The sequence below is a fragment of the Bradyrhizobium sp. WBOS08 genome (assembly GCF_024585125.1).
Taxonomy (GTDB): domain Bacteria; phylum Pseudomonadota; class Alphaproteobacteria; order Rhizobiales; family Xanthobacteraceae; genus Bradyrhizobium; species Bradyrhizobium japonicum_B.
The window spans coordinates 2378452-2433237 of sequence record NZ_CP028988.1; the positions used below are offsets into that span (position 1 = coordinate 2378452).

55 protein-coding genes and 1 pseudogene (3 of these 56 running past the window's edge) are annotated in these 54786 nt (G+C 65.4%); 36 read left to right on the top strand and 20 right to left on the bottom strand.

Features of this window, described 5'->3' with window-relative positions:
• The 5 genes from sucC to DCM80_RS11410 all read right to left on the bottom strand — a co-directional run.
• A protein-coding gene (gene sucC, locus DCM80_RS11390) for an ADP-forming succinate--CoA ligase subunit beta (RefSeq protein ID WP_257197042.1) crosses the window boundary here: on the bottom strand, positions 1 to 381 show its start. Its footprint begins 819 nt before the window's first position; only the first 381 of its 1200 coding nucleotides appear in the window; its start codon is at positions 379 to 381; its stop codon lies off the left edge, out of view.
• Between the two features lie 204 nt (positions 382 to 585).
• Positions 586 to 1554, bottom strand: a complete 969-nt coding sequence (gene mdh / locus DCM80_RS11395; RefSeq protein WP_028133274.1) for a malate dehydrogenase — start codon at positions 1552 to 1554, stop codon at positions 586 to 588.
• 235 nt (positions 1555 to 1789) lie between these two features.
• Positions 1790 to 2977 carry a cell division protein ZapE gene (zapE, locus tag DCM80_RS11400; protein WP_257197043.1) on the bottom strand — a complete coding sequence of 396 codons (1188 nt, stop codon included), beginning with the start codon at positions 2975 to 2977 and terminating at the stop codon, positions 1790 to 1792.
• Between the two features lie 233 nt (positions 2978 to 3210).
• Entirely contained in the window at positions 3211 to 3747 is a 537-nt protein-coding gene (gene thpR / locus DCM80_RS11405) for an RNA 2',3'-cyclic phosphodiesterase (RefSeq protein WP_028133278.1), read from the bottom strand.
• A 171-nt stretch (positions 3748 to 3918) separates the two neighbouring features.
• A complete protein-coding gene (locus DCM80_RS11410) occupies positions 3919 to 4554 on the bottom strand; it encodes an arylesterase (protein ID WP_257197044.1) in 636 nt (211 codons plus the stop codon).
• A 55-nt stretch (positions 4555 to 4609) separates the two neighbouring features.
• Here DCM80_RS11410 and DCM80_RS11415 point away from each other — a divergent pair, with 55 nt between their 5' ends.
• From DCM80_RS11415 to DCM80_RS11430, 4 genes are all read left to right on the top strand, one after another.
• Positions 4610 to 5332, top strand: a complete 723-nt coding sequence (locus tag DCM80_RS11415; RefSeq protein WP_257178877.1) for an ABC transporter ATP-binding protein — start codon at positions 4610 to 4612, stop codon at positions 5330 to 5332.
• Entirely contained in the window at positions 5329 to 7899 is a 2571-nt protein-coding gene (locus DCM80_RS11420; RefSeq protein WP_257197045.1) for an ABC transporter permease, read from the top strand. The genes DCM80_RS11415 and DCM80_RS11420 overlap by 4 nt, the downstream gene beginning before the upstream one ends.
• 281 nt (positions 7900 to 8180) lie before the next feature.
• On the top strand, positions 8181 to 8972 hold the full coding sequence (locus DCM80_RS11425; protein ID WP_257178879.1) for a Bax inhibitor-1/YccA family protein: 792 nt from the start codon (positions 8181 to 8183) through the stop codon (positions 8970 to 8972).
• Positions 8973 to 9243: 271 nt separating this feature from the next.
• Positions 9244 to 9774 carry a GNAT family N-acetyltransferase gene (locus tag DCM80_RS11430; protein WP_257197046.1) on the top strand — a complete coding sequence of 177 codons (531 nt, stop codon included), beginning with the start codon at positions 9244 to 9246 and terminating at the stop codon, positions 9772 to 9774.
• A 103-nt stretch (positions 9775 to 9877) separates the two neighbouring features.
• Here DCM80_RS11430 and DCM80_RS11435 read toward each other — a convergent pair whose 3' ends face one another.
• The 3 genes from DCM80_RS11435 to acnA all read right to left on the bottom strand — a co-directional run bounded on the left by DCM80_RS11435 (position 9878) and on the right by acnA (position 14517).
• The gene (locus DCM80_RS11435) at positions 9878 to 10249 is read right to left on the bottom strand and encodes a DUF2794 domain-containing protein (RefSeq protein ID WP_257197047.1); all 372 of its coding nucleotides are present in this window, start codon (positions 10247 to 10249) and stop codon (positions 9878 to 9880) included.
• A 554-nt stretch (positions 10250 to 10803) separates the two neighbouring features.
• Positions 10804 to 11577 (bottom strand): thioredoxin family protein, encoded by a 774-nt coding sequence (locus DCM80_RS11440; protein ID WP_257178882.1) that lies wholly within the window; start codon positions 11575 to 11577, stop codon positions 10804 to 10806.
• Between the two features lie 219 nt (positions 11578 to 11796).
• On the bottom strand, positions 11797 to 14517 hold the full coding sequence (gene acnA, locus DCM80_RS11445) for an aconitate hydratase AcnA (protein WP_257197049.1): 2721 nt from the start codon (positions 14515 to 14517) through the stop codon (positions 11797 to 11799).
• A 239-nt stretch (positions 14518 to 14756) separates the two neighbouring features.
• Between acnA and ccmA the strand changes: the two genes are divergently transcribed.
• From ccmA to DCM80_RS11470, 5 genes are all read left to right on the top strand, one after another.
• The gene (gene ccmA / locus DCM80_RS11450; RefSeq protein WP_257197051.1) at positions 14757 to 15359 is read left to right on the top strand and encodes a heme ABC exporter ATP-binding protein CcmA; all 603 of its coding nucleotides are present in this window, start codon (positions 14757 to 14759) and stop codon (positions 15357 to 15359) included.
• A gap of 163 nt (positions 15360 to 15522) precedes the next feature.
• Entirely contained in the window at positions 15523 to 16191 is a 669-nt protein-coding gene (gene ccmB, locus DCM80_RS11455; RefSeq protein ID WP_028150494.1) for a heme exporter protein CcmB, read from the top strand.
• 91 nt (positions 16192 to 16282) lie between these two features.
• Entirely contained in the window at positions 16283 to 17071 is a 789-nt protein-coding gene (locus tag DCM80_RS11460) for a heme ABC transporter permease (protein ID WP_257178884.1), read from the top strand.
• On the top strand, positions 17068 to 17253 hold the full coding sequence (ccmD, locus tag DCM80_RS11465; RefSeq protein WP_257197054.1) for a heme exporter protein CcmD: 186 nt from the start codon (positions 17068 to 17070) through the stop codon (positions 17251 to 17253). The genes DCM80_RS11460 and ccmD overlap by 4 nt, the downstream gene beginning before the upstream one ends.
• Positions 17250 to 17843: a DsbE family thiol:disulfide interchange protein gene (locus DCM80_RS11470; protein ID WP_257197056.1), complete on the top strand. Its 594-nt coding sequence runs from the start codon at positions 17250 to 17252 to the stop codon at positions 17841 to 17843. Before ccmD ends, DCM80_RS11470 begins: the two co-directional genes overlap by 4 nt.
• Before the next feature lie 132 nt (positions 17844 to 17975).
• Here the strand turns inward: DCM80_RS11470 and DCM80_RS11475 are convergent, their stop codons facing one another.
• Complete coding sequence (locus DCM80_RS11475) at positions 17976 to 18578, bottom strand: septation protein A (RefSeq protein WP_257197057.1); 603 nt, start codon at positions 18576 to 18578, stop codon at positions 17976 to 17978.
• Positions 18579 to 18705: 127 nt separating this feature from the next.
• Positions 18706 to 19653 (bottom strand): signal recognition particle-docking protein FtsY, encoded by a 948-nt coding sequence (ftsY, locus tag DCM80_RS11480; RefSeq protein ID WP_257197058.1) that lies wholly within the window; start codon positions 19651 to 19653, stop codon positions 18706 to 18708.
• A gap of 44 nt (positions 19654 to 19697) precedes the next feature.
• On the opposite strand from ftsY, the gene DCM80_RS11485 reads away from it, so the two are divergent.
• Both DCM80_RS11485 and DCM80_RS11490 read left to right on the top strand, forming a co-directional pair.
• Entirely contained in the window at positions 19698 to 20399 is a 702-nt protein-coding gene (locus tag DCM80_RS11485; protein WP_257197059.1) for an RluA family pseudouridine synthase, read from the top strand.
• A gap of 275 nt (positions 20400 to 20674) precedes the next feature.
• Positions 20675 to 21784 carry a DUF2336 domain-containing protein gene (locus DCM80_RS11490; protein WP_257197060.1) on the top strand — a complete coding sequence of 370 codons (1110 nt, stop codon included), beginning with the start codon at positions 20675 to 20677 and terminating at the stop codon, positions 21782 to 21784.
• Positions 21785 to 21981: 197 nt separating this feature from the next.
• On the opposite strand, the gene mtaB is transcribed toward DCM80_RS11490, so the two are convergent.
• Together mtaB and dapF are read right to left on the bottom strand one after the other, a co-directional pair.
• Positions 21982 to 23235: a tRNA (N(6)-L-threonylcarbamoyladenosine(37)-C(2))-methylthiotransferase MtaB gene (gene mtaB / locus DCM80_RS11495; RefSeq protein WP_257197061.1), complete on the bottom strand. Its 1254-nt coding sequence runs from the start codon at positions 23233 to 23235 to the stop codon at positions 21982 to 21984.
• Complete coding sequence (gene dapF, locus DCM80_RS11500) at positions 23235 to 24110, bottom strand: diaminopimelate epimerase (protein ID WP_257197062.1); 876 nt, start codon at positions 24108 to 24110, stop codon at positions 23235 to 23237. The genes mtaB and dapF overlap by 1 nt, the downstream gene beginning before the upstream one ends.
• 191 nt (positions 24111 to 24301) lie before the next feature.
• On the opposite strand from dapF, the pseudogene DCM80_RS31245 reads away from it, so the two are divergent.
• Together DCM80_RS31245 and DCM80_RS11510 are read left to right on the top strand one after the other, a co-directional pair.
• Positions 24302 to 25065, top strand: a pseudogene (locus DCM80_RS31245) (GyrI-like domain-containing protein).
• 5 nt (positions 25066 to 25070) lie between these two features.
• On the top strand, positions 25071 to 25787 hold the full coding sequence (locus tag DCM80_RS11510) for an SIMPL domain-containing protein (protein WP_373569400.1): 717 nt from the start codon (positions 25071 to 25073) through the stop codon (positions 25785 to 25787).
• A 150-nt stretch (positions 25788 to 25937) separates the two neighbouring features.
• Here the strand turns inward: DCM80_RS11510 and DCM80_RS11515 are convergent, their stop codons facing one another.
• Entirely contained in the window at positions 25938 to 27002 is a 1065-nt protein-coding gene (locus tag DCM80_RS11515) for an MBL fold metallo-hydrolase (protein ID WP_257197066.1), read from the bottom strand.
• Between the two features lie 448 nt (positions 27003 to 27450).
• Between DCM80_RS11515 and ffh the strand changes: the two genes are divergently transcribed.
• The 8 genes from ffh (at position 27451) to DCM80_RS11555 (ending at position 33871) form a co-directional block, all read left to right on the top strand.
• On the top strand, positions 27451 to 28998 hold the full coding sequence (ffh, locus tag DCM80_RS11520; protein WP_257197067.1) for a signal recognition particle protein: 1548 nt from the start codon (positions 27451 to 27453) through the stop codon (positions 28996 to 28998).
• Between the two features lie 86 nt (positions 28999 to 29084).
• Positions 29085 to 29417, top strand: coding sequence for a 30S ribosomal protein S16 (gene rpsP, locus DCM80_RS11525; RefSeq protein WP_008133080.1), 333 nt, complete (start codon positions 29085 to 29087; stop codon positions 29415 to 29417).
• 9 nt (positions 29418 to 29426) lie between these two features.
• Positions 29427 to 29987, top strand: a complete 561-nt coding sequence (rimM, locus tag DCM80_RS11530) for a ribosome maturation factor RimM (RefSeq protein ID WP_257197068.1) — start codon at positions 29427 to 29429, stop codon at positions 29985 to 29987.
• Between the two features lie 118 nt (positions 29988 to 30105).
• Complete coding sequence (trmD, locus tag DCM80_RS11535; protein WP_257197069.1) at positions 30106 to 30861, top strand: tRNA (guanosine(37)-N1)-methyltransferase TrmD; 756 nt, start codon at positions 30106 to 30108, stop codon at positions 30859 to 30861.
• A gap of 110 nt (positions 30862 to 30971) precedes the next feature.
• Complete coding sequence (gene rplS, locus DCM80_RS11540; RefSeq protein WP_028133304.1) at positions 30972 to 31355, top strand: 50S ribosomal protein L19; 384 nt, start codon at positions 30972 to 30974, stop codon at positions 31353 to 31355.
• A gap of 425 nt (positions 31356 to 31780) precedes the next feature.
• Positions 31781 to 33187, top strand: a complete 1407-nt coding sequence (leuC, locus tag DCM80_RS11545; protein WP_257178901.1) for a 3-isopropylmalate dehydratase large subunit — start codon at positions 31781 to 31783, stop codon at positions 33185 to 33187.
• A gap of 95 nt (positions 33188 to 33282) precedes the next feature.
• Complete coding sequence (locus DCM80_RS11550) at positions 33283 to 33492, top strand: hypothetical protein (protein ID WP_257197070.1); 210 nt, start codon at positions 33283 to 33285, stop codon at positions 33490 to 33492.
• An 85-nt stretch (positions 33493 to 33577) separates the two neighbouring features.
• On the top strand, positions 33578 to 33871 hold the full coding sequence (locus DCM80_RS11555) for a DUF1330 domain-containing protein (protein WP_028133307.1): 294 nt from the start codon (positions 33578 to 33580) through the stop codon (positions 33869 to 33871).
• Positions 33872 to 33875: 4 nt separating this feature from the next.
• Here the strand turns inward: DCM80_RS11555 and DCM80_RS11560 are convergent, their stop codons facing one another.
• The gene (locus tag DCM80_RS11560; RefSeq protein ID WP_257197071.1) at positions 33876 to 34133 is read right to left on the bottom strand and encodes a hypothetical protein; all 258 of its coding nucleotides are present in this window, start codon (positions 34131 to 34133) and stop codon (positions 33876 to 33878) included.
• A gap of 35 nt (positions 34134 to 34168) precedes the next feature.
• Complete coding sequence (locus DCM80_RS11565) at positions 34169 to 34450, bottom strand: hypothetical protein (protein ID WP_257197930.1); 282 nt, start codon at positions 34448 to 34450, stop codon at positions 34169 to 34171.
• Between the two features lie 154 nt (positions 34451 to 34604).
• On the opposite strand from DCM80_RS11565, the gene DCM80_RS11570 reads away from it, so the two are divergent.
• From DCM80_RS11570 to DCM80_RS11585, 4 genes are all read left to right on the top strand, one after another.
• Entirely contained in the window at positions 34605 to 35003 is a 399-nt protein-coding gene (locus tag DCM80_RS11570) for a metallopeptidase family protein (protein ID WP_257178906.1), read from the top strand.
• A gap of 259 nt (positions 35004 to 35262) precedes the next feature.
• Entirely contained in the window at positions 35263 to 35868 is a 606-nt protein-coding gene (gene leuD, locus DCM80_RS11575; RefSeq protein ID WP_027573022.1) for a 3-isopropylmalate dehydratase small subunit, read from the top strand.
• 86 nt (positions 35869 to 35954) lie between these two features.
• A complete protein-coding gene (locus DCM80_RS11580) occupies positions 35955 to 36740 on the top strand; it encodes a capsular polysaccharide synthesis protein (protein ID WP_257197072.1) in 786 nt (261 codons plus the stop codon).
• A gap of 225 nt (positions 36741 to 36965) precedes the next feature.
• Positions 36966 to 37385 carry a hypothetical protein gene (locus tag DCM80_RS11585; RefSeq protein ID WP_257197073.1) on the top strand — a complete coding sequence of 140 codons (420 nt, stop codon included), beginning with the start codon at positions 36966 to 36968 and terminating at the stop codon, positions 37383 to 37385.
• An 18-nt stretch (positions 37386 to 37403) separates the two neighbouring features.
• Here DCM80_RS11585 and DCM80_RS11590 read toward each other — a convergent pair whose 3' ends face one another.
• The gene (locus tag DCM80_RS11590) at positions 37404 to 38885 is read right to left on the bottom strand and encodes a tetratricopeptide repeat protein (RefSeq protein ID WP_257197074.1); all 1482 of its coding nucleotides are present in this window, start codon (positions 38883 to 38885) and stop codon (positions 37404 to 37406) included.
• A gap of 158 nt (positions 38886 to 39043) precedes the next feature.
• Entirely contained in the window at positions 39044 to 40720 is a 1677-nt protein-coding gene (locus DCM80_RS11595; RefSeq protein WP_257197075.1) for a PAS domain-containing methyl-accepting chemotaxis protein, read from the bottom strand.
• A gap of 509 nt (positions 40721 to 41229) precedes the next feature.
• Between DCM80_RS11595 and DCM80_RS11600 the strand changes: the two genes are divergently transcribed.
• Complete coding sequence (locus DCM80_RS11600; RefSeq protein WP_257197077.1) at positions 41230 to 42168, top strand: AraC family transcriptional regulator; 939 nt, start codon at positions 41230 to 41232, stop codon at positions 42166 to 42168.
• A gap of 38 nt (positions 42169 to 42206) precedes the next feature.
• On the opposite strand, the gene DCM80_RS11605 is transcribed toward DCM80_RS11600, so the two are convergent.
• Entirely contained in the window at positions 42207 to 43088 is an 882-nt protein-coding gene (locus DCM80_RS11605; protein WP_257197078.1) for a CoA ester lyase, read from the bottom strand.
• A gap of 111 nt (positions 43089 to 43199) precedes the next feature.
• On the opposite strand from DCM80_RS11605, the gene DCM80_RS11610 reads away from it, so the two are divergent.
• Positions 43200 to 43841, top strand: a complete 642-nt coding sequence (locus DCM80_RS11610; RefSeq protein ID WP_257179247.1) for a carbonic anhydrase — start codon at positions 43200 to 43202, stop codon at positions 43839 to 43841.
• 112 nt (positions 43842 to 43953) lie between these two features.
• On the opposite strand, the gene DCM80_RS11615 is transcribed toward DCM80_RS11610, so the two are convergent.
• Entirely contained in the window at positions 43954 to 44988 is a 1035-nt protein-coding gene (locus DCM80_RS11615; RefSeq protein WP_257179246.1) for an aspartate-semialdehyde dehydrogenase, read from the bottom strand.
• Between the two features lie 117 nt (positions 44989 to 45105).
• Here DCM80_RS11615 and DCM80_RS11620 point away from each other — a divergent pair, with 117 nt between their 5' ends.
• Together DCM80_RS11620 and DCM80_RS11625 are read left to right on the top strand one after the other, a co-directional pair.
• A complete protein-coding gene (locus DCM80_RS11620) occupies positions 45106 to 45891 on the top strand; it encodes a hypothetical protein (protein WP_257197079.1) in 786 nt (261 codons plus the stop codon).
• Positions 45892 to 46047: 156 nt separating this feature from the next.
• Positions 46048 to 46437, top strand: a complete 390-nt coding sequence (locus tag DCM80_RS11625) for a hypothetical protein (protein ID WP_028133320.1) — start codon at positions 46048 to 46050, stop codon at positions 46435 to 46437.
• Between the two features lie 424 nt (positions 46438 to 46861).
• On the opposite strand, the gene DCM80_RS11630 is transcribed toward DCM80_RS11625, so the two are convergent.
• Entirely contained in the window at positions 46862 to 48190 is a 1329-nt protein-coding gene (locus tag DCM80_RS11630; protein WP_257197081.1) for an MFS transporter, read from the bottom strand.
• A 180-nt stretch (positions 48191 to 48370) separates the two neighbouring features.
• On the opposite strand from DCM80_RS11630, the gene cyoA reads away from it, so the two are divergent.
• Positions 48371 to 49531, top strand: coding sequence for a ubiquinol oxidase subunit II (gene cyoA, locus DCM80_RS11635; protein WP_257197082.1), 1161 nt, complete (start codon positions 48371 to 48373; stop codon positions 49529 to 49531).
• A 25-nt stretch (positions 49532 to 49556) separates the two neighbouring features.
• Positions 49557 to 51554, top strand: coding sequence for a cytochrome o ubiquinol oxidase subunit I (gene cyoB / locus DCM80_RS11640; RefSeq protein ID WP_257197083.1), 1998 nt, complete (start codon positions 49557 to 49559; stop codon positions 51552 to 51554).
• Positions 51555 to 52184 carry a cytochrome o ubiquinol oxidase subunit III gene (gene cyoC, locus DCM80_RS11645; protein ID WP_257179422.1) on the top strand — a complete coding sequence of 210 codons (630 nt, stop codon included), beginning with the start codon at positions 51555 to 51557 and terminating at the stop codon, positions 52182 to 52184.
• Positions 52181 to 52561, top strand: a complete 381-nt coding sequence (cyoD, locus tag DCM80_RS11650; protein WP_257197084.1) for a cytochrome o ubiquinol oxidase subunit IV — start codon at positions 52181 to 52183, stop codon at positions 52559 to 52561. The genes cyoC and cyoD overlap by 4 nt, the downstream gene beginning before the upstream one ends.
• Entirely contained in the window at positions 52558 to 53421 is an 864-nt protein-coding gene (locus tag DCM80_RS11655) for an SURF1 family protein (protein ID WP_257197085.1), read from the top strand. The genes cyoD and DCM80_RS11655 overlap by 4 nt, the downstream gene beginning before the upstream one ends.
• On the top strand, positions 53393 to 54786 hold the 5' portion of the coding sequence (locus DCM80_RS11660) for an ATP-binding protein (protein WP_257197086.1). It continues 10 nt past the right edge of the window; 1394 of the gene's 1404 nt are visible here — the first part of the coding sequence; it begins with the start codon at positions 53393 to 53395; its stop codon lies beyond the right edge, outside the window. Before DCM80_RS11655 ends, DCM80_RS11660 begins: the two co-directional genes overlap by 29 nt.
• Position 54786, top strand: partial view of a response regulator transcription factor gene (locus tag DCM80_RS11665; protein ID WP_257179418.1) — a 1-nt sliver only. The gene runs 533 nt beyond the window's last position; just 1 of its 534 coding nucleotides falls inside the window; only part of the start codon is in view: it crosses the right edge, with 1 base visible at position 54786; the stop codon falls past the right edge of the window. Before DCM80_RS11660 ends, DCM80_RS11665 begins: the two co-directional genes overlap by 11 nt.

Consider the following 54786-nt stretch of genomic DNA (forward strand, 5'->3'; position numbering starts at 1 on the left):
CTCGCGGTCGACCAGGATCGAGAGGTAGAATTCCTTGTCGATGTCGGAGCCGTCCTCGATGTAGAGGCGGTTGACCTGCTTGCCGGCCGGGCCGGTCTGCACGGTCACCAGCGTGGCGCCCAGCATCTGCTTGGCGAATTCGTTGACCTCTTCCACCGACTTGGCGATGCGGACTCCGCCCTTGTCCCCGGCGGACGCCTCCTTGAACTTGCCCTTGCCGCGCCCGCCGGCATGGATCTGGCTCTTCACCACCCAGACCGGGCCGGGAAGCTTCCTTGCGGCGGCGTCGGAGTCCGAGGCCTTGAGAACCGCTACGCCGCGCGAAATCGGAACGCCGAATTCATGCAGCAGCGCTTTGGCCTGATATTCATGGATATTCATATGGTCGCTCCCTGAACCCGCGGGCGGTGACCTATAGGGCCCACCTCAGTCTTGTGGCTGGCATACCATATACCACAGGAACTGCAACCCGGATTCTTTGACATCGAGATCTCTGCCGGAACCGGAACCCCACCCCGGTCAGCGGGGTGCGGAAGTGAAACCGCCGAAGACCGGGTTTCGATCTTCGGCGGGATTGTTTGCGCCTCAGCGGCCGAGAAGATCAGGTGCGATCTTCTTGCAGGCATCGACCAGACCCTGCACGGCACCGACCGACTTGTCGAAGGCCTCGCGATCCTTGCCGGCAAGCTCGATCTCGACGACGCGCTCGACGCCCTTGGCGCCGATCACGACGGGCACGCCGACATACATGTCCTTCACGCTGTACTCGCCGTTGAGATAGGCGGCGCAGGGCAGCACGCGCTTCTTGTCACGCAGATAGCTCTCGGCCATCGCGATTGCCGAGGCGGCCGGCGCGTAGAAGGCCGAGCCGGTCTTGAGCAGGTTGACGATCTCGGCGCCGCCGTTGCGGGTGCGGTCGACGATCTCGTCGAGGCGCGCCTGCGAGGTCCAGCCCATCTTGACGAGGTCGGGCAGCGGAATGCCGGCGACGGTGGAATACTTCACCAGCGGCACCATGGTGTCGCCATGGCCGCCGAGCACGAAGGCGGTGACGTCTTCAACGGAGACGTTGAATTCGTCGGCCAGGAAGTAGCGGAAGCGGGCCGAGTCCAGCACGCCGGCCATGCCGACGACCTTCTTGTGCGGCAGGCCGGAAGCCTTCTGCAGCGCCCAGACCATCGCGTCGAGCGGATTGGTGATGCAGATGACGAAGGCGTCGGGCGCGTACTTCTTGATACCGGCACCGACCTGCTCCATGACCTTGAGGTTGATGGAGAGCAGGTCGTCGCGGCTCATGCCGGGCTTGCGCGGCACGCCGGCGGTGACGATGCAGACCTTGGCATTGTCGAGCGCCTCGTAGGAATTGGCGCCGGTGTAGTGCGCGTCGAAGCCATCGACCGGCGAGGACTGCGCGATGTCGAGCGCCTTGCCCTGCGGCACGCCCTCGGCGATGTCGAACATCACGACGTCGCCCAGTTCCTTCAGGCCGATGAGGTGAGCCAGCGTTCCGCCGATCTGACCGGAGCCAATCAAAGCAATCTTGTCGCGCGCCATGTGAGCCTGTCCTTTAGACACGTAAGGAGGGGAAAACTGAGACGGGTGGTTATCCCTTTCGCCTCCCCCGTTCAAGTCGCCCAATGCCCAATTGTCGGGCTTGGCGCGGCCGCGGGCACGCAGCCCTGTCATTCCGGGGCGTGCGGAGCACGACCCCGGAATCTCGCGCGACAATCTCGGGATTCCGGGTTCGCGCTGACGCGCGCCCCGGAATGACGGCAGTGGCAAATAGGACTTAAGTCTCGACCAGGCCCTTGGTGGAGCCGCTGGCGGTGGAATCCTTGCGGCCGTGAGCCAGCGCCAGGTAGGACTCCGAGCTCATCTCGATCAGGCGCGAGGCGGTCCGCTTGAACTCCATGGCCTCAGTGCCCTCATGGGCGAGGTACAGCGAAATCGGGTTGGCGTCGGCCGAGGCCATCAGCTTCACCGCATTGTCATAGAGCGTGTCGATCAGCGTGATGAAGCGCTTGGCGGCGTTGCGCTGGGAGAAATCCATCACTGGAATATGGTCGACCAGGATGGTGTGATAATCGTGCGCCAGCCTGAGGTAATCCGATGCGCCGAGCGGCTTCTCGCAGAGGTCGGCGAACGAAAACCGCGCCACGCCGTGAGCGGAGCACGGCACGTGCAGGATGCGGCCCTTGATCGAAATGTCGCGCGAACGGCATTTGGCGCCGCCCGACATCCGCGACCAGGCGCGATCGAGTGCAGCGTCCGCATCGCGATCGGCCGGCGTCAGCCACATCGGCACGCCCTGCAGCTTCTCCAGCCGGAAGTCGGTGCGCGCATCGAGCCGCGCGACGTCCATGTGGTCGGTGATCTGCTTGATGAAGGGCAGGAACAGCGACCGGTTCAGGCCGCCCTTGTAGAGATCGTCAGGCGCCACGTTCGAGGTCGCGACCACGACGGTGCCGAGCTCGAACAATTTGGCGAACAGCCGTCCCAGGATCATCGCATCCGCGATGTCGGTGACGTGGAATTCGTCGAAGCAGAGCAGCCAGCTCTCCTCGAAGATCGCATTCGCGGTCAGTGCGATGACGTCGCCGTCGGCGATCTCGCCGCGCGCGATGCCCTGGCGATAGTCGTAGATGCGCTCATGCACATCGGCCATGAATTCGTGGAAATGCGCGCGGCGCTTGTGCTCGACATCGGAGTGCTGGAAGAACAGATCCATCAGCATGGTCTTGCCGCGGCCGACCTCGCCATGAATGTAGAGCCCGCGCGGCACATCGTCCTTGTCGCCGCCGCCGAACAGGCGGCTGAGCAGGCCCTGCTTGCGCTTGGGGCTGTAGGTCGCAAGCCGCAGGTCGAGCGCCGCATAGGCCTCGGCGACCTCGGCCTGCGCGGCATCGGGCTCGATCGCGCCGGCGGCGATCTGGGCCTGATAGGCTTCGCTGAAGGGGGAACTCGGGGTCGAGAGCATGACCCTTTACCGCCAGAGACCGGCGGAAATTGCAAGCCGTCAATTGGTGCGGGGCGCTATGCGTTCCGCGTCCCGGACGCGCTGCGGCACTCCTTGCAATGCGAAGCATCGTCCGGCGTGACGCTGCGCAGAGCCGGGACCCACTGTTTCGTACACCGAACTTGGAGCGATGGGCCCCGGCTCAGCAGTGCACCACTGCGTGGCGCGCTGCGTCCGGGACACGAGAGCGGTTGCTACTCGCACAGCTCGTAGGCGTCTTCGACCACGTACGGCCCGCCGCCGGTCGAGGCGCGCGATGAGAACAGCACGAAGCGCTCGGCCATGAACGCCTTGCTCGGGAAATAGCCGCGCAGCGAGAGATAGTCGGCGACGTCGCGGTCGGTGGCATCGTGCAGCCGGGCCAGCGTCACATGCGGGATGTACTTGCGGCCTTCCGGGTTGAGACCGATCCGCTGCATCATGCGTTCGAGCTCGGCCTGCAATTCCATCAGCGGCTTGTTCGGCGCGATGGTCGCGACGACGGCGCGCGGCTTGCGGCCGCCGAAGCTGGTCAGGCCCTGCACCTTGACCTCGAACGGCTTGCGGTCGACGCGAAACAGCATCGAGGCGATCTCGTTGGCGGAGGCGCCGTCGATGTCGCCGATGAAGCGCAGGGTGACGTGATAATTTTCGGGATCGATCCAGCGGGCGCCGGGAAGGCCTCCTCTCAAGTTGGAAAGCGCCTGGCCGATCTCGGCCGGAATTTCCAGACCCGTGAACAAACGCGGCATCGTTTCGCACTCCCGATGCTTGGGTACGATCCCCGAGCAGGATCATATCCAAATTAGAGCCGGCGACGAATCACCGGTACCCTGATTCCTATCGCAGTTGTGTGACTCTGCGAAGCACGCCGCGCCTCATCCCGGAAAAACCCTGGGAATTACTGATAGCGCTGCCTGCTTTCAACGCCGTTGCTTAGCGATCGTGCCAACGAATGCCTGCACGGCGGGCATGATGTTGCCGACGATGATGTCGACGCCTTCAGCGGTCGGGTGAATGCCGTCGGGCTGGTTGAGCTTGGCGTCGGCCGCAACGCCCTCCAGAAAGAAGGGGTAGAGCGGCACGTCGAATTGTTTCGCCAGATCCGGATAAATCGAATTGAACCGCGCGGCATAATCGGCGCCGTAATTCGGCGGCGCCAGCATGCCGCACAGCATCACTGCGATCTTGCGCGCCTTGAGCCGCTGGACGATGTCGGCGAGCGCGGCGCGCGCCAGATCGGGGGCGATGCCGCGCAGGGCGTCGTTGGCGCCGAGCTCGACGATGACGCCGTCGGTTCCCTCGGGGACCGACCAGTCGAGCCGGTCGCGGCCGCCCGAGGTGGTGTCGCCGGACACCCCGGCATTGGTCATGTCGACCGCTATACCCTTGGCATGCAAAGCTTTTTTGAGCTTCTGGGGGAATGCGTCCTGAGCCGGCAGGCCGAGGCCGGCGCTCAGGGAATCGCCGAGCACGACGAGCTTGATCGGCTTTGTCGCGTCCGCCCAGGCCGGGTTCGCCATTGTCATGAAGGCGAGCATCAACACGGCTATGTGCATGAACAATCCGTAACGCCTCTCGACCGCGCTATCGGAGTTGCCATATGACCGGACCATGGACACTCGCATCGATCCCTCTTCGCTCGCCGTCACGTCGGCGGACACCATCGCCATCTCCAACGTCAATCTCTCATTGGGCACGGGCGCGGCACGCGTTCATATCCTCAAGAATATCAGCTTGCGGGTCGGCCGTAGCGAGACGGTCGGCCTGATCGGCCCGTCAGGCTCGGGCAAATCCACGCTGCTGATGGTGATGGCGGGGCTGGAGCGTCCTGACAGCGGAGAGGTGGTGGTCTCAGGCACGCCTTTCAATGCCCTCGACGAGGACGCGCTGGCCCGCTTTCGCGGCCGGCAGGTCGGCATCGTCTTCCAGTCCTTTCATCTGATCCCGACCATGACGGCGCTGGAGAACGTCGCGGTGCCGCTCGAGCTTGCCGGCAATCCCGATGCCGCGAGGCGCGCGGCGGAGGAGCTGCAATCGGTCGGGCTCGGCGACCGCCTTCATCATTATCCGACGCAGCTCTCCGGCGGCGAGCAGCAGCGCGTCGCGCTGGCCCGCGCGCTGGCGCCCGATCCCGCCATCCTCGTCGCCGACGAGCCGACCGGCAATCTCGACGAGGCCACCGGACAACAGATCGTCGATCTCCTGTTCAGCAAGCACGCCGAGCGCGGCATGACCCTGGTGCTGGTGACGCACGATTCCTCGCTGGCGCATCGCTGCGATCGCGTCATCCGCCTGCGTTCGGGCCGCATCGACACGCAGACTGCGCCGGCATGAGCACGGCGGCCGAGCCCTTTGCGAAGCCGAACGGCGTCGCGCTGTCGCTGCGTTATGCGCTGCGCGAATTGCGCGGCGGCCTGCGCGGCTTCTACGTCTTCATCGCCTGTATCGCGCTCGGCGTGATGGCGATCGCCGGCGTCGGCTCGGTGTCGGCGAGCCTCTCCGACGGCCTTGCCCGCGAGGGCCGCACACTGCTCGGCGGCGACGTCTCCTTCGTGCTGTTCCAGCGCGAAGCCAAGCCCGAGGAAGTTGCCTTCCTGCGCTCGCGCGGCACGGTGTCGACCGCCGCCACCTTGCGCGGCATGGCGCGCGCGGCCGACGGCCAGCTCGCACTGGTCGAGATGAAGGCGGTCGACGACACCTATCCGATGCTGGGCCAGCTCACGCTGGCGCCACAGCTGGCGATGTCCGACCTGCTCGCGGAGCGCGACGGCGCGTTCGGCGCGGCCGCCGATCCGACCCTGCTGGCGCGGCTGTCGCTGAAGACCGGCGACCGTGTCACGATCGGCTCGGCGACCTTCCAGATCCGCTCGACGGTCGAAGCCGAGCCCGACAAGCTCGCCGGCGGCATCGGCTTCGGCCCGCGCTTCCTGATCAGCCAGGCCGGCCTGCGCGCCACCGACCTGATCCAGCCCGGCAGCCTGGTGCGCTGGGTCTACCGGGTGAAGCTGCCTGAGGCCGCCAACAACGAGCGCGCCACCGAAGCCTTCATCGCGGATGCGCGGAGCGCCGCGCCGCAGGCCGGCTGGGAGATCCGCAGCCGCTCCAACGCCTCGCCGCAGCTCGAACGCAACATCAACCGCTTCACCCAGTTCCTGACGCTGGTCGGGCTCGCCGCGCTGCTGGTCGGCGGGGTCGGCGTCGCCAATGCGGTGAAGAGCCATATCGACCGCCGGATCGAGGTGATCGCGGCCCTCAAGGCCGTCGGCGCCACCGGCCGCGACGTGTTCGGCATCTATCTGGCGCAGGTTCTCGTGCTCGCGGGCATCGGCTCGGTGATCGGCCTTGCGCTCGGCGCCGCCATGCCGTTCGCCATCGTCGGCCTGTTCGGCAAGCTGCTGCCGCTGCCGGTGGTGCCGGCCCTGCATGCCGACGAGCTCGCGCTGTCGTTCCTCTACGGCCTCCTGACCGCGCTGGCCTTCGGCCTGTGGCCGCTCGGACGCGTCCACGACGTACCGGTGGCCGCCTTGTTCCGCGACACCGTCAGCTCGGAATGGCACCGGCCGCGCGCGGGCTATCTCGTGTTCATGGGCGTGGTGATCGCCCTGCTCATCACCGTGGTGATCGGGCTCTCCTTCGACAAGCGCATCGCCGCGGTGTTCGTGGCCTCCTCGGTCGTCGTGTTCGCACTGCTGCGCGGCATCGCCGCCCTGCTGATGGCGATCGCGCGGCGGCTGCCGCGGACGCGGCTGCCGATGCTGCGGCTCGCGATCGCCAACATCCACCGGCCGGGCGCACTGACGCCCTCGGTCGTGCTGTCGCTGGGGCTCGGGCTCGCCGTGCTCGTCACCATCACCCAGATCGACGGCAATCTGCGGCGGCAGTTCCTCGCGGCCCTCCCCGATCAGGCACCGTCGTTCTTCTTCATCGACATTCCGAGCGGGCAGGCCGCACCGTTCGACGATTATCTCCGCAAGATCGCGCCCGGCGCGAAGGTCGAGGACGTCCCGATGCTGCGCGGGCGCATCGTCGCCGCGCGCGGACTGCGTGCCGAAGAGCTCAAGCCGTCCGCCGATTCCGAATGGGTGCTGCAGAGCGACCGCGGCCTGACCTATACCGGCGAGCTGCCGAAAGGCTCCAAGGTGGTCGAGGGCGAATGGTGGAGCGCCGATTATTCCGGCCCGACCCTGGTCTCGATGGAGAAGAAGATCGCCGACGGACTGGGCCTAAAGCTCGGCGACGAGATCGTGGTCAACGTGCTCGGCCGCGACATCCCGGCCAGGATCGGCAATCTGCGCACCATCGACTGGCAGGGGCTCGGCATCAACTTCGTCCTGGTGTTCTCGCCGAACGCCTTCAAGGGCGCGCCGCACACCCATATCGCGACGCTGACGGAACCGGGCGGAAATGCCGCAGCCGACGGCAAGATCATCAGGCAGGTGGCCGACGCCTATCCGATGGTGACGAGCGTGCGGGTGCGCGAGGTGATGGAGACCGTCGGCTCGGTGGTGACCAATCTGGCGCTGGCGATTCGCGGCGCCAGCGCGGTGACCCTGATCTCGGCGATCCTGGTGCTGGGCGGGGCGCTTGCCGCCGGTCATCGCCACCGGGTCTACGATGCCGTGATCCTGAAGACGCTGGGCGCGACGCGGCTGCGGCTGCTGGGCGCCTATGCGCTCGAATACCTCCTGATCGGGCTCGCCACCGCCTTGTTCGGGGTGATCGCCGGCAGCGTCGCGGCCTGGATGATCGTGACGCGGCTGATGACGCTCAGCTTCGTCTGGCAGGCCGGCAGCGCGGCCGGGGTTGTGGCGGCCGCGCTCGTCGTCACCGTCGGGCTCGGGCTCGCGGGCACGCTGCTGGCGTTGAACAAAAAGCCCGCCACGGTGTTGCGGAATTTGTGACAAATGGTAGCGGATGCTCGCACCGATGCGGAATCGCACGATTCCCGCGATTAACCACGACTGCCCGTCAGGTTCGCGTCAGGATTGCCGCCAAGGGCGACATTCAGCCGCGCGTGGAAGGTTGCAGCGGATGTGTTAGTTTCCCACATATCGAATGGGTTCGGAGTCCGGATCGTTAGCCAAAATTTAGCCGGCTGGCGTCGGTATCCGAGATGGAATTTGACGAACCGGCGGCATGGCGACCCTCGTGCCGGACCGGACCAACCAACGGGAATTCGACCATGTCGGACCTAGACCGTAACTACGCTTCTCCTTTCGGCAGGGCCGCCGGGCGTGTTGACGCCGCGACGGTCGATGCCGGCCTGCGCGCCTACATGCTGCGCATCTACAACTACATGACCATCGGCCTGGCCATCACCGGCCTCGCCGCGCTCGGCGTCTACATGGCTGCCGTGACCGACGTCGCGACGCCGGACGCGGTGCGCGTCGGCAAGCTGTTCCTGACGCCGTTCGGCTACGCGATGTTCGTCAGCCCCCTGAAGTGGCTGTTCATGCTCGCGCCGCTGGCGATGGTGTTCGTGATCTCGGCGGGCATCAACCGTCTGGCTCCCTCGACCGCCCAGATCCTGTTCTGGGTGTTCTCGGCGCTGATGGGCATCTCGCTGTCGTCGATCTTCCTGGTGTTCACGCACACCTCGATCGTGCGGGTGTTCTTCATCACCGCGGCCACCTTCGGTGCCCTGAGCCTCTATGGCTACACCACCAAACGTGACCTTACCGGCATGGGCTCGTTCCTGTTCATGGGCCTGATCGGTATCGTTCTCGCCAGCCTGGTGAACCTGTTCCTGGCCAGCTCGATGCTGCAGTTCATCGTGTCGGTGGTCGGCGTGCTGGTGTTCTCGGGCCTCACCGCCTGGGATACCCAGCGGCTGAAGAACGACTACATCTACGGCTATGCCTCGGCCGGCGGTGACATCGCAGAGCGCGCGGCCATCACCGGCGCACTGTCGCTGTACCTGAACTTCATCAACCTGTTCACGCTGCTGCTGCAGCTGCTCGGCCAGCGCGAGTAAGCGACGGACCAGAGCGAACGACACGAACCCCGGCCTCGCGGCCGGGGTTTTTGTTTGGAGGGCGCGGTAGAGCCACATGCACAGTGTCATCGCCCGCGAAGGCGGGCGATCCAGTATTCCAGAGGCAGTCGCGAGTGACCGAGAGGCCGCGGCGTACTAGATTCCCCGCCTTCGCGGGGAATGACGGCGGAGGAGGTTATGCTCGCAATGATGGGGGCGGAGGCGGCGGAGCCCCTTCCAGCGGCCGCGGGAAGACTTTAATCTTCCTCCCATGTCCGCACCCGAAATCAGGCCCACGCTAGAGGCCGACCTTCCCGCCATCACCGCCATCTACCAGCAGGCCGTCCGCGAGGGCACCGCGACATTCGAGCTGGAGCCGCCCGACCTCGGGGAGATGACGCGCCGCTACCGCACGCTGATCGACGGCGGCTATCCCTATTTCGTCGCCATCCTCGAGGGACGCGTGGCCGGCTACGCCTATGCCGGCGCCTACCGGCCGCGGCCGGCCTATCGCTTCACGGTCGAGAACTCGATCTATCTCGATCCTTCTTTCCACCGCCGCGGTATCGGCTCGTTGCTGCTGGAGCGCCTGGTCGGCGAATGCGAGGCGCGCGGCTTTCGCCAGATGATCGCGGTGATCGGCGATTCCGCCAATGCCGGCTCGATCGGCCTGCACACCAGGGGCGGCTTCAGGATGATCGGCACGCATCCCAATGTCGGGCTGAAATTCGGCCGCTGGCTGGATACGGTGATGATGCAGCGCGACCTCGGCGAGGGCGCGAGAACGGTACCAACGAAGTAGGCTCAGCTTGTAGCCCGGATGGAGCGCAATCCGGGACAAGTCCATCCGCCGACACAGCGGCCCCGGATTGCGCTGCGCTCCATCCGGGCTACGGGACTGCCGTCTACACCACCGCCAGCTTCCGATCGATCACCAGCAGCACGCGCTCCAGCTCGTGGCCGCGGCGCAGGATCAGGCCGGTCGCCGAAATCACGCTGTACATGCCCTGCTTGCGCGCCAGGCGCGGATCCTTCTCGATACGATAGATCGGCACTTCCGAGGCGCGGCGATAGACCGAGAAAACGGCGCGGTCCTTCAGGAAGTCGATGGCATAGTCGCGCCACTCGCCGTCGGCGACCATGCGGCCGTAGAGATTGAGGATACGGTTCAGCTCGAGCCGGTTGAACGTCACCCTGATCTGTTGCACATTCACGGCGGCGGGGCGCGCCGCCGCGCGCTGCTCGCTCGGATCGGCATCCTCCGACATCAGACTCATGGAGAGCCTCCTCATCGCACCACTTAACCCGGTCCGCGAACCGTCCCCGGAACCGGATCATGACAAGGGCATGATTGCGCCAACCGTTCTTCGCCGCAAGGGCCCTCGATGGAACCCGGTGCCTGCTTTCAACCGGTCGAATCCACCGCGACTCCTCCCACACGCAAAGGTGGAACTCTGTCGCGGCAAACCGTCACGGGATCGTTAGCAGGAATCATAGTATCGCCGCTTTTCCGCCTAGCGACTGCCGCCCTGCATTGCGAAAAGATTGGTGTGCGTTGACCCGGTCCTTTCGGTTCCGGATTCCTCAGCCCCCAGCCCCCCGGGGTCGAACAGGATCGGGTCTGTACGCACCACAAGGAGGGCCAACGCAAGTTGGTCCTTTTTTGTTTGTGCCGGGACGTTTCCGTTGCCTCAGTCATTGCGGGGCGCACGGAGTGCGAGCCCGGAATCCATTTCTCGTCTCAGCAAGTGGATTGATGGATTCCGGGCTCGCGCCAATTGGCGCGCCCCGGAATGACGAGAGGCTGATTCTTGAGAACGCGCTGCGCTCTTCAATGCAGCGACGTGTACGCCGCGCCCAGCATCGGGCCCGGTCGTTCGCGGCTGCCGTCCTGGACGTAGACCACAGCACCATCGACGCCGTCGCGCGTGAGGTTCTCGATCGGCACCGTCCAGCTTTCCGGACGTCCGGTCCAGTCGCCGACCTTGAGCAGGTTGCGCACCACGTTGTGATAGGTGACCTGCTGCCCGCGATTCTCGCCGCGGGTGATCGCGATCGGCACCGACTTGGCGATCGAGCAGATCCAGACCTCGCCGCGCGAGACGGCCGGCTCGTTGCTCGCGGCGACCGAGACGTTGATCTGCTTGCCCGCGAGCGACATGGTCACCGGCACGCTCATCACGCCCGTACCCTTGGTGGCCTTGCCGATCGCATTCTCGATGCCGGCACGATCGTTACCGACGACATGGGTGGAGCCGTTGACCACGACCTGCGGGGTGTAGACCTCGCGGTCGCCACGCATGCGCGAATAGGCGCGCTGCCGCGCCGAGAAACGCGAATCCGCCAACGTGTCCTTCCAGCCCAGATAGTCCCAGTAATCGATCGGCATGCTCAGCGCGATGATCGACGGGTCTTTCGAAAGATCGCCGATGATCTGGTCGGCGGGCGGGCAGGACGAGCAGCCCTGCGAGGTGAACAGTTCGACGACGGCACGGGGTTCAGCCTCGGCGGGCCGGATGACGGCGACGATGGCACAGATGCCGAGAGCTCCCGACCAGAGCGCACCAGACCAACGCGAAAGATGAGAAGCCGTCATTGCTGTCATGTCGAACGTCACACACCGTCACTCATAGGGAAGGATTCTATCGCCTGATGGTCACCGTAGTCTTACGGGCACGGCACGCCTGTCCGTCCGATGCGAAGCTTTTCGCCGGGCGGGCCGATCCGAAGCGTGCCGCAAACGCGCGAAGGCGGCCTTGTGATAGGCCGCCTTCGTTTGGGCTTCTACTCACTTCGCAGTGAGCCATTGTTCACAAATCCGCGCTTACGCCGCGAGCTTGCGCAGCACGTAGTGCAGGATACCGCCGTTGCGGTAGTAGTCGAGCTCGTCCAGCGTATCGATGCGGCAGAGCAGCGAAACGCGCTGCAACGAGCCGTCGCCGGAGACGATCTCCGCGGTCAGCTTCTGGCGCGGCTTGAGGTCGCCGACGAGGCCGCGCAGCGTGACCTTCTCGTCGCCCTTCAGGCCGAGCGAGGACCAGGAGGTGCCTTCCTCGAAGGTCAGCGGCAGCACGCCCATACCGACGAGGTTGGAGCGATGGATGCGCTCGAAGCTCTGGCAGATCACGGCGCGCACGCCGAGCAGACGCGTGCCCTTGGCCGCCCAGTCGCGCGAGGAGCCGTTGCCGTATTCGGCACCGGCGAACACCACCAGCGGCACCTTCTCTTCCTGGTACTTCATCGCGGCGTCATAGATCGACATCTGCTCGCCGTCGGGCCAGTGCTTGGTGAGGCCGCCTTCCGGAATGTTGCCGTCGGCGCCCTTCAGCATGAAGTTCTTGATGCGGATGTTGGCGAAGGTGCCACGCATCATCACTTCGTGGTTGCCGCGGCGCGTGCCGTACTGGTTGAAGTCGGCGGGACGCACCTGGTGCTCGCTGAGATACTTGCCCGCGGGCGAGGTGAGCTTGATCGAACCGGCCGGCGAGATGTGGTCGGTGGTGATCTTGTCGCCGAACATGGCGAGGATGCGCGCCTCGACGATATCGGTGACCGGCTCCGGCTCCTTCTTCATGCCGTCGAAATAGGGCGGGTTCTGCACGTAGGTCGAAGACATGTTCCAGCGATAGGTCTCGCTCTCGACCGTCTTGATCTTGCGCCAGTTGGTGTCGCCCTTGAACACGTCGGCGTACTTCTTCTTGAAGATCGACGCGGTCACGAACTTCTTCATGAAGGCGTTGATCTCCTTGGTCGTCGGCCAGATGTCCTTCAGGTAGACCGGCTTGCCGTCCTTGCCCTCGCCGAGCGGCTCGGTGGCGAGGTTCTTGGTGACGCTGCCGGCGAGCGCGTAGGCAACGACCAGCGGCGGCGAGGCCAGGTAGTTCGCCTGCACGTCCGGCGAGACGCGGCCTTCGAAGTTGCGGTTGCCGGAGAGCACGGCGGCCGCGACCACACCGTTGTCGTTGATCGATTTCGAGATCTCTTCAGGCAGCGGACCGGAATTGCCGATGCAGGTGGTGCAGCCGAAGCCGACCAGGTTGAAGCCGACCTTGTCGAGATAGGGCTGCAGGCCGGAATTGGCGAGATATTCGGCGACCACCTGGCTGCCCGGGGCGAGCGAGGTCTTCACCCACGGCTTGGCCTTGAGGCCCTTCGCCGCGGCGTTGCGCGCCAGCAGGCCGGCGCCGATCAGGACACTCGGATTCGAGGTGTTGGTGCAGGAGGTGATCGCGGCGATCACGACGTCGCCATGGCCGATATCGAAGTTCTTGCCTTCGACCGGGAAGCGCTTGGTGGGCTCCTCGGCCTTCTTGTACTCGCTGCCGAGCGCAAGCGAGAAGCCATCCGCGACCGTCGGCAGCGCAATGCGGCCTTCCGGGCGCTTCGGGCCGGCCATCGACGGCACGACGTCGCCGAGGTCGAGGGTCAGCGTTTCCGTGAACACCGGATCGGGCGACTTGGCGGTGCGGAACAGGCCCTGCGCCTTGGCATAGGCCTGCACCAGCGCAACGCGCGCCGAGGCACGGCCGGAGGTCTTGAGATAGTCGAGCGCGGCGGCGTCCACAGGGAAGAAGCCGCAGGTCGCGCCGTATTCGGGGGCCATGTTGGCGATGGTGGCCTTGTCGGCAACGGAGAGGTGGTCGAGACCGGGGCCGAAGAACTCGACGAACTTGCCGACCACGCCGAGCTTGCGCAGCATCTGCGTCACGGTCAGCACGAGGTCGGTGGCGGTGACGCCTTCCTTCAGTGCGCCCTTCAGCTTGAAGCCGACGACGTTGGGCAGCAGCATCGACAGCGGCTGGCCGAGCATGCAGGCTTCCGCCTCGATGCCGCCGACGCCCCAGCCGAGCACGGCCAGACCGTTGACCATGGTGGTGTGGGAATCGGTGCCGACCAGTGAGTCGGGATAGGCGACCTCGAAGGTGCCGGTCTTCTTGCCGACCGTCATCTTCTCCTTCTTGGTCCAGACCGTCTGGGCCAGATATTCCAGGTTGACCTGGTGGCAGATGCCGGTGCCGGGCGGCACCACGGAGAAGTTCGAGAACGCCTTCTGGCCCCATTTCAGGAACTCGTAGCGCTCCTGGTTCTGCTTGTATTCCTCGGTGACGTTCTTGCCGAAGGCCTTGTTGTCGCCGAAGAAGTTCACGATCACCGAATGGTCGATGACGAGGTCGACCGGCACCAGGGGATTGATCTTCTCGGCGTCACCGCCGAGCTTCTGCATCGCGTTGCGCATCGCGGCGAGGTCGACCACCGCCGGCACGCCGGTGAAGTCCTGCATCAGCACGCGCGCCGGACGGAACGCGATCTCATGCTCCAGCGACTTCTTGCGCAGCCATTTGGAGACGGCGACGATGTCCTCTTTCTTGACCGAACGGCCGTCCTCGTTGCGCAGCAGGTTCTCGAGCAGCACCTTCATCGAATAGGGAAGTTTGGAAATTCCCTTCAGACCATTCTTCTCGGCCGTGGGCAGGCTGTAATAGACGTAGGTCTTGGCGCCGACCTTGAGGGTCTTTTTGCATTTGAAGCTGTCGAGCGAGGTCATGTAGGAATCCCAATTGTTAGCTATACCCGGCAGGGTATCTTAACACCGTCAGCGTATCAGGCTGGGCCGCTTGCAGGGGCAGGTTGAGTTGCTGCATCAAGTAGTTCCGGGCTTATAGAAGCTTTCTAACCGCACCGCCACAGCCACAATCGTGCCGCAGCAATCGCGAGCCAAAAATTCCCATGCGCTACCCCAAGTTTTCCTGAGGCCCGGCTTTGAGTGAATTGAAACGAGGCGAGATGCGGCTCTCCGGACAGGGAGTTGCCTGCGTGCGCGGCGGCCGCCAGGTGTTTGCCGGGCTCGATTTCGCCGCGGTCTCCGGTGAGGCCGTGGCGGTGGTCGGCCGCAACGGCTCGGGCAAGACCTCGCTGCTGCGGCTGATCGCGGGCCTGCTGGTGCCGGCGGGCGGCCAGATCGCGCTCGCAGGCGGCGATGCCGAGCTGACGCTGCCGGAGCAGTGCCATTACCTCGGCCATCGCGATGCCCTGAAGCCGGCCCTCAGCGTGGCGGAGAACCTGACCTTTTGGGCTGATTTCCTGGGCGGCGAGCGCGGCGACGCGGCCGCGACCCTCGCCACCGTCGGGCTCGACCATGCCACCCATCTGCCTGCGGGCTTCCTCTCGGCGGGCCAGCGCCGCCGGCTGTCGCTGGCGCGCCTGCTGACCGTCCGCCGCCCGGTCTGGCTGCTGGACGAGCCCACCAATGCGCTGGACGTTGCCGGCCAGGACATGTTTGGCGGCCTGATGCGCGAGCACCTCGCGCGCGGCGGCCTCATCGTCGCGGCGACCCATGCTCCGCTCGGGATCGAATCCCGGGAGCTGCGGATCGGGGGTGCGGCGTGATCCCCATGCACCCTCAGCTTTCCGAGCGGCTAGGCACCGGCCTCTCCGTTCCCTCTCCTCTCTCCTCTGGGGGAGCCTTCGTCGTCGAGACCCCCTCTCGCCAGCCCTCCGCCGCAAGCTGGGGAGGGAGCGCACCGCCCTTGCGGCACGAGGGGAGCCCGCCATGACTGCCCTGTCCGCCCTCATTCGCCGGGACATCCGGATCGCGCTCCGCGTCGGCGGCGGGGCGCTGATCGGGGTGCTGTTCTTCCTGACCGTGGTGGTGCTGATGCCGTTCGCGGTCGGGCCGGATCTGGCGCTGCTGTCGCGGCTGGGGCCGGCCATCCTCTGGCTCGGCGCGCTGCTGGCGAGCCTGCTGACCCTGGACCGGTTGTTCATGGCCGACCACGAGGACGGTTCGCTCGACCTGATCACGATGAGCCGGACACCGCTGGAACTCGCTTGCGCCGCCAAGGCGCTGGCGCATTGGCTGGCGGCGGGCCTGCCGCTGATTGTCGCAACCCCCGTGCTCGGCCTGCTGCTCAACCTCGACATGGTCGCGACCGGGGCGGTGGCGCTGACGCTGCTGGCGGGCACCCCGGCGCTGACCTTCACCGGCATGATCGGCGCGGCGCTGGCGGTCACGCTGCACCGCGGCGGCCTGCTGATGGCAGTGCTGGTGCTGCCGCTGTCGATTCCGGTGCTGATTTTCGGGGTTGCGGCCTCGCAGGCCGTGATCGTCGGCCCAATGACGTTCGGCGCGCCGTTCTCGATCCTGTGCGCGCTGTCGCTGGTCAGCCTCGTGATCGGCCCCTTCGCAGCTGCAGCGAGCCTGCGCCACGGGCTCGATTGAGATGCACGCGACCGGCCTTGACCCCGATCAACTTTCGCCCCGCACTTTCGTGCTGATTGCCTGAGCGGCCATCGATGATTATCAGGGTACCATGTCACTGATCGACCTCGCCAACCCCACGCGGTTCCTCGCGCTGACAGCGCGGGTCCTGCCGTGGCTCGCGGCCGCGACCGTCGTCCTGCTCGCGATCGGTCTCTATCAAGCCGCGCTCGCGCCCGACGACTACCAGCAGGGCGCGACGGTGAAGATCATGTTCATCCACGTGCCCAACGCCTGGCTGTCGATGTTCGTCTGGGGCGTCATGAGCATCGCCTCGCTGGGCACGCTGGTGTGGCGGCATCCGCTCGCCGACGTCGCCGCCAAGGCGGCCGCGCCGATCGGCGCCGCCTTCACCTTCCTGGCGCTGCTCACGGGATCGCTGTGGGGCCGGCCGATGTGGGGCACCTATTGGGAATGGGATGCGCGGCTGACCTCGGTGCTGATTCTGTTCCTGATGTATCTCGGCCTGATGGCGCTGTGGCGCGCGGTCGACGATCCCTCGCGCGCGGCACGCGCCGCCGCGGTGCTGACCCTGGTCGGCGCACTCAATCTGCCGATCATCAAATTCTCGGTCGACTGGTGGAACACGCTGCACCAGCCGGCCTCGGTGATGCGCATGGGCGGATCGGCCCTCGACAAATCGTTCCTGATTCCGCTGCTGGTGATGGCGGTCGCCTTCACGCTGCTGTTCGTGACGCTGCATCTGGCGGCGATGCGCAACGAGATCCTGCGCCGCCGGGTCCGCTCGCTGCAGATGATGCAGGCGAGCCGCGTCGCGTTCTCGAGCGAGATGGGCGCCGGCTCGCACGGGCAAAATGCGAACGAAGTCGGGGCCGCATGATGATGTCGCTCGGTCCCTATGCATCCTTCATCGTGACGTCCTATGCGGCGGCGGCGCTCGTGGTCGCGATCCTGATCGGCTGGATCGCGCTCGACTATCGCAATCAGACCCAGCGCCTGCGCGAGCTCGAGGAGCGCGGCATCACGCGCCGGTCCGGCCGCAGCGCGACGGACCTGCGATGAGCGATCAACCCGCTTCCGCGGCGCCGCAGCGCCGCACTTTCCTGATGGTGCTGCCGCTGATCGCCTTCATCGGGCTTGCGCTGCTGTTCTGGTTCCGGCTCGGCAGCGGCGATATCTCGCGGATTCCTTCGGCGCTGATCGGCCGTCCGGCGCCGCAGACCATCTTGCCTGAGCTCGCGGGGTTGCAGGACAACGGCGCGCAGGTGCCGGGCCTCGATCCCGCCGCGTTCAAGGGCAAGGTCAGCCTCGTCAATGTCTGGGCGTCCTGGTGCGTGCCGTGCCACGACGAGGCGCCGCTGCTGACCGAGCTGGCCAAGGACAAGCGCTTCCAGCTGGTCGGCATCAATTACAAGGACGCCGCCGACAACGCGCGCCGCTTCCTCGGCCGCTACGGCAACCCGTTCAGCCGCGTCGGCGTCGACGCCAACGGCCGCGCCTCGATCGAATGGGGCGTCTACGGCGTGCCGGAGACATTCGTCGTCGGCCGCGAGGGCACCATCGTCTACAAGCTGGTCGGCCCTATCACGCCGGACAATCTGCGGACGGTGCTGATGCCGCAGATGGAGAAGGCGTTGAAGGCCGGCTCGTAAGCCATCTCGTGCCCCGGACGCAGCGCCGCGATCCTTATGCGCTGCAGAGCCGGGGCCCATGTCACCACGACGTCACGTTTGGAAAGAGACTGGGTCCCGGCTCGCGCTTCGCGCGTCCGGGACACGGGACCGTCAGCCCTTGCTGATGTCCCCCGCCTCGGCCTCGCTCCTCTCCAGCGACACCGGCTCGAGGTGGTAGCGCTTGGTCAGCGGCATCTGGGCGATGGCGAAGATCATGGTCAGGGGGGTGACGCCGAACACCTTGAAGTTCACCCAGAAGTCCGTGCTCTGCGTGCGCCAGATGAGCTCGTTCAGCACCGCCATGCCGGCGAAGAACAGCGCCCAGCGCAGCGTGAGGATGCGCCAGCCCTGCGGCGTCAGGTTGAACACCTGGTCGAACATCACGGCGATGAAGGAACGGCCGAACAACAGGCCGCCGCCGAGGATCGCCGCGAACAGGCCGTAGATGATGGTCGGCTTGAGCTTGATGAAGGTCTCGTCGTGCAGCACCAGGGTCAGCGTGCCGAACACCAGCACGATCACGCCCGTCACGATCGCCATGATCGGGATGTGGCGCGTCACCACGTAGGACGCGACCATCGCGATTGCGATCGCCACCATGAAGGCCCCTGTCGCGGCGAACAGGTTGAACTTCGCGTTGACGAAGAAGAACACGAGCAGCGGACCGAGCTCGGTCGCGAGCTTGAACAGCGGATGCGGCTGGGTCTTGTCCATTACCTGACCTTTGTTGCTGTCATGCCCCGCGCAGGCGGGGCATCCAGTACGCCGTGCCGCCGATTGTAGACCACAGGCGGCTTGGAATACTGGATCCCCCGCCTTCGCGGGGGATGACGAAAGAAACCTATGACTCGATTCCGGCGATGGCGCGGGCGAAATCGCGCGCGGTGAAGGGCGCGAGATCGTCGACACCTTCGCCGACGCCGATGAAATGCACCGGCAGCTTGAACTTCTCGGCGAGCGCCACCAGGATGCCGCCGCGCGCGGTGCCGTCGAGCTTGGTCATGACGAGGCCGGTGACCCCGGCGGTGCGATGGAACGCCTCGACCTGCGACAGCGCATTCTGGCCGACGGTGGCGTCCAGCACCAGCAGCACCGCATGCGGCGCAGTGTCATCCACCTTGCGGATGACGCGCACGACCTTTTCGAGCTCGTTCATCAGCTCGGCCTTGTTCTGCAGACGCCCGGCGGTGTCGATCAGCAGCACGTCGATGTTCTGCTCCCTGGCGGCGGTGAGCGCGTTGAAGGCAAGGCTTGCGGAATCCGAGCCCTGCGCGCCCGCGATGACGGGCGTCTTCGTGCGCTCGCCCCAGACCTTGAGCTGCTCGATCGCCGCTGCGCGAAACGTGTCGCCGGCGGCGAGCATCACCTTGCGGCCTTCGGAGGCGAATTTCTGCGAGAGCTTGCCGATCGTGGTGGTCTTGCCGGAGCCATTGACGCCGACCACGAGGATGACGAACGGCTTCCTGGCCGCATCGATCTCGAGCGGCTTTGCCACCGGCGCCAGCACCTTCTCGACCTCGGTGGCGACGACGTCCTTGACCTCGTCCGCCGAGATCGCCTTGTCGTAGCGGCCGGTGCCGACCGCATCCGCAATGCGCACTGCGACGGAGGTGCCGAGATCGGCGCGCAGCAGCACGTCCTCGATGTCGTCGAGCATGGCGCGGTCGAGTTTGCGCTTGGTGACGAGGTCGGCGACCGCGGTCCCGAGCGAGGACGAGGTGCGCTTCAGCCCGTTGGACAGGCGGCGCCACCAGCTCAGCTTGGGGGTCTCGGAGGTGGTATCGTTCATGGAGGCGTGTTAGCCGTTCCCGCTTCCAAACGAAAGTCTTGCAATTGCTCGATGTTCCCCAATTGACCGCCGAGGAGATTTTGTCGCGCGTGCTCCATCGCGACGGCCTGATGCTCATCATCGACAAGCCGGCCGGCCTGCCGGTGCATCGCGGCCCCAAGGGCGGTCCCAATCTGGAGGATTCCTTCGACGCGCTGCGCTTCGGCCTGCCGCGCCCGCCGGTGCTGGCCCACCGGCTGGACAAGGACACCTCCGGCTGCCTCGTGCTCGGCCGCCATCGCAAGGCGACCGCCTCGCTCGGCCTGTTGTTCAAGCACGGCAAGATCGGCAAGACCTACTGGACCGTGGTCGAGGGCGGCCCCGCCGAAGACGAAGGCACCATCGACATGCCGCTGGGACGGCTCAATGCCGAGCGCGGCTGGTGGCAGAAGCCCGATCCGGAAGGCCAGAAGGCCGTCACCAACTGGAAGGTGATGGGCCGCGGCGACGGCTTCACCTGGCTCGCCATGGAACCGGTGACGGGACGGACGCATCAATTGCGGGTGCATTCGTCGGCCACCGGCTGGCCGATCTTCGGCGACAACATTTACGGCAACGGCCCGCGCTTCGGCGAGCCGAAGCTGCACCTGCATTCCCGCGAGATCGTGGTGCCGATCTCCCGGAACAAGGAGCCGGTCCGCGTTGTGGCGCCGGCCCCGCCGCATATCCACGAGAAGCTGAGGGCTTGCGGCTGGAACGGCGAGTAGGTGCCGCAAGTTCGGTGCACCTCTCCCGCTTGCGGGAGAGGTCGGATCGCGAAGCGATCCGGGTGAGGGCTTTGTCCTCTTGGGGACTGTCCCGTTCCGGAAACACCCTCTCCCCGACCCTCCCCCGCAAGCGGGGGAGGGAGGCCACCGCATTCGCGGCGGAAGCTCGCCAAGCTCTCCGTCCCATGGTTTACGAAACCTTCAGTTCTCGTCCCTCATGATCGCGATTGCTTAGAACAAGCTTCCGTCAATTCGCTCAGGACGAGCAACGCGTCATGTCCACGGCCGGGCTATCGATCATCGACGAGGTCGAATCCGCGATTCGCGCCGGCTCGCCGGAGAAGGGCCTGGCAACGGCCCGCCGGGTCACCGACCTGTTCCTCACCTCCGCCGGCAGTTTCGACGACGAGCAGATTGCGCTGTTCGACGACGTACTCGATCGCCTGATCGGCACCATCGAGCTGCGCGCGCTCGCCGACATGGGCGCACGCATCGCGCTCGCCGAGATCAGCGCGCAGCTGGCGCCGGTCGCGCAGGCGCCGCCCTCCGTGATCCGCCGCCTCGCCAGCAACGACGAGATCCGCATCGCCGGTCCCGTGCTGCAGGAATCCGCCCGCCTCGACGACGGCGAGCTGGTGAAGATCGCATCAGCCAAGGGCGAGCCGCATCTGCTCGCGATCGCCGGCCGCTGGTGGCTGAAGGAAATCGTCACCGACGCGCTGCTGGCGCGCCGCTATCCCAGCGTCAGCCGCAAGCTCGCCGCCAATCCCGGCGCGCGCGTCTCCGGGAGCGGATTCGCGCTCATGGTCTCCCAAGCCGAGGCGGATCCCGAGCTTGCCGTCAGCGTCGGCGTCCGCGTCGACCTGCCCTCGGAGCTGCGCCGCCGATTGCTGCGCTCGGCCGCCGATGCCGTGCGCGCCCGCCTGTTGTCGCGCGCGCCGCCGCATCTGTTCGAGGAGATCCAGAGCGCGATCGCGGCCATCGCCGTCGGCGTCGAGCGCGAGATGTCGGGTGTTCGCGATTTCGAGGGCGCCAAACGCGCGATTGCGATGCTCAAAGCCACCGGCCAGCTCAACGAGGCAACGCTGCTCGGCTTCGCCAGGCAGCGGCGTTACGAGGAGACCGCCGCCGCCCTGGCCGCCTTGTCCGGATCGACCGTCGAGGTGATTCGTCCGCTGATGCAGAGCCTGCGCGACGACGGGCTCCTGGTGCCGTGCAAGGCCGCTCAGCTCAGCTGGGAAACCGCCATCGCCGTGCTCGAAAGTCGCTTCGCCACCGGCGCGATGAAGCCCGCGGACCTCGCGCGAGCGCAGGTGCATTATGCGCGGATGACGCCGGAGGATGCCAAGCGGACGCTGCGATTCTGGCAGGTCAGGGCGTCGTAAATCCTGTTTGGTGGATGCGGCGTTGCACGTTTCTTCCCTCCCCTTGTGGGAGAGGGTGGCTCGCCGCGTAGCGGCGAGACGGGTGAGGGGTCTCTCTCAGCGAGCGAGCCGCTCGTAATCGCGTATGCTGCAACAACCCCTCATCCGGCGCTTCGCGCCACCTTCTCCAAACAAGGGGAGAAGGAAAAAGCAGCGAGCTACGCAGTCAGCCGCTCGCCATCGCTGCCGGTAATCTTGCGCGACACCAAGCTTCCAACACGCTCGCCCGCAATCGCCACCGGCAGATAATGCTCGGTGCGGCCCTGCGCCTCGCTCTCGATCAGCACCTGCCGCGTCTTTCCCACCTCCGCTTGCAGCCGCTTGCGCAGCGCCGCTTCGCCTGCCGCGCGCAGCCGCTTCGCACGCTCCTTGATCGCCAGCCCCGCCACCTGCGGCATCCTTGCGGCCGGCGTGCCCGGGCGGGGCGAATAGGGGAAGACGTGCAGGAATGTCAGCCCGCATGCCTCGACGAGGTCGAGTGAACGCGAGAACATCTCTTCCGTCTCGGTCGGGAAGCCCGCGATGATGTCGGCGCCGAACACGACGTCGGGGCGCAGGCGGCGGACCTGGTCGCAGAACGCGATCGCGTCCTGCCGCGAATGCCGCCGCTTCATGCGCTTCAGGATCATGTCGTCGCCTGATTGCAGCGACAGGTGCAGATGCGGCATCAGGCGCACGTCATCGGCAATGACATCGAGCAGATCGGAATCCGCCTCGATCGAATCGATCGAGGAGATGCGCAGGCGCTTCAGCTCTGGCACGTGCCGCAAAATTTGCTTCGTCAACAGGCCGAGCTTGGGCGCGCCCGGCAGGTCGGCGCCGTAGCTGGTGAGGTCGACGCCGGTCAGCACGATCTCGGCATGGCCGCGCATCGCCAGGGTGCGCACCTGCTCGACCACGGCGCCCATCGGCACCGAGCGCGAATTGCCGCGGCCATAGGGGATGATGCAGAAAGTGCAGCGATGGTCGCAGCCGTTCTGCACCTGGACGAACACGCGCGGCAGGCCGCCCGCATAGCCGTCGACGAGATGCGGCGCCATCTCCCTGACAGCCATGATGTCGCTGACGGCAATCTTCTCGCAGGCGCCGAGGTCCAACGCGCTGCGCGTCTCCTGCCACGCAGACGCGCGCATCTTGTCGTCATTGCCGAGGACGCGATCGACCTCGGCCATGTCGGCGAACATCGCCGCTTGCGTCTGTGCCGCGCAGCCGGTCACGACGATGCGCGCGCCGGGCCGTTCGCGCTTCAATTTGCGGATCGATTGCCGCGCCTGCGCCACCGCCTCGTTGGTGACCGCGCAACTGTTGATGACGATGGTGTCCTCGAGCCCGGCAGCTTCGGCTTCGCGGCGCATCACCTCGGCCTCGAAGGCGTTGAGGCGGCAGCCGAAGGTGACGATGTCGACGGCCATCAGGCGACCGGCGCGAACAGCGCCGGATCGAACCTGCCCTCATATTCGAAGGTCGCGGTGCCCGTCATCAGCACGTGGTCGTCGCGCTCGCGCCATTCGATGCCGAGCTTGCCGCCGGGCAGCGTGATCTCGACATTGCGCTCGGCGCGCTTCAGCCGCGCCGCGGCCACGGCGGTGGCGCAGGCCGCCGAGCCGCAGGCCCTGGTCAGGCCGGCACCGCGCTCCCAGGTGCGGATCGTGATGTGCTTGTCATCGACGATATGGGCGAGCGTGATGTTGGCGCGCTCCGGAAAGATCGGATGGTTTTCCAGCAGCGGGCCAAAACGCGCGAGATCGTAAGCGTCGACGTCATCGACCCAGAAGATCGCGTGCGGATTGCCCATGCTGACCACGGAGGGCGAATGCAGGATCGGATTGTCGATCGGCCCGATCTGCAATTCGATGTAGCGGGTGTCGCGGAACTCTTCCGCCAGCGGAATGTCCTGCCAGCCGAACTTCGGCACACCCATGTCCACGGTGTAGAGATCGGGCGACGGACCCTGCCAGGCGTTGAGCAGGCCCGCAGCGGTCTCGAACGTCGCACTGGTCTGCCCGGTCTTCTCGAAGATGCGGCGGACCACGCAACGCATGCCGTTGCCGCAGGCGCCGGCCTCCGAGCCGTCATTGTTGTAGATGCTGATGAAGGCCTCGGTGCCGCCCAGCCGCGGCCTCGAGAGTACCATGAGCTGGTCGTAAGCCACGCCGCCATTCGCGGACGCCACCGCGCGGGCGTCGTCCGGCGTCACCCGGCCAGCAGAATCGCGCATGTCGACAACGACGATCTCGTTGCCGATGCCGTTCATCTTGGCAAATGCGTGGTTGGCCAGCGCGCTCATGAAAATTCCCGAATTTCGCCCGTCTTATATGGCGATCCTTGGCGGCTTGGCCAGTGATTTGCGGTCGGCGGCAAGAGGTCTGCCATGACGCATCTGTCATGGGACGAATTCCGCACTCGCGTGTTAGAACGGCGCGGTCGGGCGCAAGGACGGATTTAGGCCTTGGTGGTTAAGGCCTTGGGGAGAATAAAATGTTCAGGTTTCGTCGTCTTGCTCTAGCCGCGCTGATCCCGGCAGCGGCCTTGTCGCTTGGCCTGCCTGAGGCTCTGGCGCAAACCCCAAGCCCCGCAACGCCAAGCCCGGCAACGTCAAGCCCGGCACCGGCCGCCTCCGCAAGTCCCTCGCCGGCTCCGTCGGCGACCCCCTCCCCGGCCGCGAGCGCATCGCCCGCACCTGCGGCAGCGCCGTCGCCAGCAGCCAGCGCTTCGCCGGCACCTGCCGCAACGCCCTCGCCCGCCGCCAGCGCCTCACCCTCGGCCCCCCGGTGCAGACCGCCGATCCGTTCGGCCTGGAGGCCACGCTCGAGGCCAGGAAGGTCGTGATGGTCAAGGGCACCGCGAACTGGGACTCGGCCTTCGACACGCTGATCGACGCCTTCAAAGCGCTGAACACGCTCCTGGACAAGCAGGGTATCAAGGCGGCCGGCAATGCGATGGTGGTCTACACCTCGACCGACGACACCGGCTTCACCTTCCTGGCCGAGATCCCGGTCGAGCAGGACCCTAAGAACTTGCCCAAGGACATGAGCATCGGCAAATCGCCGGAGGGCAAGGTGCTGAAGTTCGTCCATCGCGGCTCCTACGACAACATGGACAACACCTACGAGGCGATCACCAATCACCTCGACGACAAGAGGCTGGAAGCCAAGGACACCTTCATCGAGGAATACCTCACCGACCCCCTGAAGACCGTTGAAGACAAGCTGGTCATCAACGTTTTCGTGCCGCTGAAATGAGAATCATGAAGAACCCTGCTGTCCTTGCCGCATCACTTGCCGCCGTTGTTGCCGCCGCGCTGCCGGCAATGCCTGCGCTCGCCGATGATTTTCCGTCCGCCATTTCGGTGAGCGGCGAAGCCAATGTCTCCGTGGCGCCGGATCTCGCGCAGATCGACGCCGGCGTCGCCAACGACGCCAAGACTGCGAAGGAAGCCTCCGACGCCAACAACGCCGCGATGGGCAAGGTGCTGCTGGCGCTGAAGGGCGCCGGCATCGCCGAGAAGGATTACCAGACCTCGCGCCTGTCGCTGCAGCCGCAATACGGCCAGAACAGATCCACCGGCGCATCCCCGGTGGTCGGCTTCCGCGCCTCTAACCGCGTCACCGTCAAGATTCGCGACGTCACCAAGGTCGCGGCCATCATCGACACGCTGGTCGGCGCCGGCGCCAACGACATCGGCAACATCTCATTCGAGGTGACGCAGGCCTCGAAGCTGCTGGATGATGCGCGCGAGCAGGCCGTGGCCGATGCGCGGCGCAAGGCGGAGATCTATGCCAGGGCCACCGGCGTCACCTTGGGCGCGCCGCTCAGCGTATCCGAGGGCGGCGCTCCGGTGCCGCTGTTCAAGGCGCGGATGGCGACAGCACCGATGGCTGCGCCTGCTGCGGTCGCACCGGGCGAGGAGACGCTGTCGGTGACGGTGAACGTGAGCTGGGCGATCAAGGCGAAGGAACAATAAGTCGCGTGTCCCGGACGCGCTGCAGCGTGAAACGCTGCTGCGCAGGGCCGGGACCCAGAAAATTGCACGGTATGCTACGGTGAAATGGGCCCCGGCTCAGTAGCGCATCACTGACGTGCTGCGCTGCGTCCGGGGCACATGCGGAGAGAGCTAAATCTCCACCACCTGTCCCGGCTGCATCGCCACGAACCGCTCCTGCGGAATCTTCGCCGCATCGAGAGCCTCGACCAGCGCCTTCGCCGGCGCATCGATCGCCTCATCCGTCAACTGGAACGTGCCATGGTGATGCCCGAGCGCGGCCTCGGCGCCGCAATCGGCCAGCGCCTTCACCGCGTCCTCTGGGTTCATGTGCTGGTCGCGCATGAACCAGCGCGGCTCGTAGGCGCCGATGGGAAGGATGGCGAGGCGCAGCTTGCCGTGCTTCTCGGCGACGCGGCGAAAATGCCGGCCATCGCCATAGCCGGAATCGCAGACGACGTAGATTTTCCCGGCCGGCGTCTCCAGGACGAAACTCGCCCATAGCGCCTTGTTGCGATCGAACATGCCGCGCGCCGTCCAGTGCCGGGTCGGCACCAGATGCGCGGCAATGCCGCTGCCGAGCTCGACGCGGTCATGCCAGTCGAACGCCTCGACCTTGATGCTGGGATCCCAGCTGCGCATCGTGACGTCGTTGCCGAGCGGGGTGACCACGCGCGGGGCAAAATTCTTGGTGAGCCGCGACAGCGTCGCGATGTCGAGATGATCGTAGTGCCCGTGCGAGACCAGCACGACGTCGATCTTCGGCAGCTTCTCGAAGGCGATGCCGGGATCGTTGTGCCGCTTCGGCCCGGCGAAGGCGACCGGCGACACCCGCATCGACCAGACCGGATCGACCAGGATGTTGAGGCCGCCGGCCTGGATCAGCCAGCTGGCGTGGCCAACGAAGGAGAGTCGCACCTTGTCGCCGTCGACCCGCTCCGGCGGGGTGTCGGCGTGGGGGCTGGGGGCCCAATCCGGCCATGCCGCACGCTGGCGCTTGCCGCCCAATTGCCAACGCAGCACCTCACGCAGCGATTTCGGCGGGGCTCCGTCCGGATCGAAAAAGGTGAGGCCGTCGAAATGATCGGAGACCGGGCCGTCATAGGTCTTCATGCGGGACATCCAGAGCGAGGGAGCACCGACCAGGGCGCCGGCCCCGGCAAACAGTCCGAACAGGCGGCGGCGGGTGATCGGCACGGGGGTTTCAGCGGTGGTAACGGAGGCGGGTCATCAAGTGTATATGGGCGGCTCCCGGCGAAAAGGAACCGGCAGCCGAAAAGGGCCTCTTTTCAGGCTCTTGCCCTGGCAACGTCGCCCCGGCACCCTAACTTTCCTTGACTTTTGGGCAGGAGCGGCGTTTAACCCCGCCACTTTCTCGGAAAGGCTTTCTTTTCGACCCGCCGACCGGCCCTGGAGGCCGGAGGTCAACGCCCGACAGCGCTGTGCGCCCTCGGGCGCAAAGGTGTTTGGAAGATCGTTTGGCCCGAGGAAGCGGTCATCCCCCGCGAAGGCGGGGGATCCAGTACTCCGAAGTGGCTCGGCTCGAACCGAGGTGCTGCGGCGTACTGGATGCCCCGCCTGCGCGGGGCATGACAGCGGAGAATAACGGCGCCTCTTACCGGGGGCCAGCAACAGGACAACTTCATTGTTCGACAATCTGTCGGAACGGCTTGGCGGAATTCTCGATCGTCTGACGGGGCGCGGTGCGCTGACCGAAAAGGACGTCGATGCCGCGATGCGCGAGGTGCGCCGCGCGCTGCTGGAGGCTGACGTCGCGCTCGAAGTGGTCCGCAGCTTCACCGAGCGCGTCCGCGAGCAGGCGATCGGCGCCACCGTCGTCAAGTCGGTCACCCCCGGCCAGATGGTGGTCAAGATCGTCCATGACGAGCTGGTCAATACGCTGGGCAGCGAAGGCCAGACCATCGACGTCAATTCCGTGCCGCCGGTGCCGATCATGATGGTCGGCCTGCAAGGCTCCGGCAAGACGACCACCACCGCAAAGCTCGCCCGCCGCCTGGTCCAGCGCGACAAGCGCAAGGTGCTGATGGCCTCGCTCGACGTCTATCGTCCGGCGGCGATGGAGCAGCTCGCCGTGCTCGGCCGCGACCTCGACATTCCGACGCTGCCCATCGTCGCCGGACAGCAGCCGCCGCAGATCGCCAAGCGCGCGCTGGAAGCCGGCAAGCTCGGCGGCTACGACGTCGTGCTGCTCGACACCGCCGGCCGCACCACGCTCGACGAAGACATGATGGCGGAAGCGGCCGCGATCAAAGCCGCGGCCAATCCGCACGAAGTGCTGCTGGTCGCGGACAGCCTCACCGGCCAGGACGCCGTGAATCTCGCGCGCTCGTTCGACCAGCGCGTCGGCCTCACCGGCATCGTGCTGACGCGCGTCGATGGCGACGGCCGCGGCGGCGCCGCGCTGTCGATGCGCGCCGTCACCGGCAAGCCGATCAAGCTGCTCGGCACCGGCGAAAAGACCGACGCGCTGGAGGATTTCCACCCCGATCGTATCGCCGGCCGCATCCTCGGCATGGGCGACGTGGTCTCGCTGGTCGAGCGCGCCGCCGCCAACATCGACGCCGAGAAGGCCGCGCGCACCGCCGAGCGCATGCGCAAGGGTCAGTTCGACCTCAACGACATGCGCGAGCAGCTGTCGCAGATGTCGAGCATGGGCGGCATCAGCGGCCTGATGGGCATGATGCCCGGCATCTCCAAGATGAAGAACCAGATCGCGGCCGCCGGCATCGACGACAAGATTTTGAAGCGCCAGGTCGCAATCATCGATTCCATGACCCGCGACGAGCGCCGTCATCCCGACCTGCTCAAGGCCAGCCGCAAGAAGCGCATCGCCGCCGGCAGCGGCCAGAGCGTCGAGCAGGTCAACAAGCTGCTGAAGATGCACCGGAACATGGCCGACGTGATGAAGGCCATGGGCTCGGGCAAGCGCGGCCCGCTCGCCGGCATCGCGCAGGCGATGGGCTTCGGCGGCGGCATGAAGATGCCGTCTCCGGAAGAGATGAAGGCCATGCAGGAGAAGATGCAGAGCGGCGGCGGCCAGGGCCTGCCCAGCCTGCCGAAGGATCTGCCGCCCGGTCTTCGCTCGGGCCTGCCGAATGTGCCGGGGCTCACGGGCCTCAGCGGCAAGCCGACCCTTCCGGGGCTCGGCGGCTTTCCCGGCAAGAAGAAATGAGGAATTCGTCGCACGGGATCGCACCGGTCTCGCGCGACGCGGAAATATCAATCAACCGAACAAAACGTACTTTGAAGGAGAACTGAATGTCCGTCGTTATCCGCCTCGCCCGCGCAGGCACCAAGAAGCGTCCCGTCTATCACGTCGTCGTCGCCGATTCGCGCTTCCCGCGCGACGGCCGCTTCATCGAGCGTCTTGGCTATTTCAACCCGCTGCTGCCGAAGGACAACGAGACCCGCCTCAAGCTCGACATGGACAAGGTGAAGGCCTGGCTCGCCAAGGGCGCGCAGCCGTCGGACCGCGTGGCACGTTTCCTCGACGCCGCCGGCGTCAAGAAGCGCGAAGCGCGCAACAATCCCGAAAAGGCCGTGCCGCGCAAGGAGCGCAAGGCGCAGGCCGAAGCCGCCGCGAAGGGCTAAGGCCGGATCATGTCGGCGCTGGTCTGCGTCGCGCGGATCGGCGCCGCGCATGGGGTGCGCGGTGCGGTCAAGCTGTGGACCTTCACGGAAGATCCCTTTGCCGTGAAGCGCTATGGCCCGCTGCTGTCCAAGGACGGCAAGCGCCAGTTCGAAGTCGCACAAGCGCGCGAGGCGAAGGATCATCTGGTCGCGACGTTCAAGGGCGTCACGACCCGCGATGAGGCCGAGCGCCTCAACGGCATCGAGCTCTACGTCGCGCGCGACAAGCTGCCCGCGACGGACGAGGACGAATATTACCACACCGATCTGATCGGGCTCGCCGCCGTCACCACGGACGGCGATGCGCTCGGCCGCGTGCTCGCGATCCACAATTTCGGCGCCGGCGACATCATCGAGATCGCCCCGCCCAAGGGTGCGACGATGCTGCTGCCGTTCTCGAACGCGGTGGTGCCGGAGGTCGATCTTGCCGGCGGCCGTGTGGTGATCGCGCTGCCGCAGGAGATCGAGGCCGAGGAGGAGCGGGGCGAAGCTCTCTCCACGGGTCGTCCCCGCGAACGCGGGGACCCATAACCACAGGCCAACATTTTTCGCTAAGCTGTTTGCTCCAGCCATCGCAAAATGACGTGCGGTGGTTATGGATCCCGGGCTCGCGCTTCGCGCGCCCCGGGATGACGAGAACTGAGATCCGATGACCAATCCCTCCCCCTGGCGCGCAACCGTGCTGACGCTGTTTCCGGAGATGTTTCCGGGGCCGCTGGGCGTAAGCCTTGCCGGCCGGGCGCTGGCGTCCGGGCTCTGGCAGCTCGAGGCGCGGGACATCAGGGCCTCCGCCACCGACCGCCACCGCAGCGTCGACGACACCCCGGCCGGCGGCGGCCCCGGCATGGTGCTGCGGGCCGATGTCCTGGCGGCGGCCATCGATGCGGCGGAGGCAGGACCCGAACGGCCACGCCTGCTGATGAGCCCGCGCGGTCGGCCATTGACCCAGGCCCGTGTCCAGGAGCTCGCCTGCGGGCCCGGCCCGCTGATCGTCTGCGGGCGCTTCGAGGGGGTGGACCAGCGGGTCATCGACAAGCGGGGGCTGGAGGAGATCTCGATCGGCGATTACGTGCTGTCCGGGGGCGAAATCGCTGCGTTAGCCCTGATCGACGCCTGCGTCCGGCTGTTGCCGGGGGTGATGGGCAAGGAGGCCTCGGGAACCGAGGAAAGCTTCTCCGAGGGCCTGCTGGAATACCCGCAATACACCCGCCCGCAGCTGTTCGAGGGGGCTCCGATCCCGGAGGTGCTGACCTCCGGCGACCACGCCAAGGTCGCGGCCTGGCGGCGGGCGCAATCGGAGGCGCTTACCGAGGCCCGGCGGCCTGATTTATGGGCCCGGATCCCGCCGAAGCCGGCGAATCGGGCCGGGCGCCAAAAAACGCCAAAAAACAAGACAGACGGGTGACAAACGCTCCGGCTTGCCTTATAGGAGCGGCCAAATCCGCAATGGCTGGATAGACGAATTTTGCGCAGCCCCCCGTTTCCAGGGCTGGGCGCGCCGATGGAGATTTACCCATGAACCTGATCAAGCAGCTCGAGCAAGAGCAATTCGACAAGCTGTCCGCCGGCAAGGACATTCCGGAATTCGGTCCCGGCGACACCGTGATCGTCAACGTGAAGGTCGTCGAAGGCGACCGCACCCGCGTGCAGGCCTATGAAGGCGTCTGCATCGGCCGTTCCGGCGGTGGCCTCAACGAGAGCTTCACCGTGCGCAAGATCTCCTACGGCGAGGGCGTGGAGCGCGTGTTCCCGGTGATGTCGCCGATGATCGACTCGATCAAGGTGGTGCGCCGCGGCAAGGTGCGTCGCGCCAAGCTCTATTACCTCCGCAACCTGCGCGGCAAGTCGGCCCGCATCGTCGAGAAGACCGAGCACGCCAAGGCTGCCGTCAACGAGTAAGCCTCGCTGCTCCATGCGAGTTTCGAAAGCGCGGGGCTCGGCTCCGCGCTTTTTTGTTGGGCGGATACCCCTTTCCCGCCCTCGTCATTGCGAGCGCAGCGAAGCAATCCAGAGTCTTTCCACGGCGGGATTCTGGATTGCTTCGTCGCAAGGGCTCCTCGCAATGACGGTGCCGCTAGGCTCTCGCGCTTTGACTTCCGCGTGCTATATAGCCTCTAGAATGTTTCCAGATCCGACCAGCTTCGCCCCTGCCAAGCGCATCGTCATCGACGATCGCTCGCGGCTGCCTGGGCGGTTCTTCGGCCGCTTCGCGACCTCGGCAACGTCAGAGCTTATTCGCGCAGCCTGAAAGGCTGCGCTGACGATTTTGTTGCCCGCGCGCACTCGCGCACATCCGCTACCAACATTCTTCGGAGCTGACGCTCATGTCCAAGCCGACCACATTGTACGACAAGATCTGGAACGACCATCTGGTGCACGAAGCCGAGGACGGCACCTGCCTGCTCTATATCGACCGCCATCTGGTGCACGAGGTGACCTCGCCGCAGGCGTTCGAAGGCCTGCGCGCCACAGGGCGCAAGGTTCACGCGCCGGAGAAGACGCTCGCCGTCGTCGACCACAACGTGCCGACCACCGATCGCACCAAGCCGAATCCCGATCCGGAGAGCATCGAGCAGATCAAGGCGCTGGCCGAGAACGCCAAGGAATTCGGCATCGAATATTACAACGAGTTCGACAAGCGCCAGGGCGTCGTCCACGTCATCGGCCCCGAGCAGGGCTTCACCCTGCCCGGCACCACCATCGTCTGCGGTGACAGCCACACCTCGACGCATGGCGCGTTCGGGGCGCTCGCGCACGGCATCGGCACGAGCGAGGTCGAGCACGTGCTGGCGACGCAGACGCTGATCCAGAAGAAGGCGAAGAACATGCGCGTCACCGTCGACGGCAAATTGCCGGACGGTGTCACGGGCAAGGACATCATCCTAGCCATCATCGGCGAGATCGGCACCGCGGGCGGCACCGGCTACGTGCTGGAATATGCCGGCGATGCGATCAGTGCGCTCAGCATGGAAGGCCGCATGACGGTCTGCAACATGTCGATCGAAGGCGGCGCCCGCGCCGGTCTCGTCGCGCCCGACCAGAAGGCGTTCGACTTCCTGCGCGGCCGCCCGAAGGCTCCGAAGGGCGCGGACTGGGATGCGGCCATGCGCTATTGGGAGAAGCTGCGCTCCGACGACGGCGCGCATTTCGACAACGAGCTGCGTCTCGACGCTGCCAAGCTGCCCCCGATCGTGACCTGGGGCACTTCGCCTGAGGACGTCGTCTCCGTGACCGGCATCGTGCCGGACCCCGACAAGATCGCGGACGAAGCCAAGCGTCTCTCCAAGCATCGCGCGCTGAAATACATGGGCCTCACCGCGGGAACGAAGATCACCGACATCAAGGTCGACCGCATCTTCATCGGCTCCTGCACCAATGGCCGCATCGAGGACCTGCGCGCGGCCGCGAAGATCGCGGAAGGCAAGCACGTCTCCGGGCACGTCAACGCCATGGTCGTGCCGGGCTCCGGCATCGTGAAGGAGCAGGCCGAAGCCGAGGGTCTCGACAAGATCTTCATCAAGGCCGGTTTCGAATGGCGCGAGCCGGGATGCTCGATGTGCCTCGCCATGAACCCGGACAAGCTGGCCCCGGAAGAGCGCTGCGCCTCGACCTCGAACCGCAACTTCGAGGGCCGCCAGGGCTTCAAGGGCCGCACGCACCTCGTCTCGCCGGCGATGGCGGCGGCGGCGGCAATCGCCGGCCACTTCGTCGATATCAGGGACTGGCGCTAAGCCAGTTCTGCAAATTGTAGCGATCGCGGCAAACCGCCGTTAATCGATCGCCTGACACTCTCGTCCTCGCGATGATTTCGCGAGGACGCGCAGCGATGGCCAACAAGCCTGAATATGTCGACCTGATCAGCGAGGCCACGCGCCAGCATCGCCGGCGCGCCGCGCCGCTGCGCATCGTCGCCGAGCCTGAGGTCGAGGAGACCTCGAAGCTCAGCCGCTGGCCGCCGGCGATGTTCAAGCAATGGAAGTTCGAGAACCTGGCGCGGTGGAAGGCTTCGTCGTGGAAGCTGAAGGACTGGCTGTAGCCGCGTTCCGAGCGTATTCCGGTCATCCACGATCTTCATGCGCGCGCTCCAAGAACAGGGTGCGGCGGCGAGAGGAGTTTTGGAAATGACCGTCTACGCGATTGCACAATTGAAGATGACCGACCGCGCGGCCTATGACCGCTACCAGGCGCGTTTCTTCGATGTGTTCAGGAAGTTCAATGGACGGCTGCTCGCGGCCGATGAGCATCCGCGCGTGCTCGAAGGGGCGTGGCCGCACGACAAGCTCGTCATGATGTCGTTTCCGGACGAGGCCGCCTTCCTCGCCTTCTCGAACTCACCCGACTACGAGGAGATTTCGCGCGACCGCAAGGCCGGCGCGCAGGCGACCGTGCTGCTGGTGCAGGGATTCGCCGGCTAGCAACTCACCAGAACGGGCCGTAGCCGAACACGAAGGGTGCGGGCACGCCGTAGGGATAGGGCCGATAGCGGACAGGCCGCGCGTAATAGTGCGGATCGCGGCGCACGAGGGGCGGCACGACGTAGGTTCGGGCAGGCCGCCGCGCATCTAAAACCGCGATCCCCGCCGAGGCCTCCGGGATCGCCACTCTGTTAGCCGCGAAAGCACGCGGCAGGCCGGCTGCAAGCACGACAGCAACGGCCCATGCAGTCCATCTTGCCATGATCACCCCACCGGGCTCCCGCGCTGCGCGCCGGCTCAGCCGCGGCGCCAGTAGCAGCTCACACGCGGCACGATCACCGTGCCGCTCGGCCGAAATTCCTGCACATAGGTCGCGTTGCAGACGCGGACCGCGTCGGGACCGGGATTGTAGCGCGGATAGACGCCGTCAGGCGCGTAATAGGGTGTGACGCGCAGGCGCGCGGGCGGCCGCTTGCGCGGCGGCGGGATGTCGTCCGGTGAGGCCGCCTGCGCCAGCCTGACACCGGGGGCCGCCGTCTGCGCCTCCGCGCCGACGCAAAATTGCGAAAACAACCCCATGCACAGTAGCGTCAGCGCTGTTTTTGCTCGCATTTTTTCGTCCACCTGAACCCTCTGTTCGAGCCCCACGCTCCCCGTTTTGGCGGCGCCCGTCAACCTCGCCGCGCTTATAAAGCGGGATGCATCGCCAAGAAACCCGCGCTAAGACAAGCCCATGTGGACGGAATTGAAAGCGCCCTCGCTGGCCGAGATGGAAGCGACCGCGCACGAGATTTTCGAGGGCCTGCCGGCGGAGTTTCGCGCCCTCTGCAAAGGCGTGATCATCCGCGTCGACGACTTCCCGACCGAGGAGGTCCTGGACGAGATGGACTGCGAGAGCGAGTTCGACCTGCTCGGCCTGTTCCAGGGCGTCGGCCTGCCGCAGCAGAGCCTCGGCGACGTGGCGCGGCTGCCCAACATGGTCTGGCTCTACCGCCGGCCGATCCTGGATTATTGGGCCGAGCACGACGAAAGCCTCGGTCACATCGTCCGCCACGTCCTGATCCACGAGATCGGCCACCATTTTGGTCTGTCGGACGGCGATATGGAAGCGATCGAGGCGCGGGCGGAGTGACGGGTGGTAGCCGCACTGAAGGTGCGCTCCCTCCCCCGCTTGCGGGGGAGGGTTGGGGAGAGGGTGTCGCTGCAACGGGACAATCCCCCAGAGGAGAGAACCCTCACCCCAGCCCTCTCCCGCAAGCGGGAGAGGGAGCGCACCTCCTCCGTGGCTTGACCCCGTCAAGCAAACTAGCCCTGCCGATTTCGGCCCTAGGATTCCCGCCCCGATCGCGATAAATACCCGTTCCTCCAGACCCACCCGGGAAAGCGCAACCATGGACAAGTTCACCACGCTGGAAGGCGTCGCGGCGCCGCTGAAGATCATCAATGTCGACACCGACATGATCATTCCGAAGCAGTACCTCAAGACCATCAAGCGGACCGGCCTTGGCAAGGGGCTCTTCTCCGAGCAGCGCTACAAGGACGACGGCAGCGAGAACCCGGACTTCGTGCTCAACCAGCCCGCCTATCGCAACGCGAAGGTGCTGGTGGCCGGCGACAATTTCGGCTGCGGCTCGAGCCGCGAGCACGCGCCCTGGGCGCTGCTCGACTTCGGCATCCGCTGCGTGATCTCGACCTCGTTCGGCGACATCTTCTACAACAACTGCTTCAAGAACGGCATCCTGCCGATCCGCGTCTCCCAGGAAGACCTCGACAAGCTGTTCGACGACGCCGAGCGCGGCGCCAACGCGACGCTGACGATCGACCTGCCGAACCAGGAGATCCGCGGCCCCGACGGCGGCAAGGTCAAGTTCGAGATCGATCCGTTCCGCAAGCACTGCCTGATCAACGGCCTCGACGACATCGGCCTCACCATGGAGAAGAAGGCCTCGATCGACTCTTACGAGGACAAGCTCAAGCGCGAACGCGCCTGGGCCTGAGATCGCTCTCTGCTTCGAGCCCCGGTGCGGTCAGCGCCGGGGCTTTTTCTTTTTCTTTGCCTTCGTTATCCCTATAGCTTCGCCGCATGCTGCCCGAGATCGTCACCTTCTGGCATGGCCCGATGGACGCACTGCGCCAGACCTGTCTGCGCTCGCAGCTCGCTGCCGGCCACAAGGTCACGGTCTACAGCTTTGATCCCATTCCCGGCCTGCCGGCGGGCGTCGCCAATGCGGAAGCCGAGGCGATCCTGCCGCACGCGTTCTCCGAACGGCTGCGGCCGCCGCAGCCGGACGGCAGCTGGCGCGACTGGACCATTCTGCAGTTCAGCGACTTCTTCCGCATGAAGCTGATGGCGAAGGGCCTCGGCCTCTGGCTCGATGCCGACGTGCTGCTGCTCAAGCCGGTGGAGATCGATCCGGCAAAGCCCTACTTCGCCTGGGAGCGGCCGCGCCAGCTCGGCAATTCCGTGATCTATCTGCCGCCCGGGCACGGCATCGTCGCCGCCTTCGAGGAGCTGATGGAGCAGGAGGAGCTGACGCCGGACTGGCTCTCCGTGCGCCACCGCGTCACCTTCATGATGCGCCGCCTGCGCGGCGGCTCCAATCGCCTCGCGGACATTCGCGTCGCGATCTACGGGCCCGCGGCACTGACCGCGCTGGCGCGCCGCACCGGCGAGCTGGCATGCGCGCTGCCGAAGCAATCGTTCTACGCCGTGCATGCCGAGCCGAAACTGTTCTTCGATCCCTCCAGCTATCTCGGCCTCGTCACCAACCCCGAGATCATCGGCCTGCACATCTCGCCCAAGGGCCGTGGCGGCGAAAAGCCGATTCCGGGCAGCCTGTATGCCTGGGCGACGGAGCGGTTTGCGTAGCTCTCGTGGCCCGGACGCAGCGCAGCGCTTCTTCAGCGGTGCGCTGCAGAGCCGGGGCCCAGCACAGCGGTGAGATGGGTCCCGGCTCTGCGCAGCAGCGTTGCACGCTGCAGCGCGTCCCGGACACGAGACCGCTTTTCACCACCCCCAATTTGATCCAGCGCAACGCGCCCCTGCAACATTGTGCTTAATTCGCTCCAATTCCGCCGTCCGAAGGAGCTTTCCATGAGCACCGCAAGCAGGCCTTATCCCATCGTCCAGGATCTCATCGAGTCCTTTGCCGACTGGTTGAAACACCGCCGCGAGATCAGCGAGATGCGTCAGCTCGATCGCGCCGATTTCGACCGGATCGCGAACGACTTGCGGATCGCGCCCGACGATCTCGAGGAGCTGGTCCGCCACGGCAAGCATTCTGCCGACGAGCTGCCCAAGATGCTGGAACAGCTCGGCATCAGCGCCGATGGCCTCGGCCGCGCGCAGCCGCTGCTGCTCCGCGACCTGGAGCGGGTGTGCTCGCTGTGCAACCACAAGGGACAGTGCGACCGCGATCTCGCCGACGGCACCGCCGCGGAGCATTACCACGACTATTGCGCCAATGCCTCGACCCTGGAGTCGCTCGAGCGCACCGACGTCGCGCCGCGCTGAGGCGCGTCGCGTAGGAACTTATTTGCCGGCGACGAAATAGAAGTCCTGCCGGCCAGAGATCGAGCCGTAGCTGAACGGCTTTTGCCTGCGGCCGGTTGCTTCCATGACGTCGTCGCGAACGAAGTCGAACAGCCTGCGGACTTCGAGGCCCGGCGTCGGAACGTTCTTGACGAAGGCGGCTGCGAACGGACTGTTGCTCCCGTCGCCGTCGAGCGCGGTCTCGCCATCCTTGGCGGCATAGACCACCAGCGTGCCCGCCTCCGGCTCGACGGGGGCGAGACCTCGCGACACCGAACGCGACGCGACGGTCATCGTGCGCTTCATCTGGGCTGCGAACGGATTATCCCGGCAGGCATCGAGGATGACGAGGCGCAGCTTCCTGGCGCGCTCCGCAGCATTGAGAACCTGATCGACCGGCACGGCTTCAAACGCGATTTCGCGATCCGCCGCGATCTTCGCATCCGTCGGGATGAGATAATTGATTCCGCCGACCTCCATGCCGTGTCCGGCATAATACACGACGGCCCAGTCCGCCGTCTCCGCACGTGCCGCGAACTCGCGCAAGGCATTCACCAGGGCATCCTTGCGCAGATCGGTCAGCAGCGTGACGGCTTCGAATCCGGTGAGCCTCAGCACGTCGGCGACGAGGCTTGCATCGCGCACGGGGTTTGGCAGGACGGCGACGTTTTCATAGGCCGCGTTGCCGATGACGAGAGCGATGCGGCGATCCGTGTTCGCAGCCCCGGGCACCGCGACAAGCGGAGCGACGCCGCTCTTCTCCACCAGGATCGTTGCCGGTCGCGGCGAAGGCAGGACGGCAAGCCGCTCCCGTGCCTTGTCCAGGGCCCATCTCGTGGCGGTATTTCTGAGGCCAAGCGTGGCGTTGAAGTCGGCCCTCGCATTGGCGAAATCGCCGCGCTTCTCGTAGACCAGTCCGCGGTTGAGATAGGCGTTCGCATAGGTGGAATCCGCGCGGATCGCTTCGGTGTAGTCGGCGATGGCACGATCGGTCTCCCCCTTGCGGCCATAGGCGTTGCCGCGGTTGAAATACGCGTTCGCATTGGTCGGCTGCAGGCGCACAGCTTCGGTATAGTCAGCGATGGCGCGATCGGTGTTGCCCTTGTTGCTGTAGGCATTGCCCCGGTTGTAATAGGCGTTCGCGTAGGTGGGATCGAGCCGGATCGTCGCCGAATAGTCCGCGATCGCACGCTCCGTATCGCCCTTGCTGCTGTAGGAATTGCCGCGATTGTAATAGGCATTCGCGTGCGCCGGATCGAGCCGGATCGTCGCGGTGTAGTCGGCTATGGCGCGGTCGGCATCGCCGTAGGCGGCATAAGCGTTTCCGCGGTTGTAATACGCGTTCGCGTCCCGGGAATCTCGCCGGATCGCCTCGGAAGCTGTGGCAATCGCAGCGTTCGACTCGGCTTTGACGCGGTCGTTGGCGGCTGCAGGCCCGGCGAGAACAAGAAGTGCAAGGCAATAAAGTAATTTGCGAAGCATATGAAAGCCCACGCGCGATATCGAGGACTGGGAGCGTTAATTAAGCGACGCAGATTTACCGAAGCAACCTCCCGGATTGTGTGATCTAAATCACAGGAATGCGGCCGCACCAGGCATCGGCGGCCGCAACTGCATCCTGGATATCCGTGGCGGCTTGATCAAGCCCGCGCCGCCATCGCGGCGGCTTCCGCCGCCGCGCGCTGCATGCTGGTCGACATCTCGTTCGTCACGGTGCTCTGCTCCTCGATCGCCGCGGCCGTCGACGTCACGTATTCGCTGACGTTGTTGATGGCCTGCTTGATCGCGCCGAGCGCGCTGACGACGTCGCCGGAGATGCCGTTGAGGCTGCCGATCTCCGCGCCGATCTTGTCGGTGGCCTGCTTGGCCTGGTTGGCGAGGCTCTTGACCTCCGAGGCGACCACCGCGAAGCCGCGGCCGGCTTCGCCCGCGCGCGCCGATTCGATCGTGGCGTTGAGCGCGAGCAGGTTGATCTGTCCGGTGATGTTGTTGATCAGCTCGACGATGCCGCTCATCGCCTGCGCGGCTTCCGTGAGGCGCTGCGCCTGCGCGTCCGCGGTGGCGACCTGATCCACCGCGCTCATCGCGGTCTCGCGCGATTTGGTCATCGCCTCGGAGATCTCCCGCACCGAGGCGTTGAGCTCCTCCGACCCCGCGGCGACCGATTCCATCATGCCGCGCACGCGCTCGTTGCCCATGCGGACCAACACCTGCCTGGTGACGTCGGTGGCGTATTTGACGACCTTGAACGGCTTGCCGTTGAGATCCATGATCGGATTGTAGGAGGCCTGGATGTAGACCTCCTTGCCGCCCTTGCCGATGCGCTTGTATTCGGCCGCCTGGTATTCGCCGCGGTTGAGCGCCGCCCAGAACTCGCGATAGGCGCTGCCGTCGCGCTCGCTGGGCTCGACGAACATGCTGTGATGATGGCCCTTGATCTCGGCCAGCGAATAGCCCAGCGCGCCGAGGAAGTTGGCGTTCGCGGTGATGATCGTGCCGTCCATGTTGAACTCGATCACGGCCTGGGCCTTGTCGATCGCCGCGATCTGGCCGGCGAGATCGGCGTTCTTCAGCTTCTCCGCGGTCACGTCGGTCGCGAACTTGACGACGCCGAAGGGCTTGCCGGTCTCGTCGAGCAGCGGGTTGTAGGAGGCGAGGATCCAGATCTCGCGGCCGCCCTTGCCGATGCGCTTGAACTCGCCGGACTGGTATCCGCCGCGGTTGAGCTTGGCCCAGAACTCGCGATAGGCGGCGCCGTTGCGCTCGGCCTCGGCGACGAACAGGCTGTGGTGCTTGCCCTCGATCTCGGACAACGAATAGCCGAGCGCCTTGCAGAAATTCTCGTTGGCACTGACGATGGTACCGTCGAGCCTGAACTCGATCACGGCCTGGGCGCGGCCGATGGCGGCGATCTTCGAAGCATCCGTCATGCTGCGGATCTTCTTCGCGGTGATGTCGGTCGCGATCTTGGCGACCATCACCGTCTTGCCGTTGCCGTCGAGCACCGGATTGTAGGATGCCTCGATCCAGACCTCGCGGCCATCCTTCGCGATCCGCTTGAATTCCCGCGCCTGATACTCGCCACGGTTCAATCCGGCCCAGAACGCCTTGTACTCGGCGCTGTCGCGCTGGTCGGCCGGCACGAACATGGAATGATGCTTGCCCTGGATCTCGTCGAGCCGATAGCCGAGGGCGTCGAGGAAGTTCTTGTTGGCCGTGACGATCGTGCCATCAAGGTTGAACTCGATCATGGCCTGCGAGCGGCCGATCGCATCAATCCGGGCTTGGGCATCGGGGCGGGTTTTACGGCCGAACATTTTGATAGCTCCGAAATTGATGCTCGTCTGCAGCGCGTGCGCGTGCAGACCGTTGCAATATTCATGATCTGACTCGGAATCCCGTGCGGACAATCGTTCGTCCGCTCCGCGACCCCGCACCATGCAGGAGGTATACGAATCGAATTATCAGAGTATTTGTCCGATCGAAGACACAATGGCCGGATTCTGCCAGTGCGATTAACCGGCCGGAGACATCCGGAGCCTTGCTGACACGCCGAGGCCTTGAATTGCGAACGCCGGCCTAAGATCGCTATCGGTATTCGGCAACGATGTGCATCGATCAATCATCCTTCCCTGCGCGACCGGGCATGTGCACAGGTCCAGACAATTTGTCGCATCCGATGCAAGTGCGCGCTCCAGGAAGACTCAAGCTGCGCCTGGCGACATCGATGCAATTTCCAATTGGTAGCGCCCGAATGGCGATGCACTAACTTCTCTCGTCAGAGGTTTCTGATTTGGGCTCCGTTTCTTTTCTCGACCGGTATCCATTGCTTCAGTCCCGCGACAGCGAGTTCGCACGCGACCGGCTGTTCGCCACGTATGGCGCCGACCGCTTCGAAAAGCATGGCGGTGAGTTCGGCATCCAGGCCAACTTTGCCCGCTTGCAATCGATCGGTATCGCCTTCTGCGCGTATGAAGGTGCAGCGTCGCTGTCCTTTCCCGAATCCTCGATCCTCCGCCAGTTCTTCTCCATTCAGGGTGCCGCGACTTTCAGGACCAAAGGACAGGGCCGGCCGATCTCGGCTTGGAGTCCGATCGTCTCCGGCGAAGCCAGGCTGGATCTCGACTTTGCGCCGGGCTACCGCCAGCTGGTGCTGAGAATGGAGGCCGACGCACTCGAGCGTTTGCTGAAGGGAATGCTCGGCGACAGCAGCGACGCGACACTGCGTTTCACGGAAGACGAAGCGGATCCGGCGGCAATGACGCAGGTGCGTCAGGACGTCTTCAGGTTTGCCGATGAGCTTGAGAAGTTCGGACGGGATTACTCGCCCATCGCCATCGCCGAGCTCGAGCGGGCGCTGATGGTCCGAGTCCTTCTGGCGCACCAGCACAATTTTACCGACCGGCTGCTGCGCCCCGTACCAGGCGCCAACCGGTCCGTCGTCGACATCGTGGAATCCTATATCGAGGCGCATTGGGACGAGCCTCTCGACCTGGAGAAGCTCGCGAGGATTGCCAATGTGAGCGTGCGGACGATTTTCCGCGAGTTCTCCGATGCCGGACGGGGATCACCCGGCCAGTGCGCGAGGCGTTTCAGGATCCAGCGGGCCGCGGAGCTGTTGCGGCGGCCCGACGAGCAGACCAGCGTCGTTGCCGTGGCGTTCAGATGCGGCTTCCAGAATCTCGGCCGCTTCGCCTCGGAATATCGGCAAGCCGTCGGCGAGCTGCCGTCCGAAACGCTGAGGAATGCGAGAAGACGGCAGTGACGCGGCGACGCTGCCGCTGAATTCGCAGCGAAGCCGCCTCAACCCTTCCCCATCGCAGCGATCGCGTCCGCGATGGCGATCGTGCGCCTGGCCATGTCGGCGTGCAGGCGCTCCACCATCGCACCATCGAGGCGGATCGCGCCGCGCGAGGCGTTCTCCGGCAGCTCGAACGCCGCGATGATTTTTCGCGCGCGCGCAACCTCCTCCTCGGGCGGGGTGAAGATCGCGTTGCAGGCGTCGATCTGCGAAGGATGGATCAGGGTCTTGCCGTCGAAGCCGAGATCGCGGGCTTGCGCGCATTCGGTGGCGAAGCCGTCGGGGTTGGCGATGTCGCTGTAGGGGCCGTCGAGGATCTCGAGGCCGTGAGCGCGCGTCGCCAGGATGCAATGCGTGATCATCGGAAGCATCGCGGCGCGGCCGGGCAGCATCCTGATCCGCGTCTCGCGCGAGATGTCGTTGGGGCCGAACACGAAGCCGGAGAGACGCCGCGACGGATCGCGCCCGGCCTCGGCCAGCTCCTCCGCATGCAGCACGGCGCGCGCGGTCTCGATCATGGCCCAGACCTTCACCGTCGGCGCGGCGCCAAGCTCGGTGAGGCGGAGGCCGATGGTGTCGAGATCCTCGATGCTTGAAACTTTTGGAACCAGAATGCCGTCAGGCGAGGCCTTGGCGGCCATGGCGACGTCGTCGGCCCACCAGGGCGTATCGAGGCCGTTGGTCCGGATCAGGATCTCGCGCTTGCCAAAACCCTTGGCTGCGATCGCGGCGGCGATGCCGTCGCGCGCCATGGCCTTGGCGTCGGGGGCAACGGAATCTTCCAGGTCCAGGATCAGGCCGTCGGCGGCGAGGTGACGCGCCTTTTCCAGCGCACGAGGATTGGAGCCGGGCATGAACAGATGGCTGCGGCGCGGGCGGGTCATGCGTGCGTTCCTTCCGGTTTCCTCGAACCTATTGTGGCCGGAGCCGATAGCATCTGGCCTGCTCATTCGAAAGGCTTGTTCGCTCCAGCGGTATATGATTAGGCATAGGCCATGATGACATTCCCGAAGCATTTGCTGGAAGGCTACAAGGCCTTCGCCACCCAGCGGCTGCCGACCGAGCAGAGCCGCTATCGCGAGCTGTCGGTAAAGGGGCAGTTCCCGGAAGTGATGGTGATCGGCTGCTGCGACAGCCGCGTCTCGCCCGAGGTGATCTTCGACGTCGGGCCGGGCGAATTGTTCGTCGTCCGCAACATCGCCAATTTGGTGCCGGTGTATCAGCCCGACGGCGCCGCCCACGGCGTCTCGGCGGCGCTGGAATATGCCGTGACGGTGCTGAAGGTGAAGCACATCGTCATCCTCGGCCACGCGCAATGCGGCGGCATCCGCGCCTTCGTCGACAAGATCGAGCCGCTGACGCCGGGCGACTTCATCGGCAAATGGATGCAGATGTTCATCAAGCCCGGCGAGGTGGTGGAGCAGCGCGACCACGAAACCATGGCGCAGTTCGTCGAGCGGATCGAGAAGGCCGCGGTGTTCCGCAGCCTGGAAAACCTGATGACCTTCCCGTTCGTGCGCAAGGCCGTGGAATCAGGCCAGATGCAGACCCACGGCGCCTATTTCGGCGTCGCGGAGGGATCGCTGTTCGTGCTCGACAAGGTCGCGAAGGAATTCAAGAACGCGAATGGTGAGTGACGCCGTCGTAGGGTAGGCAAAGCGGCAGCGTGCCCACCAATTCTTTCCTATAGCAAAGAGATGTTGGGCACGGCGCGCGAAGAGCGCGCCTTTGCCCACCCTACCGGCAGCGTCAGGCCGCCTGCTTCTTCGCGCTGATCAGCTTGCGGTTGATCAGCACTTCCGCGATCTGGATCGCGTTGAGCGCCGCGCCCTTGCGCAAGTTGTCGGACACGCACCACAGCACGAGGCCGTTCTCCACGGTGGCGTCCTCGCGGATGCGGCTGATGTAGGTGGCGTCCTCGCCGGCGGCCTCATACGGCGTGGCGTAGCCGCCGGGCTCCTGCTTGTCGATGACGAGGCAGCCGGGCGCCTTGCGCAGGATCTCGCGGGCCTCGTCGGCGCTGATCGGATTCTCGAACTCGATGTTGACGGCCTCGGAATGGCCGACGAAGACCGGCACGCGCACGCAGGTGGCGGTGAGCTTGATCTTGGGATCAAGAATCTTCTTTGTCTCCGCCATCATCTTCCACTCTTCCTTGGTGTAGCCGTCCTCCATGAAGACGTCGATGTGGGGGATGACGTTGAAGGCGATGCGCTTGGGGAATTTCTTCGCGACCAGTTCGTCGTTGGTGTAGACGGCCTTGGTCTGCGAGAACAATTCGTCCATCGCGTCCTTGCCGGCGCCCGAGACCGATTGATAGGTCGAGACCACGACGCGCTTGATGGTCGCCTTGTCGTGCAGCGGCTTCAGCGCCACAACGAGCTGGGCGGTCGAGCAGTTCGGGTTGGCGATGATGTTCTTCTTCTTGAAGCCTTCGGTCGCGGCCGCGTTGACCTCGGGCACGATCAGCGGCACGTCCGGATCCATGCGCCAGGCCGAGGAATTGTCGATCACCACAGCGCCGGCGGCGCCGATCTTCGGCGACCATTCCTTCGACACCGCGCCGCCCGCCGACATCAGGCAGATGTCGACGTCGGAGAAGTCGTAATGCTCGAGCGCTTTGACCTTCAGGGTGCGGTCGCCATAGGAGACCTCGACGCCCATGCTGCGCCGTGAGGCCAGGGCCACGACCTCGTCCGCGGGGAATTTGCGCTCATCCAGGATGTTGAGCATTTCCCGTCCGACATTGCCGGTCGCGCCGACGATAGCGACTTTGTAACCCATCGTTCACTCTCCGGTGAAAAAGCCCGTTCCCGAAGCTGACGCTTAAACAGGAAGAGCAGCGCTTCTATGCGAGAACCGGCCTCAAGACAACGTTAAGACCATGCCTTAGGGACGTGGATGCAGTCGCCCGAGGCCAGCACGGCCGCAATCTCGACCCGGACCAGCCTCCATCTGGCGCTGGCGGCGTTCGCCGACGAGGTCGTCGGCACGCTGGCGCGGCTGATCGCCTATGTGGGGGCGCTCGCGCTCTTTGCCATCCTTGGCCTTGCGGCGCTCGGCCAGCTGCCGGATCTGCGCGACGACGAGCTGGCGCCGAAACCCAGCTGGAGCGTGGCCGACCGCTCGCAGCCGGCCTTCGCCCTCAGCCGGCTTGATTCGTCAGAGAAAACAGCCTCTTACACCATCCTTCGACATCCCGAAGGGGGCCGCCGCGACGTCATGCGCTGGACCGGCGCGGCAGACAAGGTGTTGGCCGAGCTCGAGATTTACCGGGAGGGCGGCGAATTCGACGTGACCCGTCCTGCAGCAATGGACCTTGCCGTCCAAATGGGGTTGGACGCGGCAACCTCGCTTGAGCAGGCCGGCCTGATCGAGACGAAATTCGGCCCCGTAGCGCTGTTCCGGCCGACCGGCACGACGCCATCATGCCTCGGCTACCTCAAGCGCAGCGAGGAGCCCGCCTTGCAGATCTCCGGCTTCTCCTGCCAGGGCGACACCCTGCCCGCCCGGCGCGCCGCCATCGCCTGCACGCTGAACCGGCTGACGCTGTTGACCTCCAGCAACGAGCCGAAGCTGGCGGGCCTGTTCGCCCGGGCCGAGCTGAAGCGCCGGGCTTGCGACCTCCAGGGCTCGCCGGACTGGCTGCTGGGCGCCGCGAATGCGCAATTGCGCGGGGCGCTTTGAGCAGCATCAATCCCAAGTAGCTGGTATTGATGAAACTTTTGCCGGCGCCCACGATTATTCCGCGCCGGTGTGACCCAATAGACCTAGTTGCGCTGACCCCGGCCGGGCTAGTATGGGGTGAAATCGACTGGCGGTGCGCCGCTTGAAGGGGACGTGATGAGCTCGAAATTCTCTGCCAAATTGGCGACCTTGTTTGCTGCGGGCGCCGTGATTGCGATGTCCTCTGCCGTGTTCCTGGCGACGCCGGCCTCGGCCGACAATAAGACCAAGCGCTATGACGAGCGCGGCCGCCACTATTACGGCCCGAGCGGTCCCAACGCCGTCTACCAGCAGGGCCGCACCCGCATCTATGTCAGCAAGCGCTCCTGGCTCGACGGCGGCACCGAGGTCAATCCGGGCGACCGCAAGTACAGTGACTACGCCTTCCCGCCGGCCGTCGGCTACCCGTCCTTCGCCCGCGAGAATCTCAACCGCCCGATCGACCGCCAGCCGCTCTCGCCGCCGCAGGATGTCGGCGGCTATCCGCAGAATTTCCCGCTGTACTGAGCGACGGATTCTTCTCGAATCAAAATGGCCGGGCGAGAGCCCGGCCATTTTTGTTTGGGAAGGCGCGTAGAGCCTGTGAGCCATTTGGGCATTTGACATCAAAGTGGGGTGAGCGCCGGTCCCGTTGATGTCAGGACATCGGTATCGGATGTCGGGTATAGCTGTGCTGCCTATGCTTTTGCGAGCCGGTGTGGGGCGCGGTTCCTACGTCGGTGCTCAAGGCACAGGTGGGCAAGGCTGCTCCCGGCGGATCGGCCCGCACGGCCAGTCTACTCCAAAAGGCCGTCTCGAACCTCTCAAGGGTACAGGGTGGGCAAAGCGAAGCGTGCCCACCTTTTTATCAATCATCGAGAAATCGTGGGCACGGCGCTTAGGCGCCTTTGCCCACCCTACGAGACCTTGCGATGCGGCTACTGCGTAAGCCTCAACGCCCCGTGTCCATGTCGCCCTTCTCGCGCTGGCCGCTGAGCCAGAGTGCCAGCAGGGTCCAGAACGCGCCGGAGAGCAGATACGCACCCGATGCGATGACGCCGAGATTGGTGGCGAGCAGCAACGCGACCAGCGGCGCGAAGCCGGCGCCGAACAGCCAGGCCATGTCCGAGGTCAACGCCGAGGCGGTGTAGCGATAGGCCTGCTTGAAGTTCGAGGCGATCGCACCGGAGGACTGGCCGAAGGACAGGCCGAGCAGGATGAAGCCTATCACCATGTAGATCGTCTCGCCGAACGCGCCGGCGTCGAGCAGCTGCGGGGCAAAGCCGCTATAGATCGCGATCGCGATCGCCGATCCCATCAAGAGCGACTTGCGCCCGACGCGGTCGGCGATGATGCCCGAGGCCACGATCGCGCCGACGCCGAACACGGCGGCGACGATCTCGATGATCAGGAAGCGCACCGGGCTCTCGTGGGTGAACAGGAACACCCAGGACAGTGGAAACACCGTGACCATGTGAAACAGCGCGAAACTCGCGAGCGGCGCGAACGCGCCGAGCATGATGGTCTGGCCTTCGCGCGCGACCGTCTCGGAGATGCGCGCCGGCTGCAATTCCCGCGTTTCGAACAGCGTGGCATATTCCTCCGTCGTCACCATGCGCAGGCGCGCGAACAGCGCCACCACGTTGATGGCAAAGGCAACGAAGAACGGATAGCGCCAGCCCCAGTCGAAGAAATCGTCGGCCGACAGATTGCCGGCGAAATAGGCGAACAGCGCGCTCGCCACGATCAGTCCGAGCGGAGCGCCGAGCTGCGGCACCATCGCGTACCAGCCGCGCTTGGAGGGCGGTGCGTTCAGCGCCAGCAGCGAGGCCATGCCGTCCCAGGCGCCGCCCCAGGCGAGGCCCTGCGCGATGCGCGCCAGTGCCAGCAGCCAGATCGCGGCACCACCGATCTCGTGATAGCCGGGCAGGAATGCCAGCGCGACGGTCGCGGTGCCGAGCAGGAACAGCGCCGAGATCAGCTTGGCGGTCTTGCCGTAGGCACGGTCGACCGTCATGAAAATGACGGTGCCGATCGGACGCGCCATGAAGGCCAGCGCGAAGATCATGAAGGAATAGAGGGTGCCGGTCAGCTCGCTCGCGAACGGGAATACCAGGCGCGGGAATACGATCACCGAGGCGATCGCGAAAACGAAGAAGTCGAAGAATTCCGAGGTGCGGCCGATGATGACGCCGATGGCGATCTCGCCGGGGCTGGCCTGGTCATGGCCATGCTCGCCCGTGTGGAGGTCTGCCATTGCGGGGGTCTGTGCCGTCGCCATGCGTGCGCCCTTAACGTCCTGAAAACCAAAGCCGACCGCCCGGCGGGCGCCGGGCAATCTGGCCCTGTCTGACCCAACATCCCGCACTGCAACATTGGACAAATTGTCCAATGTCCGGATTGTTGCGCCGCAGCTACCCGTTGGTCCCGCAAAAGAAACTCATTCTCAAAGGCTCGGCCCGTGTCTCGTCTCAAGATCCTGGCGCTACTACCTCTGGCTGCTGCACTCAGCGGCTGCGACTACGTCGTGTTGGCGCCGGCCGGCGATATCGCAGCCCAACAGCGCGACCTCGTCGTCATCTCCACCGTCCTGATGCTCCTGATCGTCCTTCCGGTGATGGCGCTGACCGTGTTGTTCGCTTGGCGCTATCGCCAGTCCAACACCGCGGCCCGCTACGAGCCGGAGTGGGATCACTCGACCGCCCTCGAGCTCGTGATCTGGTCGGCGCCGCTCTTGATCATCGTTTGCCTGGGGGCGCTGACCTGGATGGGCACGCATCTGCTCGACCCCTATCGCACGCTCGGCCGCATCCATGCCGACCGCGCCGTGGACCAGTCCAAGGCTCCGCTCGAGGTCGACGTCGTCGCGCTCGACTGGAAATGGCTGTTCATTTACCCGGACTACGGCATCGCCACCGTCAACGAGCTCGCAGCTCCCGTCGATCGCCCGATCACCTTCCGCATCACGGCGTCCTCGGTGATGAACTCGTTCTACATCCCCGCGCTCGCCGGCCAGATCTACGCGATGCCGGGCATGGAGACCAAGCTCCACGCCGTGGTGAACCATGCCGGCACGTATAAGGGCTTCTCGGCGAACTACAGCGGCGCCGGTTTCTCCGGCATGCACTTCAACTTCCGGGGCCTCAACGACAAGGGCTTTGACGCCTGGATCGCGCAGGCCAAATCCGCCGGCGGCTCGCTCGGCCGCGCCGAATATCTCCAGCTCGAGAAGCCCAGCCAGAACGAACCGGTGCGGCGCTGGGGCGCCGTCGATGCCGATCTCTACCGCCTGATCCTCAACATGTGCGTCGAGACCGGCAAGATGTGCCAGAGCGAGATGATGGCGATCGACGCCAAGGGCGGCGCCGGTCATCAGGGCCTGAACAACACCCTGCCGCTGGCCTACGACAAGTATGCCCGCCGCGGCACCGCACTTGGGCCCGAGCCGAGCTTCGTCGCCGGCACCTGCACGCCGGATGCGCCGCAGGGCAGGACCACCGCGTCCATCACGGCTCCCGTCGACACCGCGCCGCTGCTCGGCGCCGGCCTGAAGCGGCCCTCGTTCACGCCGCTGAAGTCCTCGTCCTTCTTCCTCGGACAGCGTCCGAAGTCCGACTCCTGAAGTCAGATTCCTAAAGAGAATTCGCATGTCTCCTGATCTTCCCAAGCTCATCTTCGGCCGGCTCGGCTTCGAATCGCTGCCGCTGCACGAGCCGATCGTCGTCGGCACCTTCGTGGTGGTCGCGCTCGGCGGCGCCGCATTGCTCGGCGCCCTCACCTATTTCCGTCTCTGGGGCTATCTCTGGCGCGAATGGTTCACCACGGTGGACCACAAGCGCATCGGCATCATGTACATGATCCTCGGCATCGTGATGCTGCTGCGCGGCTTTGCCGACGCGCTGATGATGCGCGGCCAGCAGATGCTCGCCTTCGGCGGCTCCGAGGGCTATCTCAACGCTCATCACTACGACCAGGTCTTCACCGCTCACGGCGTCATCATGATCTTCTTCGTGGCGATGCCGCTGGTCACGGGCCTGATGAACTATGTCGTGCCGCTGCAGATCGGCGCGCGCGACGTGTCGTTTCCGTTCCTGAACAATTTCAGCTTCTGGATGACGGTCGGCGGCGCGGTGCTGGTGATGGCCTCGCTGTTCATCGGCGAGTTCGCCCGCACCGGCTGGCTGGCTTATCCGCCGCTGTCGAACATCGGATACAGTCCCGATGTCGGCGTCGATTATTACATATGGGCGCTGCAGGTCGCCGGCGTCGGAACGACCTTGTCCGGCATCAACCTGATCTGCACCATCGTCAAGCTGCGCTGCCCCGGCATGACCATGATGAAGATGCCGGTGTTCACCTGGACCTCGCTCTGCACCAACGTCCTGATCGTCGCCTCCTTCCCGGTCCTGACCGTCGTGCTCGCGCTGCTGTCGCTCGACCGCTACGTCGGCACCAACTTCTTCACCAACGATTTCGGCGGCAGCCCGATGATGTACGTGAACCTGATCTGGATCTGGGGCCACCCCGAGGTCTACATCCTGGTTCTCCCCGCCTTCGGCATCTTCTCCGAGGTGACCTCGACCTTCTCCGGCAAGCGGCTGTTCGGCTACACCTCGATGGTCTACGCCACGGTCGTCATCACCATCCTGTCGTACCTGGTGTGGCTGCACCACTTCTTCACGATGGGTTCGGGCGCCAGCGTCAACTCGTTCTTCGGCATCACCACGATGATCATCTCGATCCCGACGGGCGCGAAGATGTTCAACTGGCTGTTCACGATGTATCGCGGCCGCATCCGCTACGAGCTGCCGATGATGTGGACCATCGCCTTCATGCTGACCTTCGTGATCGGCGGCATGACCGGCGTGCTGCTGGCGGTGCCGCCGGCCGACTTCGTGCTGCACAACAGCCTGTTCCTGATCGCGCACTTCCACAACGTGATCATCGGTGGCGTGGTGTTCGGCGCGTTCGCCGGCATCTCCTACTGGTTCCCGAAGGCGTTCGGCTTCAGGCTCGATCCGTTCTGGGGCAAGCTGTCGTTCTGGTTCTGGGTCACCGGCTTTTACCTCGCCTTCATGCCGCTCTACGTGCTCGGCCTGATGGGCGTGACCCGCCGCCTGCGCGTGTTCGACGATCCCAGCTTGCAGATCTGGTTCGTCATCGCCGCGATCGGCGCCGGCCTCGTCCTGCTCGGCATCATGTGCATGCTGATGCAGTTCGCGGTCAGCTTCCTCAGGCGCGAGCAGCTCAAGGACGTCACGGGCGACCCCTGGGACGCCCGCACGCTGGAATGGGCGACCTCCTCGCCGCCGCCGGACTACAACTTCGCTTTCACCCCCGTCGTGCACGACAACGACGCCTGGTGGGACATGAAGCGCCGCGGCTACCAGCGCCCCCTCACCGGCTTCAGGCCGATCCATATGCCCAGCAGCACCGGCACCGGCATCATCCTCGCCGGCCTCGCCACCGCGATGGGCTTTGCTCTGGTCTGGTACATGTGGTGGCTCGCAGCGTTGAGCTTCATCGCGATGCTCGCCGTCGGGATCGGCCACACCTTCAACTATCACCGCGACTTCGACATCCCGGCTGAAGACGTCATCCGGACCGAGGACGCGCGCACCAAACTGCTCGCCGGAGCCAAGTAAATGACTGTCGCCGTTCATCCCTCGCAGACCGGAGAGCCGGTCTTCTACCTCGCCGACGAGCATCCGCATCCGGAGGGCTGGAGCACTTCGCTCGGCTTCTGGATCTACCTGATGAGCGATTGTCTCATCTTCGCGATCCTGTTCGCCACCTTCGGCGTGCTCGGCGGCAATTACGCCGCCGGACCCGCGCCGAAGGACCTGTTCGACCTGAACCTGGTCGCGGTGAACACCTCGATGCTGCTGCTGTCGTCGATCACCTACGGCTTTGCGATGCTGACGATGCAGCAGAACAAGGTCGCGCAGACGCAAGTCTGGCTGGCGATCACCGGCCTGTTCGGGGCCGCCTTCATCGGCATCGAGCTCTTCGAGTTCGCCCACATGATCCACGAGGGTGCAACGCCGCAGCGCAGCGCCTTCCTGTCCGCCTTCTTCACCCTGGTCGGCACCCACGGCCTGCACGTCTCCTGCGGCCTGATCTGGCTGGTGACCTTGATGGTGCAGGTCGGCAAGTTCGGGCTGATCGAGGCCAACCGCCGCCGCCTGATGTGCCTGTCGATGTTCTGGCACTTCCTCGACGTGGTCTGGATCGGCGTCTTCACCTTCGTCTATCTCCTGGGAGTTCTGCGATGAGCACCAACAATCATGCCGCGCACGCCGACGATCATCACCACGAAGGCGGCCACGCCCACAGCACGTTCTCGGGCTACATGCTCGGCTTCGTGCTTTCGGTCGTGCTGACCGCGATCCCGTTCTGGCTGGTGATGAGCGGCGCGCTGCCGAGCAAGCAGGTCACGGCGCTGGTCATCATGGCCTTCGCGGTCGTGCAGATCGTCGTGCATATGATCTACTTCCTGCACATGAGCACGGCGTCCGAGAACGGCTGGACCATGATGGCGCTGATCTTCACCGTCGTCATGGTGGTGATCGCGCTGTCGGGTTCACTGTGGGTGATGAGCCACCTCAACAGCAACATGATGCCGATGCACCAGATGAACGGAATGAAATGAGCGAGGACGGGATCGTGACGGACAGGGAAGGTGCGCCGCGCGGCAAGGCTGCGCGTGCTCCTTCCCTGTGGCTCACGCTCCTCTCGCTTGTTGCCTTCGTCGTTCTGATCGCGCTCGGACTCTGGCAGATCGAGCGCCGCGCCTGGAAGTTGGCGCTGATCGACCGCGTCGAGCAGCGCGTCCATGCCCCGGCCCAGCCGCTCCCCGCGCCCGCGTCATGGCCTGCGGTTTCCGCCGCCACCGACGAATACAGGCACGTCCGCCTCGCCGGCCGCTTCCTGCATGACCGCGAGACGCTGGTCCAGGCGGTCACGGAGGAGGGCCCGGGCTATTGGGTGCTGACGCCGCTTCTGCGCGACGACGGCACGCAGGTCCTGATCAATCGCGGCTTCGTGCCGTCGCAGCGGCGTGAGGCATCGACCCGCCGGGACGGCAATCCGGACGGCCAGGTCGAGATCACCGGCCTGCTCCGCATCACCGAGCCCAAAGGCGGGTTCCTCCGAGACAACGTGCCCCAGCACAACCGCTGGTATTCGCGGGATGTCGCCGCGATCGCGGCGGCCCGCGGCCTGCACGACGTCGCCCCCTTCTTCGTCGACGCCGACGCCCGATCACAATCCGCTGGCGGTCCCGTCGGCGGATTGACCGTGGTGCGCTTTCCCAATAACCACCTGATCTACGCGCTGACGTGGTTTGCCCTGGCCTTCATGTTGGCCGGCAGGCTTGTCGTCACATTCGGCGGCGGGCTGTTCCGCCGCAACAGAGCCCTGAATGGCTTCGTCCACCAACCCGCCGGCGGCCCGAATGCCGCTGCGCGCAGGACGGGATCAGATGCTGGAACGATCGTCGAACAGGCCTGACGACGGGAAGACGCTTCCCCACACGCTTGCTCATGACGGCCTGGCCGTCACGCTGCAGTCGCAGGCGGACGCGCGCAGCGAGCTGATCGGCCCCACTCCGGCCAGCGACGAGACCAACCGCAAGAACATGGCGCTGCTGATCCAGCTGCGCTGGACCGCAGTGGTCGGCCAGATCGTGACCATCGGCGCCGTGCATTACGGCCTCGGCATCCCCCTGCCATTGGAGCGGATGGGCGCGGTGATCGGCGCGCTGGTGCTGCTCAACGTCTCCAGCCTGATCTGGGTGCGCCATCGCGCCGCGATCACCAACAACGAGCTGCTGGTCGCCCTGATGCTGGACGTGGCCGCGCTGACCGCGCAGCTCTATCTCAGTGGGGGCGCCACCAACCCCTTCACCTCGCTGTTCCTGCTCCAGGTGACGCTCGGCGCGGTGCTGCTCGATGCCCGCTCGACCTGGTCGCTGGTCGCGCTGACCTGCGCGAGCTTTGTCTGGCTGACCCTGGCGTACCGGCCGCTGGATCTGCCGCCCAATCCACTGAGCGAGACCTACACGCTCACGGTCCTCGGCATGCTGGTCGGCTTCGTGCTCAACGCCGTGCTGCTGGTCGTGTTCGTCACCCGCATCAATCGAAACCTGCGCGAGCGCGACGCGCATCTGGCGGCGCTGCGCCAGCATGCCGCCGAGCAGGACCACATCGTGCGCATGGGCCTGCTCGCCTCCGGCGCGGCCCATGAGCTCGGCACGCCGCTCGCCTCGCTCTCGGTCATCCTCAGCGATTGGCGCCGCATGCCGGATCTTGCCGCCGACCAGGAGCTCGCCGAAGACCTCGCGGAGATGGAGACATCGCTGCAGCGCTGCAAGTCGATCGTGACAGGCATTCTGGTCTCGGCCGGCGAAGCGCGCGGCGAAGGCTCGTCGCCGACCACGGTAACGGCGTTCGTGACCGCCTTGGTCGACGAATGGCGCGACGCGCGCTCGGCCCGGACGCTCTACTTCGTCAATACGTTCGGCGCGGACGTTGCCATCGTCTCCGACATCGCCTTGAAGCAGGTGATCTTCAACGTGCTCGACAACGCCTATGAGGTCTCGCGCGACTGGGTCGAGCTCGTGGCCGAGCGCGAGGGCGACAACCTCGTGCTGTCGATCTCCGACCGCGGCCCCGGCTTTGCGCCGGAGATGCTGGCTCAGCTCGGCAAGCCCTACCACTCCAGCAAGGGCCGCGCCGGCGGCGGGCTCGGCCTGTTCCTGGTGGTGAACGTGGTGCGCAAGCTGGGCGGCACCGTCATCGCGGAGAATCACAGGAAGCGTGGCGCCACGGTACGCCTGACGCTGCCGCTGGCAACGCTGGCGATCGGAGGGAATTT

Excerpts from the sequence above, each read along its gene's own strand:
- DCM80_RS11555 (WP_028133307.1), top strand. The coding sequence starts at position 33,578 with ATGACCGTCTACGCGATTGCACAATTGAAGATGACCGACCGCGCGGCC.
- DCM80_RS11625 (WP_028133320.1), top strand. The coding sequence starts at position 46,048 with ATGAGCTCGAAATTCTCTGCCAAATTGGCGACCTTGTTTGCTGCGGGC.
- DCM80_RS11510 (WP_373569400.1), top strand. The coding sequence starts at position 25,071 with ATGAAGAACCCTGCTGTCCTTGCCGCATCACTTGCCGCCGTTGTTGCC.
- DCM80_RS11560 (WP_257197071.1), bottom strand. The coding sequence starts at position 34,133 with ATGGCAAGATGGACTGCATGGGCCGTTGCTGTCGTGCTTGCAGCCGGC.
- rpsP (WP_008133080.1), top strand. The coding sequence starts at position 29,085 with ATGTCCGTCGTTATCCGCCTCGCCCGCGCAGGCACCAAGAAGCGTCCC.
- DCM80_RS11435 (WP_257197047.1), bottom strand. The coding sequence starts at position 10,249 with ATGAGTCTGATGTCGGAGGATGCCGATCCGAGCGAGCAGCGCGCGGCG.
- leuC (WP_257178901.1), top strand. The coding sequence starts at position 31,781 with ATGTCCAAGCCGACCACATTGTACGACAAGATCTGGAACGACCATCTG.
- thpR (WP_028133278.1), bottom strand. The coding sequence starts at position 3,747 with ATGCCGCGTTTGTTCACGGGTCTGGAAATTCCGGCCGAGATCGGCCAG.
- mdh (WP_028133274.1), bottom strand. The coding sequence starts at position 1,554 with ATGGCGCGCGACAAGATTGCTTTGATTGGCTCCGGTCAGATCGGCGGA.
- ftsY (WP_257197058.1), bottom strand. The coding sequence starts at position 19,653 with ATGAACGATACCACCTCCGAGACCCCCAAGCTGAGCTGGTGGCGCCGC.
- DCM80_RS11420 (WP_257197045.1), top strand. The coding sequence starts at position 5,329 with ATGAGCACGGCGGCCGAGCCCTTTGCGAAGCCGAACGGCGTCGCGCTG.
- DCM80_RS11565 (WP_257197930.1), bottom strand. The coding sequence starts at position 34,450 with ATGGGGTTGTTTTCGCAATTTTGCGTCGGCGCGGAGGCGCAGACGGCG.
- zapE (WP_257197043.1), bottom strand. The coding sequence starts at position 2,977 with ATGCTCTCGACCCCGAGTTCCCCCTTCAGCGAAGCCTATCAGGCCCAG.
- ccmA (WP_257197051.1), top strand. The coding sequence starts at position 14,757 with ATGCGGCTCTCCGGACAGGGAGTTGCCTGCGTGCGCGGCGGCCGCCAG.
- mtaB (WP_257197061.1), bottom strand. The coding sequence starts at position 23,235 with ATGGCCGTCGACATCGTCACCTTCGGCTGCCGCCTCAACGCCTTCGAG.
- DCM80_RS11615 (WP_257179246.1), bottom strand. The coding sequence starts at position 44,988 with ATGGGTTACAAAGTCGCTATCGTCGGCGCGACCGGCAATGTCGGACGG.
- DCM80_RS11570 (WP_257178906.1), top strand. The coding sequence starts at position 34,605 with ATGTGGACGGAATTGAAAGCGCCCTCGCTGGCCGAGATGGAAGCGACC.
- ccmB (WP_028150494.1), top strand. The coding sequence starts at position 15,523 with ATGACTGCCCTGTCCGCCCTCATTCGCCGGGACATCCGGATCGCGCTC.
- DCM80_RS11430 (WP_257197046.1), top strand. The coding sequence starts at position 9,244 with ATGTCCGCACCCGAAATCAGGCCCACGCTAGAGGCCGACCTTCCCGCC.
- ccmD (WP_257197054.1), top strand. The coding sequence starts at position 17,068 with ATGATGATGTCGCTCGGTCCCTATGCATCCTTCATCGTGACGTCCTAT.
- DCM80_RS11590 (WP_257197074.1), bottom strand. The coding sequence starts at position 38,885 with ATGCTTCGCAAATTACTTTATTGCCTTGCACTTCTTGTTCTCGCCGGG.
- DCM80_RS11610 (WP_257179247.1), top strand. The coding sequence starts at position 43,200 with ATGATGACATTCCCGAAGCATTTGCTGGAAGGCTACAAGGCCTTCGCC.
- DCM80_RS11475 (WP_257197057.1), bottom strand. The coding sequence starts at position 18,578 with ATGGACAAGACCCAGCCGCATCCGCTGTTCAAGCTCGCGACCGAGCTC.
- dapF (WP_257197062.1), bottom strand. The coding sequence starts at position 24,110 with ATGAGCGCGCTGGCCAACCACGCATTTGCCAAGATGAACGGCATCGGC.
- DCM80_RS11655 (WP_257197085.1), top strand. The coding sequence starts at position 52,558 with ATGAGCGAGGACGGGATCGTGACGGACAGGGAAGGTGCGCCGCGCGGC.
- trmD (WP_257197069.1), top strand. The coding sequence starts at position 30,106 with ATGACCAATCCCTCCCCCTGGCGCGCAACCGTGCTGACGCTGTTTCCG.
- DCM80_RS11550 (WP_257197070.1), top strand. The coding sequence starts at position 33,283 with ATGGCCAACAAGCCTGAATATGTCGACCTGATCAGCGAGGCCACGCGC.
- DCM80_RS11440 (WP_257178882.1), bottom strand. The coding sequence starts at position 11,577 with ATGACAGCAATGACGGCTTCTCATCTTTCGCGTTGGTCTGGTGCGCTC.
- rimM (WP_257197068.1), top strand. The coding sequence starts at position 29,427 with ATGTCGGCGCTGGTCTGCGTCGCGCGGATCGGCGCCGCGCATGGGGTG.
- DCM80_RS11580 (WP_257197072.1), top strand. The coding sequence starts at position 35,955 with ATGCTGCCCGAGATCGTCACCTTCTGGCATGGCCCGATGGACGCACTG.
- cyoC (WP_257179422.1), top strand. The coding sequence starts at position 51,555 with ATGACTGTCGCCGTTCATCCCTCGCAGACCGGAGAGCCGGTCTTCTAC.
- DCM80_RS11585 (WP_257197073.1), top strand. The coding sequence starts at position 36,966 with ATGAGCACCGCAAGCAGGCCTTATCCCATCGTCCAGGATCTCATCGAG.
- leuD (WP_027573022.1), top strand. The coding sequence starts at position 35,263 with ATGGACAAGTTCACCACGCTGGAAGGCGTCGCGGCGCCGCTGAAGATC.
- acnA (WP_257197049.1), bottom strand. The coding sequence starts at position 14,517 with ATGACCTCGCTCGACAGCTTCAAATGCAAAAAGACCCTCAAGGTCGGC.
- DCM80_RS11460 (WP_257178884.1), top strand. The coding sequence starts at position 16,283 with ATGTCACTGATCGACCTCGCCAACCCCACGCGGTTCCTCGCGCTGACA.
- cyoD (WP_257197084.1), top strand. The coding sequence starts at position 52,181 with ATGAGCACCAACAATCATGCCGCGCACGCCGACGATCATCACCACGAA.
- DCM80_RS11415 (WP_257178877.1), top strand. The coding sequence starts at position 4,610 with ATGGACACTCGCATCGATCCCTCTTCGCTCGCCGTCACGTCGGCGGAC.
- DCM80_RS11630 (WP_257197081.1), bottom strand. The coding sequence starts at position 48,190 with ATGGCGACGGCACAGACCCCCGCAATGGCAGACCTCCACACGGGCGAG.
- DCM80_RS11425 (WP_257178879.1), top strand. The coding sequence starts at position 8,181 with ATGTCGGACCTAGACCGTAACTACGCTTCTCCTTTCGGCAGGGCCGCC.
- cyoB (WP_257197083.1), top strand. The coding sequence starts at position 49,557 with ATGTCTCCTGATCTTCCCAAGCTCATCTTCGGCCGGCTCGGCTTCGAA.
- DCM80_RS11605 (WP_257197078.1), bottom strand. The coding sequence starts at position 43,088 with ATGACCCGCCCGCGCCGCAGCCATCTGTTCATGCCCGGCTCCAATCCT.
- DCM80_RS11410 (WP_257197044.1), bottom strand. The coding sequence starts at position 4,554 with ATGCACATAGCCGTGTTGATGCTCGCCTTCATGACAATGGCGAACCCG.
- DCM80_RS11595 (WP_257197075.1), bottom strand. The coding sequence starts at position 40,720 with ATGTTCGGCCGTAAAACCCGCCCCGATGCCCAAGCCCGGATTGATGCG.
- DCM80_RS11470 (WP_257197056.1), top strand. The coding sequence starts at position 17,250 with ATGAGCGATCAACCCGCTTCCGCGGCGCCGCAGCGCCGCACTTTCCTG.
- DCM80_RS11490 (WP_257197060.1), top strand. The coding sequence starts at position 20,675 with ATGTCCACGGCCGGGCTATCGATCATCGACGAGGTCGAATCCGCGATT.
- DCM80_RS11620 (WP_257197079.1), top strand. The coding sequence starts at position 45,106 with ATGCAGTCGCCCGAGGCCAGCACGGCCGCAATCTCGACCCGGACCAGC.
- rplS (WP_028133304.1), top strand. The coding sequence starts at position 30,972 with ATGAACCTGATCAAGCAGCTCGAGCAAGAGCAATTCGACAAGCTGTCC.